This window comes from Sporolactobacillus sp. CQH2019 (assembly GCF_028765345.1).
GTDB lineage: Bacteria > Bacillota > Bacilli > Bacillales > Sporolactobacillaceae > Sporolactobacillus.
In genome coordinates, this window is record NZ_JARAJZ010000004.1 from 1 (window position 1) to 57,671 (window position 57,671).

The following is a 57,671-nucleotide window of genomic DNA, read 5'->3' on the forward strand; positions in this document are numbered from 1 at the left end:
TTGGATAAGTTTTGAGACGACTCTATTCTAGCTGAGATAATGGGCCATGGCTCATTTTATTGTCGCTCTGGAAAAGAAAGGAAGAAATGAGTCGGGACGAAGGACGAGCCCTTGGGGGTGGGGCGGCGCCCCACCCCCAAGAAAGGGCCGCCTCCCCCAAGAATCTACTCCTCCCTTTTTACACAATTATACGGACACAACTCGATTGGGTGCGACTACTCTGGTTCGGTGCGAATTTTCGATGTTTCGGTGCAAGTTTCCCCTGTTTCGGTGCGAGTTCAGCCCGTTTCGGTGCGACTGCCCTGATTCGGTGCGACTTCCCGGCGTTTCGGTGCGAGTTTCCCCTGTTTCGGTGCGAGTTCAACCCGTTTCGGTGCGACTGCTCTGATTCGGTGCGAATTTTCGATGTTTCGGTGCGAGTTCCCCACGTTTCGGTGCGAGTTTTCCCTGTTTCGGTGCGAGTTCAACCCGTTTCGGTGCGACTGCTCTGATTCGGTGCGAGTTCCCCACGTTTCGGTGCGAGTTTTCCCCGTTTCGGTGCGACTCTCCGGCGTTTTGGTGCAAGTTCCCTCTGTTTCGGTGCGACTCCCCAGCAATTCGGCTGTTCCTCGATTCGGCGCAGCCGCTCTAGTCCACGCAACTGGTTCAGCTTGTTAAATTCAATCAATCAGACGGTTGCGCTATATTCGTCTATCGCATAGTCGTTCATTTCTTTATAGAGCCGGAGCCGTGAAGGATTTTTTCATCAAATCCGTGCGTCTATCCTGGAATGGCTGTATGAGCCAGCAACCTTGGTTTGAATAATCGCTTATTTTAGCGAAGGATTGTGGATCCGTGCCCTTCTGGGTAAGCATCTTCATCTGTGCTGATATTACATGAAATTTTATACTTTCTAAGCAGAAAGACGAAAGAGCCGGGACGCTGTTTCCGCCCCGGCCCTTGCTAGTTAATGTACCATACCGTGCCGGAATAACGAACCCCGGCGGCCGGTGCAGAAACATCCGTTACCGCATTCGGTTTAGCTCAAGTTTCAGCTTTTTTGTCGGCCATTTTTCTTCAATCTTTTTCTCGACATACGTCCTGAATTCTTCTCTGAATCTTTGTTCCGAGAACGGAAGCGCATTTTCTCTGCAAGACTGAGGATTAAAAAGGGCCTGCTTCGCTTCAAATTCTTTCACCGCGCCGATTAGTGAGTCCGTTGTCTGTTCGCTGTAGAAAATGCCTGTTGGTTTTCCGGAATCGATGCCTCTGACTGTTTCCAGCACTCCGCCTTTGCCGAAAGCAATGACCGGCGTGCCGCAGGCCTGGGCTTCAACGGGGGTGATGCCGAAATCCTCTTCCGCGGCGAATACGAAGGCTTTGGCGTTCTGCATATAATGCGTCAGCGTTTCCGCATCCTGATAACCTAGCAGAACCACGTTTTCTCCGGCCATTCTCTTAATCTTGCCGTATTCCGGTCCGTCGCCGATCACATAGAGTTTCTTGTCCGGCATTTGCGAAAAAGCCTCTACAATAAGGCTCATTTTCTTATAAGGGACCATTCTTGAAGCCGTCAGGTAAAAATCCTTTTTTTTCGTTTTCAGTTGAAAATTATCTATATCCACCGGCGGATAAATCACGTCGGAATGGCGGCGATAGACCTTCCAGATCCGTTTTCCGATAAACTGTGAGTTGGCAATGAAGTCGTCCACCCCATTGGCGGTGCGGCAGTCCCACATGCGGATTCTGTGCAGAATATAGCGGGCGATCCAGCTTTTAATTCCCTTGGTCAGTCCCGCTTCCCGCAAATACTGATGCTGCAGATCCCAGGCATAGCGGACCGGTGAATGGACATAAGAAATATGGAGCTGATCCGGACCGGTGATGATTCCTTTTGCTACCGCATATGAACTGGAAATAATGACATCATATTGGGACATATCGAGCTGCTCGATCGCCAGGGGCATGAGCGGCAGATAGCTCCTGTATTTTTTTTTCGCGAAGGGCAGCTTCTGAATAAAGGTGGTGGTCACATGCTTGCCCTGGATAAAGTCCCGCTGATCTTCGGGCAGGAATTCAATCAGGCTGTACAGATCGGCTTCCGGATAAACCTTCAGCATCTGCTCCAGAACCTTTTCTGCTCCGCTATATACAACCAGCCAATCGGTTACAATTGCGATTTTCAATTCATGTTCCTCTTTTCATCAATCAAAATAACCGGTATCGGAACCATAATTATAAGTCAAGATAACGGATCTGTTCCGCCAATTCCTGTGAACATTTTACCCAGGAGAAAGCGTCCGCTCGCTTCAGGCCTTCTGTTTTACAGTATTCCCTTATTTTACTGTCTTCAAAAAGAATTGTCACCTTGTCGGCAATATCGGATGGGGCATAGGGATCGCAATAAACGGCCGCCCTTCCGCAGATCTCCGGGAGTGAAGCTTTATCGGATACGATCACCGGGCATTGGAGCGCCATCGCTTCCACAGGAGGCAGTCCGAATCCCTCATAGATTGAAGGATAAAGGAAACAAAAGGCGTGCTCGTACAAAGCCCTTAATTCTTCATCAGAAACGTATCCTAAATATTTTACATCATTATTCCTTAAAAAATCCTTAACATTAAAAATTCTCGGGTTTGTCCCTCCGGCAATCACTATATCATATTTTCGGCCTTTTAAATATTCCATCGCTTTGATGATATTTTCAAAATTTTTTCTCGGATCGATACTGCTTACGGCCAGCACATAAGGCCTGGATAACAGCTTGTTTTTGGCGAGAATGCGGTTGTCCGGCTTGCAGCGAAGGATATGTTCATGCCCTTCATAAATAACTTTTAATTTTTCCGGGCGGACATGCGTGTATTTGATCAATTCATCGCGCGAAAAACGGGAAACCGTGATGATCCGCCGGGCGAATCCGAGTTCCAGTCTGAAAATAATTTTATACCAGGTCCGGAACAGCCGCGAAAAATGGTTGCCCTTCAGATAAACGGAGGCATCATGCACCGTGATCAGCTGGTTGCTTTTAAAAGCCGGGCCGAGATTGCATAAATTAATCAGCGCATGCTGCCTGACAAATAACGGCAGCTCAATCTGTTCCCACAGGTGCCCCTTCAAAAAACCAATCGGTCTGACCGCAATGTTTCTTAAATGAATCTTATCTATCTCCGCCCTCGGAGTTAATATAATGAATTCATAGTCGGATTTCAGCTTTTTTTCTTCCAGAAGCCCGTCCAGTCCTTTGACAACCTCCCTGGCATATCGCTGAACGCCCGTTACAGCCTGTGTTAAGAACCGTCCGTTGATAAAAATCTTCACAAAAAAATTGCTCCCTTCAGAAAGAAAAACGGATGCCCAAGCCGCACGCCTTATTTTCCCGGCCGTGAATAAGGCCGGCATTTCAGATCTTTTTTTCTTCGATCAGCCTGCGGTAAGTTGAGCTATAGATAGTACTTCGACAGGTCCAGGTCAGTTTCTGCCCTATTCCGGCGCAATAATTCCTTTTTTCTTCTAATGTTCCTTCCTGAGTAAATATACGCTCGATCAATGCGGACCACTCATGCGGATCCCGCCGGTCGAGCAGCCAGCCGCTCTTATCCTGTTCAATAATTTCGCGGATGCCCCCTGTCGAGAAGCCGAGAACGGGGAGGCCGTGATAGACGCTTTCCGCCGCCGACATGCCGAATATCTCATACTTCGAACAGGCCAGATAGAGATCCGACAGCCGCATCGCCAGTCCGATGTATTTATTGGCAATTCTGCCTGTCAGAATCACTCGTTTCTGCAGCGCCTTGTCCATGATCTTTTTCACATAAGAAACCGGCTCGCCGACGAGCAACAGTATATAACGATCCGGCAATTGTTTTAATATTTTCAGCAAAAACGGAACATTTTCCTGTTTGTCAAGGCGGCCGATATGGCAAAGCACTTTAAAGCCGGCGTTTCGCGCATCCCGGAGCTTCTTTCTCCACTCTAAATGCTCCTGAGGATCATTGACATAGACCGACTCGTCGATACCCACAGGGGCATAAATAGTCTTATGGAACCCCAGTTTTTCCGCATAGGCGGCCGAGGCCTCCGTTTTACAGAGGACGGCATCCACAAATGGTTTTGCAGTCCATGCAAAAATATGGGTGATGATGTTTGTGAATCGGGTTTTAGATCTGTATTCGCCCAGCGACAGCACGAGCGGCACCTTGCTTGTGACTCTGGCAGTGACCGCCTGAAATGTGGCCGTATTCGTGATATCCTGCAGCTGAATGACATCCGGCGCGAATCGTCTGATTTCGCCGAGCGCTCCTTTCGGCCAGCCCATCCGCCGGCCGATCCGCTTCAGCTCCACCCATTCAACGTGATCGTTTATTTTCTCCCGGTACAAGCGGGGCCCGGACGAAAGAATCAGCACATCCCAGCCCCTGCCGGCGAGCGCTTTGCCGAGGCCGATTTCCTGTATGTTATACAAAGCGGGCGTCACATACTGCGACCCGCCTTTAAGGATCACTAATCTTCTGTTGTTTATCTGTTTCTCATTTGATGGCATGCCGCAAACCCCGATTTAAGATTTTAATAATTCCGATAAAATTCTCTTTCGCCGTCGCTGATCCGGTTGACGCTCCGGTTCACCGATGCGCGCGAACCGGCCAGAAGCCGGGCGGCCCGGGCAATGCTGCCTAGATGACGCCTCGCGTTGATCCGGCTGCTGTTATTGTTGCTCAGTTTCGATGAGCCATCTCCTTTATGCAGCAGCCGGGCAGCCGGCTGATAGTAAAATTTCAAACCGTTTTTCTTAAAGATAATGCCCAGTATATTCTCTTCATAATAGAGAAAGGTGCCCGGATACAGTCCCCTGAAGGACGCCAGATAAAGCGGCGTCAATAAAAGCGCCGAACCATGCAGCAAAAACGGCTTGTGCTCGCTGCTGAGCAGCGGCCGATCCGCCGGCTTGTCTGCCCGTTTGACAATCGCCTCTTCCGCCTTCTTAATAAACGAATAGACACCGAGGATAATCGCAAAATTTATCATTAAATCTTTCACGATTCTTTTGCCGTTCATGTTGATCGGAATCGGGTTGCTGCTCGTCCCGCCGCTGTTGATAATCTTCGGCCCGATCGCACCGACCGGCTGATCATCCGGCACGGATGCGAGCAGCTGCTGAATGAAGTCTTCCTGATCAAACAGTGTATCACTGTTGACAATCAGAACATAGTCGCACTGCTTATATTTCGTGCAGAAAGTGATACCGATATTGTTGCCCTTGGCGAACCCGAGATTTTCACCCGTACAGAGCAGTGTGATCCGCGGATCATCTCCGAACCGCTGTTTCAGAACGGCCCCGGATCCGTTCGGAGACCCGTTGTCGACAACAACGAGGGCAATGGACGGGTAGCTGAGATTCAGCGCACTTTCCACGCATTCAATTGTATCTTTATAATTTAAATAATTCAGGATTACGATGCCTATCTTCTTCATCGTCAGACTCCCATCCGGATCCGTTTCTTCGCATAGGGATAAAAAAGATGCTTAACCTTCCCTTTTCTCATGGCTCCTCCGCTGCAGTCTCCGCCCTGCCGCGCCTGCGAAGGCGCGCAGCAGAAGAATCAGATCTTTTCTGTAAAAGACGAAAATGAGAAGAGCGAGCGTCAGGTAATACAGAACAATATTCAGGAAAATCGCGACAAATTGCGAACAGAGAAAAAACAGGAGAACGTTTACGATCAGAAAGACCGTATCTTTCATTTTAATTGAAATCTTTTGAAAGGTTCTCGCTGCGATGATAAACCAGGCATAATAAGAAAGTGTCGTGACAACAGAGATCGTCCGGTAATCATGAAAGAGAAAGACGGTCGCAATCATCAGGCATACGGATAATATCAAGATGGCGGATACCGTCGCCAGATACTTCTTCTGTTTCCTCTCGATCTTGTAAAGGTTGACATAAAGTACATTGACAACGACCATTGCGGGAAAACCGATAAACAAAATCGAAATAATATCGAGAGAAGGAATATATTTTTTTATAAAATAATAGACGATGATTTCAAAAACAAAATAGACGCCGCTGAACAGCGTGCCCGCGATCAGAACCGCATTTTTTATCGTATTCAGTCTGGTGCGGTCGGCCATTCTCGACAAATAGGGATAGAGCGTCGACGTCAGGGATGTGATCAGTATATTCACGGCGGAGAGCATCGATATGGCGAATGAATAATAAGCGAACGCCGACGTTGTGAAAAAATGCTTTACAAGCAGCCTGTCCACCGAATAATAAAACACAGTCGAAAAGTTGCCGATCATAATAAATATGCCTGCACGGAACAGTTTCCTAAAATCGGCGGCATTCCAGATCGGTCTGGTTTTTTTCAGCGGCAGCAGTATTTCCAAGGCAAAGAAGATGAAATAGTTAATGAGCACCAGCCCGTATACATAAGGTGCCGACGTCTCGGCATGTATAATGAACAGCAGGAACAGCTGGACGAATAATGTCGCGAGCGAAGTCGCATACATGATTCGTGTATAGATACTGAATTCACCCATCGATTGAAAAACATTTCTATAGAAAGTCGTCATATTGACAGGGACGACGGAAAGCGCCAGCGCAATGATCACCAGGCTCTTCATATAAAGGCCGGCTGCCAGAATCAGCAGCGTCACCGCCAGCTGAAAGATAAGCAGAAAGTTTTTTTCTCCGGCCAGAGAATCCCTGTCGATCCTGTTGAAGCGCTCCCCTCCATATTTGATAAACACCCCGTCGATAAACCCTAAATGAAGGATCCCGAGGTAACTGACATATAGGGTGAACGTTTTAATATCCGCGTAGGCATTAATCGGCAGAAAGGCCGGGACAAGGAATCCTGTGACGATACCGACCAGTATGTTGACAACATTCGCGCTGAATACTTTACTGAGATCCCTGATAATATGCATAACTTCTCCTGTAAAACAACTTTTCCGCTGGACGCAAATCATTCCGGACTTCTGATATTATACTCAAACGCCGCTGCCCGTGCAAGACGCGGAGTCAGGCCCTGCGGAAGTGAAACAGCAGGGACAGTTTAGGATAGATCTTAGCACTCGACGGCAATGAAAAATGGCTGAGATAAAGAATCCACGCAGCCAGATAGCCCAGCAGGACAAGAACATTTGACCAGTAAAAGCCGTCATAGAAAGCAAGATTAATGAAAAGCCCCAGAAAAGCAGTCAGAAAGATCTCGAGGTCAACGGATGTCTCCCCCGCTGCGGCGATCGTTTTCAGGCAAAATAGAAACAGCCTGATGATTATGTAAAGGAAGAAACAGATACCGACCAGTCCGAACTCATAGAACAAGGTCAGGTATTGATTGTCAACGACATAGAGACCCGGCGCATAGAGAGAAATGCTGTTCGTTTTCAGAGTAAAGGCCAGGCTTCCGACCCCGTTGCCGAACAGCAGCTGAAAGAAACTCGCTTTGTGAAACATCGAATTCATGACAAAATGAAAGCCGTTCAGCCTCTGATAGAGCGATATGCCGCCCGCACCTGTGCCGAGCTGCAGGAACCGTGAAGCAATGGTCCCGATAACGTTGAATCCCTTCAGATAAGCGGCAAACAGAAGCGCAGCGATCGCCGCAAGAACGGCGGCTATTTTCACTAAATAGGCTCTGCTCAGATAGACGGGCAGCCTGTGTCTGGCAGTGATGTTGATCAAAAAATAAAACAGCGCGGCGACCGCCAGTGCCAGATAGCTGCCCCTTGAGAAAGTCAGGAACAGCGCCGCAAGATTGATCAGCGCAAAGAGCAGCGGCCAGATCTTTTTATCCCTGGCATACAGACCGAAGTTGAGGATCACATTGACCAGCAAAAAGCTGCCCATCACAATCGGGTGCTGCATCGTTCCCGATACCCGATAAAAGAAGTCTGCATGTCGGACACTGTAGTATTGATGGTACGCCCCTGAAAAAAAGCGGCCGAACAGTGGATTATACTTAAAAAAATATTCAGCGATGCAATAAACAGCAACTAAGTTCAGCATAGAAACAATAAAACGATGGAGCCTAAAATTTCGGTTAATCGAATGCTGCCGGAAATAAATGAGATTAACGAGAACTGAAATGATAACAAAGACATAAAAAACGAATGCTTTAATCATTCTCATCCAGAGCGGCAAATCGATGCCATTTGAGAAAACACTGATCAACAGCTGAATGATCAGGTCGGCCACGAGCAGCGCAAAAAGTGTGACCATACTGTAATCGATTGTTTTATAAAAAACGACGGCTCCTGCCAGAATGACCAATTGCGTAAACACCAGGATAATTAATTTGTTGCTTAATACCAAAGGAGAAAAAAATATGAAAAAGGCGTAGAAAAGGCATAGATAAATCAGGTATATTCTTGGAAAATGAATAGTGTTCAGCATGGAATACCTTCCCACAAAAATTATTATGATTGTCCTTCTTGCTTACCCAGGGCGGCAAATCGGGGATCCGAGGTTTCCATCATACATCGGTCCCGTTCCGGCTGACTGTCCCGCTGCTGCTAAATTAAAGCGATCCGTTTTCGGCTAAAAATTCCTTTTATCATTCTGATCATTCACAGTTATTGATTCTTTGGCCATTGTTGATTTTTCGCGTTTTATTGTAGATAGTCGGCAATTGACTCCTGATTCTATAATTGTAACTGCAGATATTGGGCAATTTACGATACTAATCAGCCAGTTCAGTTACCGACGGCTCCGCACCGTTTATATGTAATACGCGGCAGGTCAAAGGAAATATCGGGCGCTTCCAGAATTTAATGCCCTTTCGCGCATGATATCACTCTTTAAGCAAGTATATACTGCCGATCGCGTAAATTCCGCTGCCCGGCAAAAAAGTCCGCGCCGCCGATACTCTTTAAGATGATTAAGAGACGGACACTCCGGGGCTTCTAATAGGCGCCATCGGAGCCGAACATGACAAAGACGGTTTTGATCATAATTTTTGCATCGAGAAGCAGACTTCGATTCGCGATATAAGACAGATCCAGTTCCACCATCTGATCAAAACTCAGGTCACTTCGGCCGCTGACCTGCCAGAGACCGGTACATCCCGGGGTGACAAGCAGCCTCTGTCTGTCATAATCGCTATAATCCGCCACTTCCCCCGGAAGCGGCGGCCTTGGACCGACAAGGGTCATTTCCCCTTTCAGAACATTGACGAGCTGAGGCAGTTCATCAAGGCTGGATTTCCTGATAAAATGGCCGATCCGGGTGATTCGCGGATCGTCTTTGATCTTGAACATGGCACCGGTCACGTTATTCTGATCACGAAGATTATCCAGCAATGCCTCCGCATTGGGAATCATCGAACGGAATTTATAGATATAAAACGGTTTTCCGTTCTTCCCGAGACGGACCTGTTTAAAAATAACCGGATGGCCGGGATCTTCCTTTTTGATGAATAGAGCGATCACTAAAAAGACCGGAGACAATAGAACAAGGCCGGCAAGTGCTCCGAAAATATCCAGCAGCCTCTTCATGAACAGATAGCTTCTGCTTCCATTTACCGATAGGGGGCTGAAATGTTTGCAGCCGGCAGCTGTATGGGGATGGGGTGCATTCCGCTCTGTTCTTGATAAAGCCATTTTCCACTCCTCCATCAATCTTCGGGCAATCTTTTATAAAAAATTTTGGGTTCGCTCCTTCCCCCCCCTCTCCGAGAAAATCGGAAATTCGCTTTTCTAAAATAAATCGACCGATTATCCATATATTAGAGGGTGGATCATCAAGGAGCGGATGATCAATCAAATTCTCCGTAAGTACTATTATATTCATTTTTTATATCTTTATGTTTTATATTGCCGAATCTGAAATGATTCTGTCCGATTTCCCACAGACTTCTGCCGGCAATAAACAGGCTCGAAAAATTAAACATCACGATTAGCCAATAACCGGGGGCAAGGTACATTGGATACAGCATAAAATTAGTGCCGACATCAGAATAAGAGAGCAAAAGCATTCTTACCAAATAACTCATCCATAAACCTGTTAATATGATCCATTCAGAAAAAAAGATATATTTTTTCGTACGGATGCTGATTAAGAAACGCACAAAAATATAGAGATAGGCGGCAACGGCCAGCACAGTGGCTGCCGGATTCAAAAATTTATAGACGGAAGCCAGTTTATTGAAAAAATCCACCTTTTGCTGGGGCGGAATCGGCTCCGCAGGATTATATGCCAGGTTGTTTGTTACACGCTCCAATGTACGTATCTGATTAACTGGACCTGTTGAAGGAACATTTGCAGCCCCTAATTTTTGATGCAAATGATCTTCCATAAAAACAGTCATATGCACCGTTTCTCCCAGCGCCTTAAATAAAGGACTGATATAACGATTGTCCCAGGGCGACTCGAAGATCGTCATATAACCGCCGCGTGTCTGCAGCTTTCCTTCGTTGATCGCTTTCTGAATTTCTTCCGCCGACTGTCTGTAAAATTTTTGCGTTGAAGAGGCGCTTTTCATGCCCGCGTTCTGTACGCTGTCCAGAAGTATCCAGACAAATATATCGCATGTCGGATTCCCCTTTTCAATTCTCATCGTATGATTATTTTCTAATTGGCCTTTGATTTTCGTAAAGGTCGGCGATACCGCATAGGCTTTTTCACGCGTCGATTTAGGAATCGGTACACGGGGATTCCACACATCCGGTTTAATAATGGAAAGTTCTTTTATAAGCAGCGGAAGACTGCCGCTCGTGAATTCATTGGTACCGAAATAGCCATATTCATGATCATTGATGATCGAAACAAGCAAGATGGATAGAATGAGAACGCCAGGTACAAGGGCAAGCGCGAGTAGACGCTTAATTTTCTGAGCCACTTTTTTATTGAAACAAATGCCTAAAGCTGTGATTAACAGGGCAGCAATGACAAATGGCAGCACCCATGGAGAATCTTCTCTTGCAAGCCAGACGGCAGCCAGGAAAAATCCGGAGCACGCGCTTAACCACACCGTTTTCAGCAGAGAGCCGTACCGATTTAAAAACAGGGAAATGATACAGGAAAAAAGGAATATAACCAGATAGCTGTATATGGAATCACGGTAAACGCGATTAAATGTCCAGTAATACGTCGCCATTGGATTGAACATTAATATCGTGTACAGAACGGCAAGCCAAAACCGATTGGGTATCAGTTTGCGCATAACCATGACAAACGTGACACAGGCGGCAAACTCTAAAAACACATTCAATAAGAGAAACGGAATGCCGAACTTATTCATAACAGTCAGGTAAACCGGAAAAGTTATTCCCTTTGCCAGGGTATATTTATCAAACGGCCCCAGCCAGTCATGAGCAATTAAACTTGAGGCATCGCGTACCATCAGATCGTCATCCGGTCCGCCCGTAAAGCCTGCAAAAACTCTAAAATCAGATACCATAAAGATCCTGAAAATAAGTACCAGCAGAAGATAACTTACAAAGAGCGCCTTAGGCGTACAATATCTCCTTAATCGCAATTTTAAGCCCGCCTTTTACAGAAAGTTAAAATAATTTACTGATTTTCTTTATCTATAAAACAATTTTATTTTTTGCCGCTCATGTTTCTTCAGTTCATCTCACAGATCTGCTCTTTTTTTATTGCATTCTTAAAATAGCTGACTTGATTCATATTAAGATCCCCCCCCTCAATCCCTCTGGGAACAGCCGTAATTTCTCGAGAAACAGCAGACTACCAATACTCGACCTGATAAATGAAATAGCCGTTGGCCGGTTTTGAGGTTAGATTACGAAAACGCGTACCAGAATTAGCGTAAGCTTCCAGCCTATTCTTAGCAAGAATATAGCCGACCTTGAGTTTTCTTAAATCATTGACATTCAGATTAACGAGTATGCTGTCACCTGCAATTGTAGACATATCAGTTGTCCGGTTTGTCAGCACATAAGTTACATGCGCATATCGATTGTAAGCACTCATATATTTGCCATCCGGGTCGAGCAGCTTCCATTTCTTCATATCCGGATAATAATCGGTTCCGTCCAGATCCTTAATTCCAAGGGCATAGAGATAGGAACCCATGGATGAACCGTTCAATGCGATCCAACGGGCATTCGGATTTTGTTTTTTAATGCTCTGCACCGTTGATGTCAGATTGTTATGGAACATATTTCCAAGACCGATGTTGACAGGATTGACGAACAAACCGGAAATCATGATGACGATGATCATAACGGAAGAAAACAGAAATTTCTTTCCGCGCAGCAATAAATAATTCAGGACGATGAAAATAAGAATAAAAGCCAAATAATAGCGCAGTCTCACATAGCCCTTAATAGGTGTAAGATCAACTGTTATAAAATAGCAGAGTCCAATCAGCAGGCTTAAAACAGAACTGTACATTCGACTAACAGACTTGCTCCGGATAAATTCTGATAACGCCCATATACTTAGATAAACAGATGCAATTCCATAAGCTATTTCGATACGATAAGTCACATAAGAAAGCAATGTCGCTTTCGCCAAAAATACAGGTATTTTCATATAAAGATAGGCAATCGACAAAAGAGAAAATACCGCCAGGGCAATACCGTATTTTAGATTGCCGACTTTCCTTTTAATCAACAGCGGGAGTGCCAGCAACACAGCCGGAAGAAAATTGTAAAAGCCGCTGATTTCGCAGTTGTTAGAAATAGTATTAGGAATGTCCTTAAATGGTAAAAAGACGTTCGTCAAAAAATTGTTAACCGCGAAAGGGGCTCCCTCCCCGCCTCTGCTCACTCGGTGACCGGGATAGGTGGTATTCAAAATAGCAGAAATCGCATCCTTTGATATCAAATAGACATGCATCAGTAGGAAAACAATCAGCAGTACCGCAACCCCCGAAATGACATAATCAATGGTCTTAAATTTAATCGTTTTCCTAAAATCCCAAAATATAAGCGTACACAACAGCAGTCCGAGATAAAACAGAGGGACTTGAATGGCAGGATAAACCGTCAGGGCAAAACCAACACAGGAAAGAGCAAATAAGAAAGCGAAGATGATCTTTAGCAATATTTTGTTAAAATAGCGAAAGAAATAGTAAAAAAGCACGACGACAGCTTCCATATAAAAGATGACATCGCCGACATGCTGCATAAACCACCACTGTACGGCAGGAGAATAAGTAATCCAAAATGCACCCAGGATGGAAACAAACAGATTCTTACGCGTAATCATCATGCAAAGTTCAAACGAGAGCAGGATAAGCAGCAAAGTTTTCATGCACCAGTACCATGAAAGTCCATAAGACGACCCGAATAGCAAAAAGCCCCAATTCAACGGCTTTGCAAGCGTAGAGATATCCCATACCGGAGCGCCGTAACTGACAATCATGTTTTGGCCGGACAATGAAATATCGGGATTAACAACCGAATACGGAGTTTTGCTGTTTGCCTGAGCAATAAAGTAAGGTGTCTGAACCATCCATTCGTCGCTGCGAATCGGCCTTACCTTGCCGAACAGTACAGGCTTCCCAATACTTCCCTGAATAGAACTTTCCCCATATACCGATATCGAACTGCCGTTTACTTTAAAAAGTACAAGTATAACAAAAAGCACTAAGGCGATCAGATACCGATATTTTACAATTGTTTCAACCGTCCTCCGGATCGTGATACAGAGCGATCGAGAGATAGAATGATCGAGCATTGCCGTTATGTATCTTTGAATATGTTCAGTCATTTTCTTGACCCAATTCAATTTTTCTTCTTAGCTTCATAAGATTGATTTGCTGCCTCATCTTTTTGCCTCTTTTTTTGTCTTTTTTTAATACATCAGCTCATCACGATCATATGTTCGTTATATAAAGCCCGCCTGAAAATAGCATTTAAATTATCTCACAATAAGAGTGGTAGTAAAGAACCAGAACCTAATAATTTTTCACCTAATAACATATTTTCCGGTAACAGTTATTGGGCATAGTTAACGAGCATTGGAGCATAAACAACCCCCATCCCGAATATTCTCGAAATGGGGGTCGTCTTAAAAATTGTAGTTAAAGGAGAAATCCATATCGACAGGCCCGCTTATACCGCTCACACTGCCATTATCCGTATACTGCCACAGGTCGGTATCGAAGCCCGGGCCGCTGCTTGCCGAGTGCCAGGCTGCCGTCCAAACGAGCAAATCCGGATTTGATTTTTCCAGCACTGAAAGACTGATGTTGTTTTCGTAAAAACTTAAATAGGAATAGATTCCAAGCTTAGTGATGCCGTCTTGCTTCATCTGATCAAGAAAGGCATTGACACTGTTCGTTATTGCGGTACTCGAGGCACCGTTTGTGATCTCGACGTCAACGAATGCATAGCCGTTAAACCCGACGCTTTTCAATAAAGCTGCGAACAGATTGGCTTCTTTTCGTGCATCCGACGCATTATTAGTGGACTGGAAAAAATGATAGGCATTTGTTTCCAGCCCTGCGGCCCTGGCGGCTGTCACATTGTTTTTGAATGTCCAGTCCGTAAATGACGATCCTTCAGATGCCTTTTGCACAATAAAATTGATGCCCGAATTTTTTACGGATTGAAAATTAATGGCACCGTTATTATTGGAAATATCGACACCTTTTTTCAATGCGCCGCTTGGCAGCTGGCTGGCATAGACCGTCCGGCTGACAGCCGCCTGTTCCCCGTTAACTCCGGTCTCCCGTACCAGCAGCGTATGGCGGCCGGCGCTTAACGCTGTCTTAAGGTCATATTGATAGCCTGAGTTATGATTGCCATAGGCCGGATATTTCTTGTAAACATCCGGCCGCGCCAGGCCGTATTGCGCTCTTCCGACTATCTTGCCGTCGACAAAAACTTCAACCTTGCTGACACCGCTGCCATTCATAAACCAGCCCTTAACCGGTACAGTTCCCTGAACGGTGCTGTTTTGTTGCGGGCTGTCAATCGTGCCCAGGGCCGGGGCATTGCGTACAGTCACTGTCCGGGTGACCGCGGACTGCGCTCCGCCATTTTCTGTTGCTCTTATCTGCAGCGTATGGCGGCCGGTAGACAGCTTTCGCGTATCCAGCGTATACTGATAACCCGCATTGCGATTCTTATAGTCCGGATAGGCTTTCGCCACATCGGGCCTTGAAATTCCGTAAACGGCTTTTCCTGCAATCTTGCCGTCAACATAAACCTCTACCTTGCTGACCCCTTTTCCACTCAGGTACCAGCCCCTGATGTTGACAGTGCCTTGAACCGCCGCATTATTAGCGGGCGAATCGATGATGCCGCAAACCGGTGTACTGCTGCTGTTGCTTACATTCACCGCCCGGGTGACTGTCGATTGTTTGCCGCTGCCCTCTGTTGTCCTGACCGACAGCGTATGACGGCCGTTTGTTAATTTTTTTGTGTCCAGTGCGTACTGATAGCCCGGATTCCGATTATTATAGTTGGGATAGGCTCCTGCCACATCGGGCCTTGGAAGCCCATATACGGCTCTTCCCGCGGCCTTGCCGTCCACCAGGACATCTACTTGACGGACACCGTTTATGCTGAGATACCAGCCTCTGATATTAATGATACCCTGTACGGCGGCATTTTGGCGCGGGGCATCCATAACCCCATAGGCCGGAGCGACACGAACGTCGATTGTCCGGGTAACGATCGACTGATTTCCCTTCGTTCCCGTTTCTCTGATCAGCAGTGTATGACGGCCTGTTGACAGCTTTCGCGTATCCAGCGTGTACTGATAGCCCGAATTGCGATTATGATACTTGGGATATACCCGTGCCACGTCGGTCCTCGGAAGTCCATACCTGGCTCTCCCGACAATCCTGCCGTCGACAAACGCTTCAACTTTACCGACGCCGTTTGCATCCAGATACCAGCCTCTGACATTAATGACACCTTGAAGAGTGCTGTTCTGCCGGGGGCTGTCAATGATCCCTCGAACAGGGAGGTTAACAGCCGCGGCTGAGGCACTATAACTGAAAAGCGCCATAAAGCAACTGACGAAAAAAATAAGAGCTGCTAGCCTAATGGTTCCCTTAATATTTTTCATCTCCCCCAATAACTTTTCTGGCGGACAGAACACTTTTCCCCCCTCCTGTTCATCAGCCGGTCTGAAGAACGAACGAAACAGGGAAAACGATGATTCAAAAGATTCCGTAAAAAACCGCCTATTATTCGTCCGATACTTCAGATTTCTTCATTAAATCTGTCCTCATCATTATTCTCGGCTGCTTGTTCCTTGAAGTTAATCAGTCGGGTACTCATATTGGGGCCTGACGCGCATAAAATAAAAGAAAGAGCCTCCCAGTGGATCATTTGGGAGGCTCAATCATCATAATTTATTATTGACAGCACCGTTTTCGGATAGCGGTTGAGAAAAAAAGGATTATTCAGCTGCCTGGTTCAGGATTATTTTCCTACTGTCAGATACTGTCCATAGATCCATCCGGTGCGGCCGTTGACGCTGACCCTGTACCAGCGATAAGCGTAGTTGTCCGATCCGCCCGGATCATATCTTACGTCCGTATTGTACCCTAATACATTGACTTGGGTGCCTTGCGCTATTGAAGTTATATAGGTACTGTCGGCCACGTACGGCAAAGACCTCATGTTTACGAATGAAGTATTCACCACTGTTCCGACCGTTCCGCTTGAATAATTGATGACTATATCCGACGGAACCGGCTTTCCCGCAGGAATATCCGTACCGTACACAGTCGTGTCCGCGGCCGATGATGAAATTTCCGCGGTTTTTTGATAATAGGAAGCATCGTACGATTTAATTTCCGCCATGATTGATGCAATGCCGTTTTTCCAGTTCGGATCGGTCGCATAATACTGGTTCATACCGATCAGAGTCGGTCCGTAAGCGGCACTGTAGTAGCTGCCGCCGGCATTCAAATAATTGCTTCTGATCTGCGAAGCGGCATAATTGATGCTGTCCGCATCTGTCGGAAAATAATAGCCGCACGTAAACGGGGCAATATCGAAAGCTCCGTAACCGTAAAGATTATGTTTATACTTGTATAGATCCGATGTCCCCCAGCCGGTTTCCCAAATCGCCTGAGCCAACAAGTATTGTGCATTTACTCCATAGCGGTCCTGGGCATCAATAAAAGACTGGGCATCCGCTGCAAGAGGGCTGTTCGGACTGCTGGCATTAAGGAAATTCAGAATATCCTGTTTTGTTATGTCGGCCGGTTTCTTCAGGTCCACTTGTTCATAAGGGTAGTTTTTAATGTTGACATTCCTTGTTAATTCGACAGCAGCCCCGCTGCCGCCCGTTTCTTTAACGGAAAGTGTATGATTTCCATCAGAAAACTGTGTCGTATCCAGACTGAATTGATAACCGGAATGACTGTTTTTATATTGCGGATAGACCTTGTAGACATCCGGACGCGACTGGCCGTACGCCGCATTGCCGACCGCTTTCCCATCGACAAGCACTTCAATCTTCGACACGCCGCTTACGTCCAGAAACCAGCCCTGTACCGAGTACGACGAACCTTGTATTACGCCGTTCTGAGCAGGATTGTCCATTCGGCCCTGAGCCGGAAGATTCTTCACGGTCACGGTACGGTTGATTGTCGTCTGTCTGCCATTCACGCTTGTTTCCCGGACCGACAGCTGATGGCTCCCATTTGTGAGCTGCGTCGTGTTCAGATTGTACTGATAACCCGACTGACTGTTCTTATATTGCGGATAAGCCTTGTAGACATCCGGGCGGGAAAGACCGTACGCCGCGTTGCCGATCACTTTCCCATCGACAAGCACTTCGATTTTGGACACGCCGGCTCCATCCAGAAACCAGCCGCGTACCGCAGCCGTTCCCTGCAGCGTACTGCCCGCTGCCGGACTGTCGATCCGCCCCTGAATCAGGAGATTCTTCACAGTCACCGTGCGGCTGATCGTCGTCTGAACACCGTTCTTGCCTGTCTCCCGGACTGATAGCTGATGCGTTCCGTTCGCCAGCTGCGTTGTATTCAGACTGTACTGATAACCGGAATGACTGTTTTGATACTGCGGGTAAGCCTTATAGACATCGGGACGGGAAAGACCGTACGTCGCATTGCCGATTACTTTTCCGTCGACCAGAACCTCGATCCTGGACACACCGCCCCCATTCAAAAACCAGCCGCGTACCGCAGCCGTTCCCTGCAGCGTGCTGCCGGCACCGGGACTGTCCATCCGGCCCTGGACCGAAAAATTATGTACATTCACCGTGCGGCTGATCGTGGTTTGAACGCCGTTCCCGCCTGTCTCCCGGACTGATAGCTGATGCGTTCCGTTCGCCAGCTGCGTTGTATTCAGACTGTACTGATAACCGGAATGACTGTTTTGATACTGCGGGTAAGCCCTGTAGACATCCGGACGGGAAAGGCCGTACGTCGCATTGCCGATTACCTTTCCGTCGACCAGAACCTCGATCCTGGACACTCCGCTCCCATTCAGAAACCAGCCGCGTACCGAGGCCGTTCCCTGCAGCGTGCTGCCGGCGCCGGGGCTGTCCATCCGGCCCTGGACCGAAAGATTCTTCACAACCACCGTGCGGCTGATCGTGGTCTGAACACCATTCTTGCCCGTCTCCCGGATCGACAGCCGATGGGTCCCGCTCGCAAGCTGCGCCGTATTCAGGCTGTACTGGTAGCCCGACTGGTTGTTCTTATACTGTGAATAGGCTTTGTAAACATCCGGACGGGAAAGACCGTACGTCGCGTTGCCGATCACTTTCCCATCTACCAGAACTTCAACTTTAGATACGCCTGTTCCGTCCAGAAACCAGCCGCGCACTGTAACCGTTCCCTGCAGCGTGCTGCCGGCAGCCGGATTATCAATAACACCGCGCGGACCCAGGGTACCGCTTGAAGCGTATGCACTCTGGCCGAACAGCACCGCCATGCAACTGACAATGATAACTAAAGCTAAATCTCTTAATCTTTTAATAATAGGACTCACCTCCCCCCCCAATTTATATTAATCTCCTCTTCCGATTTCAGCAATGCGTTCAATAAGAAAGTAAAAAAAATTTACTTTCCGGTGAAATTTCTGAAATTATAGTATTATTTTTCAATAGCTGCAATAAAACCAGCGCCGACAATTTTTATCAGCACTGGTTTGGTTGCCTATATTAAAGATAGGACAGATACACCGCCATTTTACAGCGGATCTCCTATTCTGTGAAAAAGGATGTATCTAAACAATGTCCGTTTGTCATTCAGCCTTCATTAAGATATCCCGCCGGCATTTTCTCAATTTCTCATAGATACAAGCTTAAAACCATTCTGAATGCCACTGTCTGTCAGCCTGCGGACAGGCGATGCTCCCTTATCCTGCATCATCGGCAGCCGATTTAGAAAATATCATTCCGTGCCGCGTTTTTTTCGTTTTGACTGGAACATGGAAATCAAATACCATAAAGAATCATTTTTCAATAAGAGAAGGGCGCCGCAGTACACGGCTGCTCCTGATATGACCTGAACGGCCGTCACGATAATAGGTTTGGCAGAGAATAAAAAGTATTGTTCCGCTAAGACAAGCGCCAGCATGATCAGCGCCGATAATACTGCAGTCGCCATATCCATCAGATTATCTTTAATCGACAGGATCGATTTACAATGTATTAACTGCACGACAGTAACGGTCAGCTCGGAAGCAACATAGCTCACTGCCGCCCCAACCAGCTGATATTTTTGAATTAAAAAGTAATTAAGTACGATATTGACGATCGCACCGTAAACGACCGACAGGGTGTAAGCTCTGTTTCTCCCGCTTGGGACAAGATATTGCAGAATGGCTACGCTTGCCAAAGATATTGGAATGACGGAAAAGGCCAGTATAGGTAAAATCACGGCAATGCTCTCGTAGCCGGGGCCAAAAAACCAGGTGACGAAATTTTTGCTCGTTCCGATAATCCCCGCACAAAACCCGATCGAAATGACCAGGGATATCTTCAGAGAGATATTGAACTGTGCCTTCATTTTTTCATGATTTCCGATTGAATAATAATAGGAGGCCCTTGGAAACATAACCGTTCCTAGAGAGGTCAGGATGGTCAGAGCAATTGTCACGATTTTCAGAGCATTGTCGAAGAAACCGACATTTGTCGGGTTTGTATAAAAACCGAGCATGACTTTATTCAGCACGGTATAAATCATCGTGAAAGATGACGGTATAAATAACTGTAAAGACGGAATCACATGCTGTTTAAAATTCAGCCATTTAAAAAGAGAACGGCCGAAGTTGGAAAAGACCTTATATTTTCTCAAGTAAGGAAATAACATGATATTCCCGAAAAATACCGATCCTTGAGTTAAAAAGATGTATGTATAAAGATCGTCAGGCGTTTTTACAAAAATAAACATAAGAATCACGCTGGCAATTCTGACGATAAAATTTCTTGTCACAATTTTTTTAAACTCTTCCAGGCCCTGAAAAAACCACGATATATCAAATACCGCCGCAAAGATGCCGATCCCCTGTACTAAATACAGAAGCCATTCACCGGGAGACATCGCAATAACCCAGCAAACATAGATAATTAAAGCCAGGAGCATCGATGCCGTTCTTAACAAATAGATCTCCCAAAAACGGCGGATAATCGCCGTGTTGTCGTTCCTTGACGTTGCAATAACCTTATTGCCCTGGAACTGAAAGCCAAGGCCCCCTAAAAGAATGACATACGATACAATTGCTGCGGAATATGAATTCAGTCCGACACCCGCAGGCTTTAATACTCTTGAGATATACGGAACGGTAATAATCGGCAAAAGTATGATCAGGATTTGATAGGACAGATTGAATAAATAATTTTTAAATAAACTGCTTTTTATTTCCATTGGGTTCTCCCATTAATATCCGGCTCAGATTGTCATCTGCTCTTCAGTGATGCCGCTTTTTTATGATACATTATCCGGCTTTTATGATTTTCTTGACCATCTTTCTGAGAAAGCGTCCGATAAAATATCTGTAAAAAAGCACTAAATGTTGATAAAAATGTAAAAGATAATAGATGATCAAATCGAAGCGGCTAATACGGTAGTATTTTTTCAGCATATAAATATTTGATTTTGAAATTTTTTTAAAGAGAGTCCGCGTCTCGGTATAACTCGGGTTTTCAGGTTTATGATAATGAGAGACGAAATCCGTTAATGAGACAGCCTCCCTGAAACCCAGTTTTTTTAATTTGAAAGCTAAAATATTTTCCTCGTTGTAAAGAAAGGTGCCTTCATCGAACAATGTATTTTGGAACAGACCGTTGTCCAGGTAATCCAGCTTGGTCATAAAAAAACACCCTGCCACCACATCGACAAAAGACATCGGCCATTTCCCCGCTGCCAGTGAAAAAGCGGCTTTCTTATTTCCACGCACAAATCCGGAGAATATGTAGAATTTGGACGGCAGGCTCCATCCAGAATATTCGTAGGAAAGCACGCCGTTCTGACTGATAACACTCCCGACCAGCTTAACCCTGTCATCAGATTGAAGAATGGCCATTAGATGACTGTATGTATGAGCTGAAATCAGCCGGACATCCGGATTCTGTATCACAACATAGTCAAGATCCGGAAACCGACTTTTTGCATAGTTGACACCGAAATTATTGCCATAAGCATAGCCCTTGTTCGCGTCGGTTGAAATCACATGAACGTTTCTATACTTCCGGGATAAATTCAGCAGAATTTTATACGAATCATTCGGCGATTTGTTATCAACGACAATAATAGGGCTTGTAACCCCGAAAGAGATCGCATTTTCTACACATGCCGCTGTTTCCTGATGATGTTTATAGTTTAAAATAATTGTCGCGATGTGCTCGGTCATCAAAATTTCCTCCTGCCAAAGCCGGATCTGACTCGTGTTCGTTCAGGGGCTACAATGAAAGATAAAGATTCTTAATATTTTCCCCCGCTTTTTTCCAGCTGAGTTTGCTCAGAAAGGCACGGTATGCTGCATCGGGAATATCTTTATTTTTTCGGTCGCTCATGCAACCTTTCAGAGCGTTCCATAAACCGTTCGTATCGCTGCCGTCATACATTATTGCGATCGAATCATTAAAATATTCTTTCATAAACGGTGTGCTCGGGCATATTATTTTTTTCCTGAGAGAAGCCGCCAAGATTGCACTGCCCGAAGTGGTAATATTTTTAAAAGGCAGCACAACAAAATCACTGCTGAGAATCAGGTCCGCTAATTCTTCATCAGGAATAAATCTTAAATCAAGGATCACTCCATTTTTGCCTTTAAATTGCATGATTGATTTCTCCAGACCGTCGTACACCTTGCCTGCAATGATTAAATTTGAATTTCTGTCGTCCAAATTCGTAAAATCTGTTAAGAGTGGGATAACACCCTTGTATTCCTTGACTGCTCCGACAAATAAAAAAACCAGTCTGTTTTCATCAATGTTGTATTTTTTCCGATAGGAAAGATGATGGGCCGGATAGGCTCCATAATAATGGCCGTGCAGGATAATCTCTATTTTCTCCGGAGCGATACCGAATTCTTTGACGACTTCCTGTTTAATCGAGTCCGCCGCAACAATCAGTTTATCGCATAGCCGCATCATCTGCGCCCGGATTTTTTTCTCCAGCCCCGGCCATTTATAATCATGCGGATAGAGGTTATGTACGGTCCATACAAGCTTTATGCCGCGCAGTTTCAAAATGTATAAAAAAGAGAAGAATATTTTCGATTTAACAAGCATGCTCCATCGATTATTCTTCTGATAATAAGAATCGATCCAATGAAAATGGACAACATCTCCCCTTTTCATTTTCGCGATTTTTTTAAAAGAAAATTCCCTTACTTCTACACCTTCGTTTTCCAGCGACCGGGAGAGTAAATCATTATATTTATTTGTCGGATTGAATTTTGGATGCATCCAGACCCTTATACCCACTTTATTTTCCTCCTGAAGAATTCAAAAAACTTTTCGTCCGATCGATTACTTTTTCCGGCGCTGCGCTAAAAGCTGCATATATTTCAGCGATAATTTTGCTATTAATATGAGATTATAATTGCATTTTTTTAAACTTCCAAAAAGAGCGGATTTAAACTCTTCTGTGCCGTAGAAAAACATCGCCCGGTAAAAATAGAAATCCCGTTTGACCCGAGGGTTTCTGTTCCTGTCCTCTTCGAATTCCCGCTCGATCAAATGATAGCTCTCATACGCCGCAGTTATATTATTAGACAAGTGGCCCGAACCGAATTGATAGGTGTCGGTCAGAATTTCATCTAAAAAAAACAAGTTGTATTTCCGGGAGATCTTTGTAGCCAGCTCCCAGTCCTGAAAGCGCCGCAGCTCTTCATTAAAGCCGCCCATTTCCTGAATCACTTTTTTTTCTATGATAAAATTGGGCGTATTCACGACATTAGCCACCATTAACTGATGATAGAGCGGTTTCTCTACTCTTTTAGGTCTGACCAAGGATCTGTTTTCGTTCACGTAGTGCAGTTCGAATTTTGAAAAAACGCCTCTGTATTCCCGGCGGTTCTGCAAGATTTCCAATTCCTTTTTTATTTTATCCTGTCTCCAGATGTCATCCGAATCGTTGAAGGCAACGTACTTTCCTGCCGCCAGCCGAATGCCCAGGTTTCTTGCTTTATTTGCGCCGCCGTTTTCTTGTTTATAGTATTTGATGCGCGGGTCTTCGGCGGACAAGGTTCTGATGACTTCCCCAGTGGCATCCGTCGACCCGTCATCAATGACCAGAACTTCTATATTTCTTACAGATTGGTTTGCTACACTCAGCACGGATTTTGAAATGGTTTTCTCCCGATTATACGTTGGAATGATCACTGAAACCATTACTTTATTATGATCCACTTGAAACACATCCTACACATTTCATGGCCTGCCGCCAAAAATTCTGTTCAGGGTCATTTTAAAAATTCTTTGGTTTTTGACCTTTAATTTCTGCTTTACTGCCCGCTTCATGAGCCGTACTTTATAAAATCCATAATTCATCTTACTTGTATAAGTCCGATAAAATAATTGTTCGGCATCCAATATGCTTTTGTATCTTTCCTCTGAAACATAGATATCTGTATTATTGATTGACAGTTCATGCACGATTCGGTCATGTGTCAGATAGACCCGTTTCTTTTTCTGATAAATTGTATGGAATAACCAATGATCAAGACAATCCAGTTGAAAGGCGTTATTAAATCCGCCGATTTCATGAAGGAAACGGACATTGATTAATGAACAGGAGTTAATCGTCCGCACTTCTCCGGAAATCAGGTGATTGTCTGGTTTAAAAAACGAATAGCGCCCCAGAATTTTACTCACTTTAACCGGAACGATAAAATCTCCCCGCTCATTAAAAATATCCGGAACGATTGCCGCTATATTTTCATCCAAAGCGTTGTTTTCAGTGAGTCTGCCGATACTTTCAAAAAACAGGTCGGTGATCCGGGTATCCTGATCCATTAGCAACAGCCATCGATCCTCTTTGCCGCATCGGCCCAGGGTATAATTATAGGCGGCAGCCAGTCCGGAATTCCGCACATCGGATTTATACGCCACGGATTTAAATCCGCTCAGGCACTCTTTGTAGTCAATGCCTGCCGGCTCGGGACTGTTGTCGTATATATCGATATTGATCTTCTTTTTGAACCGGCCGTCAATATGCTGAAGGGATTTCAGAGTCAGTGAAGAGTGCATATCACGATTATATAAAACAATGACCGCTCTCATAAGAAAGCACCGGCTCCTTTCACACATTTAACTGTTCGTAGAGTTTATAAAAAGCTTTGATTACTTTCTTCTTCTTTTGAGCAGCATTAAAAGAATAAATCCAAGATTTTTAACGGCACCGGTTTTGCGAAGATGGTATTTGTTTAAAAATCTAAGCCGTTTGACTGGCGGTTGATTTAAAATAGTCGAATAACCAATGATCAGCTGTTCGGCTTCTTCGTTTTCAAAGCGGCATTCATCCAGATACTTTCTGATCTCCTGTGCTTGATTCACAGCGTTGTTCAGTGTAAAATTTTTATCTTTTACATATTTTTCTGTCAGCATTGAAATTAAGTTTTTCTTATTCAATCCAATCGTGTTTTTACTGTGCTGTCTGTATAAAACCAGCGTTTCTTGAATGAACGCTACCCTTCCGAAGGCAGAAACGATCAGCGCACTCCACCAATCATGCATCACAAGTTTCTTCTTATTGGCCGCACGGCTGATCCGGACGATCAGATCGGCTGCCTGTTTATTTAATGCCAGTGTGCAGCCTGTGACATTATTTTCAACCAAGTAATTATTTATTTTATTATTCCGCGGATTTGTGCCGCTTGCTAACCACATCGAAGGATAGATCGTCTTTAAATGTTCATCAACAATCTCAAGATCGCTGTGAACGAGCACGGATTCCTGATTATTTTCAGCGGCAACCTCATTTATTTTTTTTATGGACGTTTCCAGCTTGAAGGGTTTCCACACGTCATCCTGATCACAGAAAAATAAATAATCATAATTCAGTTCCACCGCCGCTTCCAGCAAGGCCAAAAAGCTTCCGGCAGCTCCATATTTCAAATGATCCTCCATAAAAATCACTTTATGAGCCGTTTTATCCTGATATTTCTTTAGAATGGCCAGTGTATCGTCCTCAGACCCATCATCCCGAACAATCAGATCCCATTTTTGATCCGTCTGATTTTCAAGCGAGTCCAGTTGCTGTTTCAGATATTTTTCGCCATTATAAGTTGACAATAGTATTGCGCTTTGCGCCATCTAACTTCATTCCTTGCTGCAGCTTGTCATGTCAGCTTTATCCAGATGATCGAACACGATTTTACAGATAAAAAGAGACGGGCAGCAATCAGGAATACTCCCCGATCTTTCCGGCCCCTTGATAACAAAATGAGACGATAATTATTGAAGCAATAATTGATGCAGACGTGCTTGACATTAAGCCGGGATTGTAAAGTGGCTTGATTAACCAGATGGCAAGGTTAAATAAGATCATTACCTGCACCATTCTATCGGAAACTTTTCTTATTGAGATTAATTTTACAAACACGAGCACAGTTCCGATAATGATTAAAATAAATCCTACAATTCCGAGCTGCATCAGTAATGCATAATACTCCTTTTCATACGAATATTTATTTGTCTGTGATCGGATCAGCTGTTTATCATAAGCACCGATCCCCATTCCAAAGATTGGGTTCTTTTTAATATCCCTCAGCAAATACGCACTCTGTTCCGTCCTTGTGTTGTCGGATATTTTTGTACCGGCACTGTTAAATCTGTTGTTGAATGCCGAAGCGACAGATGAATGGCCGCCGGTTGAAGAACCGACGCCGCCGGAATTAAACGTTTGAAAAATTGCCAGCATGATCAGTACGGACGAGGCAATCAGCAGGATTTTTTTCTTTGAGCGGCTCTTGAAAAACGCGACCGCGAGAACGATAAACATCAGTCCGGCATATTGTGCAAAAAATACACGGGAATAAACAATTAACACGAAATAAGTGCCGGCTAAAGCCGCAAATAATTTACTGTAAAATCCAACCCTTTTATCAATCAGATAAAAACTCAGCAGGGCCAGTACCAGAGAATCATTCGCCGAATTAATTCTGAATAAGTTTAGTCCCGGTACGGATAATGTTATATTATTGGCTCCCAGAAGGCTGCCATAAAGAAATCTAAAGCTCTGAAGGCTTAGTAAATGACCGACCACAAACAGCTCTACAATTATCTTGCCCAATATCATGACGAACATGACAATATAGAGTGTCCGCCTGGCCATCTCCTGATTGACTAAGCGATTGGCTACTAAGAAATAGACGATCATTACGGTGCTGATCAGGAAGAGAATGGTCGTGAACTGCTGAACGGCCTCCCCGCGGAATCCGTTCATAAACCCGATCACGAACCAGATTCCCGTACAAAAGAGTACGAACAGGACCAGCCAATATATTTTCTCAAATTTAATCTGATGCTTGAACCATAAATAGACGATTGATGCGGCCATCAATAAAAAAAGTATAGTCCTTACCGGCAGCCCGAACAGATCTTTTGAAGGCAGACACATTGTAAAAACAAAAACATAAAATAGTGCATTAAATGCCGATTTAATAAAAACCGCCCCTCTCACATGTTATAAAGCATGCTCTTTTCAGCAAGATATTTTCGATAATTGCTGCTTCTTTATTGAGTCGTATACAAAACAGGTTCTTCATCACTTATCCTTTATTGTGCCAGTACTGTTTGTTCATACTCAATTTCTTTTTTATGAAAAGAGGCAAGAGCTTCTCGTTCATGCCCAGCTTATAACCCAGATATTTCAAGAAATTTCTCAAAACAAAGCCTGGGATCAAGGATAATTGTTTGTCAGCCAAGAGCGAACGGAATTGACGGACGACAAATTTCGCTCCTTCACCTTCCGCCTGTGAGAATTCCTCCAGAATCCACTTTTCTTTGCCAAAAAAAACGCCTATATCGAAATATCTTTTAAATTCCTGACTGTGGGTGTAGTTGTGAGAGTGGTAAACACAGGCATCGGCACAATAGGCAATCGACCATCCATGCTCAATCATTTTTGCCCCTACATATTGATCCTCGTTCATAATGACATCTGTCGGAAACCCGTGGATCTCATCGAGGGCACGCTTTCTGTACGCTGCAAAAGAATTGGATACAAAAATCGTCTTAATCCCCAGCTTCGTTTTGTCAACGAGCGACTTGATCTGACTTTGCGGCGGATAATTGATCTGCCTTGACGTCCGGCCCAGAAAATCGGCATTGCTTTTGGGCAGCTGCCTGCCGTAGGCAATCCCGATTTTCGGATCTTCTTCAAATGTGCGGATCAGATTACCAAAACACTGGGAATCCCGAATGACGACATCCTGTGTTAAAAAGATGAGGTATTCCCCGCTGGCTAAGGATGATGCGGTGTTTCTTGTCCCTCCGTGATTAAAATCGCTTTTTTTGATTTTAATCAATTTTATGGAAGGATCATTTTCCATAAACCGGGTTGAACCGTCTGTCGAAGAGGAGTCAACCACCAGGATTTCTGTCCCCTCTTTATTTTTCAGAGAGAAATCCTTGATGCAATCCACTAATTCCTTTATGTCAGGCCCGGGATTATATACAGGAATGATAAAAGAGACTTTCAACGCAATCACTCATTTTATTTGATTTAAATAACCGGGATTCATGCTGCATCCGGGAAGGCTATCCAAGGGAGCCAATACAGACCTGGACAATAACGATTGCTCGCCACTTTCCCAGACAGAAGACCCGGAATTGAATGAATGCCGCAAACAGCTTGTCTAACTCACATGTAACGTGAAAAAGCATCCTGAATGTTTATTTTGTCAGTTCAGGTGTATGGCTCGGACGTCCGATCGAATAGTATTCCACTTCCGATTTCCTGACTCTATCCAAACTGTAGCAGTTCCTGCCGTCAAAAACAACCGGTGTCCGCATGGCCGCAGCAAAGGCAGAGAGATCGATGTTCTTCACATCCGCCCAATCGGTAATAATCACCGCAAAATCTGCGTCCTGCAGAGCCTCATTCAGTTCTTCCGTGTACTCGATCTCTACACTGAACTGTTTTTTGGCGTTGGAGACGGCAATCGGATCATAAGCAATGACATCCGCACCGAGCTTAACCAATTTCGGAATCATGACTAAAGCCGGCGATTCTCTTAAATCGTCTGTGTTCGGCTTAAAAGCGAGGCCCAGGACAGCGGCCCTCTTGCCCCTTACGCTGCCGAAGCGCGACAGGATCTTATCAATCAGGAGAAGCTGCTGATTATTATTGACTTCAATAACCGACTTCAGCAGATTGAATTCATGGTCGGCGTTCCCGGCAAGCTGTACAAGCGCATTTGTGTCTTTCGGAAAGCAAGAACCACCGTAACCGATCCCTGCCTTGAGAAAGTCGGGACCGATCCGGTGGTCGAAACCCATGCCCCTGGCAACCTCTTCCACGTTGGCGCCCAAAGATTCACATAAATTGGCGATTTCGTTGATGAAGCTGATTTTCGTAGCCAAAAAAGCATTCGAAGAATACTTGATCATCTCCGCGCTGGAAATGTCTGTCTTCAGGATGGGCATGTCAAAAGGTTTATTAATTTCAGCAAGGATATCAGCCGTTTCCCCATCCTCGGTTCCGATCACGATCCGGTCGCCGTGGAATGTATCATGAACAGCCGATCCCTCTCTCAGGAACTCGGGATTCGAAGCAATCCTCACATGCACACCGTTGACCGTGTTGCGGTTAATCAGTTCTTTTATATGAAAATTCGTCCCGACAGGAACGGTACTTTTTATGACGACGATCACATTGCGCGTAATATTGGCGGCGATATCGACGGCCGCCTGCTCCACATAGCTGAGATTGGCAGAACCGTCCCGGCGCTGCGGCGTGCCGACAGCAATATAAACAACATCGGCGCCTTCCAGTCCTCTTCTATGTTCCGAGGTAAAGAATAAGCGCCCATTATTAATATTTTTTTGGATCAGTTCTTTTAGCCCCGGTTCATAAATCGTCGGGATCCCCTGACTCAGCTTTTCCACTTTCTCAGGGTCTACATCAATACAAATAACCGTATGGCCAATCTCCGACAGAGCGACTCCCGTAACAAGGCCGACGTAGCCCGTACCGATAACCGCAATTTTCATGAGTTTTTTTCACATCCGTTAAGATCGTATATTTTTTAATGATTGATTTGCCCGTCTTTCATCCATCATAACCTGAAGGCAAAAAGAAATATGGTTTTTTCTTATCATTTAATTTTAGTATGCACCTTTTCGGCTGATAACAGACAAGACAGTCCGAAAAATAATTTTAAGGTCAAACATAAAGGATTTGTGGCGGATATAGTAGAGTTCCACATCAACGCGTTCGGGATATTCAATATTGCTGCGTCCGCATACCTGCCAATATCCGGTCAATCCCGGTTTTGCGGACAGGAACAGACGGGTGCTGTCGCCGTATTCCTTCAGTTCTTCGGACACGACGGGCCTCGGTCCGACAATGCTCATCTCGCCTTTAATGACGTTAATCAGCTGCGGGAGTTCATCGAGACTCGTTTTCCGAAGAAAGCGCCCGACTGCCGTGATTCGCGGGTCTTCCGACGGCTCCAGTTTATAATTGTTTTCGATATACTTTTTGTACAGAAGCTTATTAGCCTTTAATTCCTTTTCAGCATTCACAACCATCGAGCGGAATTTATAAATATAGAAAGGGCGGCCGTACTGCCCTATTCTCTTCTGCTTAAAGAAAACCGGGCCCTTCTGACTGCCGAAAAGATAAAGTACCGAGATGATCAGAAACAGCGGCAGACTTAAAATCAGTCCGATCGTTCCGGCAAACAGATCAAATGCTCTTTTGCCCAACAAATAAGACATGCTGTCATTTCTTGCATGATGCACAACAATTAAGCGGCCCGTTCGTTTAACATAATGCGCTTCAATTTCCGACTTTGATAAAGCCATCGTATGTTCCTCCATCATTTTAGCAGCAATTTATTTTCATGAAGAATCCGCTCAATGCCTTTAAGCACGTCCTGCTGCAAATCTTTGTCTTGCAAAGCCATTTCGATGTTTGTCAGAACGAAACCGAGCGTTTCCCCGACGTCAAAACGTTTGCCTTCAAACTGATAGGCATAGACGCCCTGCAATTCATTCAATTTCTGGATTGCATCGGTCAGCTGGATCTCTCCGCCCGCACCGATTTCCTGTTTGTCGAGAAAGCCGAAAATTTCGGGTGTCAGGACGTAACGGCCGATAATTGCCAGATTGGAAGGCGGATTGCTCTTCGGTTTTTCAACAAAACGGCTGACATTGAACAAACGGCCTTCCTGCGATTTCGGATCGATGATCCCGTAACGCTGCGTCTGGTTTTCAGGCACTTCCTTGACGCCGAGCACCGAGCAGCCGGTCCGTTCATACTGTTCGGCAAGCTGCTGAATGCACGGCTTCTCCGACTGAACGATATCGTCGCCCAAAAGCACTGCAAACGGTTCGTTGCCGATGAACTTCCGCGCGCACCAGACAGCATGGCCGAGACCTTGCGGAGATTTTTGCCTGATGTAGTGAATATCGATTTTCGATGATTCACGGACCTTTTCAAGCAGATCCAATTTATTTTTATGAATCAGATTCTGTTCCAGTTCGTAAGCAGTATCAAAGTGATCCTCAATCGCCCGCTTTCCCTTACCAGTTACGATGATGATGTCATCGATTCCAGCTGCAACGGCCTCCTCAACGATATACTGGATTGTCGGCTTGTTGACAATCGGCAGCATTTCTTTCGGCAGTGCTTTCGTTTCCGGCAAAAACCTTGTCCCCAGACCCGCGGCCGGAATGACCGCTTTCCTGACTTTTCTCATACAAAAACCTCCTGATGATCAAAAAGCTTCAAGTCCTTCATGCTGTCTATAAACTATTCGCACGCACAGTGCTTTTTTTTTCTGGCGATGGATCTATTTAATTCAAATTCTCTTATTTCCCCGCTCTTTTACCTGAGAGAACGGGAAATCGTCAGATATCTTAGCTTGATAAGCTATAAGAATTATAGCATATTATTTTCCAAAGAAAAGAGGAAGTTATGGGAAGAAGATAACGGAGTTTGTCTTATGCGTGCTTATTCGACATTTCTTTGGCATTATTACGTTTTAATTACGTTTATATGACTTATAATTGCTTTAACAACGGAGATTTATCGGACCTCAGCCCCCGTTTATTGCAGAGATTGTTCATCGGTACTTTTTACAGCGCAGCGGCATTTTTTATCGCCCGTCGCAGCCTCCCGTGCAGACATTCCGCAGCAGCCGGCCAAATGAGGAAGACGATTCCGTTTGAAACTGTATTTTATTTTTATACAGGCCCGGCCTATGCTTCTCTTGCCGCAGGCCGGCAATATTTATCCGAAAAAACAGAAGCTTTTTCAGATCATCCCGATTGTTCGTGCCGTTGATTCTTTTGAAAAGCGATTGGTTGGCGCGGGCGGCCGTCTATTGCTCTGAATGGTTCATGCGGACAGCGATTTATTCCGCTGAAAAGAAGGATAGTCTGCACGGGCAGGCGTTACATGGCGAAAACGTCCGGTCTTTTTTCGGGCCGGCGCGGATTCCTGTGAATCGTAGTAAAAATCGCCGGGAAACAATGGTGTATCAGTAAAGTGCTGCTTCTTCTCATCAGTAACGCGCAAAATATCAACAGTTATCAGCAGAAAATCGACAGTAAGCAGACTGGAATCCATGAGTGCGAATAATAATTGTACGCGATTAATTGAATCAGCCGCGGCAAAGAGTTCAGTCGTGGCTTTTTATCCACCGTGCCAGACCGTTTAGCGGGGTTTCGGTCGGGGGGCTCAGGGTTTCGGTCGGGATGCCCGGGTTTTCGGTCGGCACAGTAACTTTATCGGTCAACGCACGCTGTTTTTCGGTCAGCGCAGGGGATTTATCGGTCGACTCCGGTTTTATCGGTCGACGTGGAGGGGGTTTCGGTCGGGGCGCTCAGGGTTTCGGTCGGCAGGCCGGAGTTTTCGGTCGACGAGCCCAGGGTTTCGGTCGGCGCAGCAACTTTATCGGTCAACGCACGCTGTTTTTCGGTCAGCGCAGGGGATTTATCGGTCGACTCCAGTTTTATCGGTCGGCGTGGAGGGGGTTTCGGTCGGGGCGCTCAGGGTTTCGGTCGGCAGGCCGGAGTTTTCGGTCGACGAGCCCGGGTTTTCGGTCGGCGCAGCAACTTTATCGGTCAACGCACGCTGTTTTTCGGTCAGCGCAGGGGATTTATCGGTCGGCTCCGGTTTTATCGGTCGACGTGAAGGGGGTTTCGGTCATTGTTTTCGGTTTATCGACCGTTAGAAGCAGGATTTCGGTCGGCTCCGGGAGTTTTTCAGCCATTACACCCGGAGTTTCGACTGCTGCAGAAATTTATTAATTGCGGAAGCGTTTTCCGTCTTTTAAGAGACAGATGGTTTCAGGAAAAGCCGATCATCAATTGACGGCACAGCAGGACAATGGGCTAAAGGAATACCCATTTTTTTACAGGCCCGGCCCACGCTTCTCTTGCCGCGCGCCAGCAATATTTATCCAAAAAATGCAGAAGCTTTTTCAAATCATCCCGATTGTTCGTGCCGTTGATTCTGCCCCGGTTCTGGTTCATGCCGATTTTAAGCCGTCATGAGCTGCCGGTTTTGCCCGAAAAAGCTCTTCTGCTTTTATTGTCTGTCGGTCCTATCTGCCTAATTTCCGGAAAAGAATTTTTTTGTTCATGACTTCTTAACGGCGGCCGCATGGTCGTTGTCCGTTAAAATTCCGATGTCAACGGTACATTTTTATGCTTTTTATCTTTGACAAAATTATTTTTTGCAGTGATATATATCACATTTATTAATATTTTTTATGTCGTAAGCGCAAATTTGTAACGATTGTGTAACGCTGTGAAATGTAGGATAAGACTATTCGTTGCGCAGGCTATGCTGGAACAAGGAAACTTTCTTTAGGAGGCGGGGCGGGGAAATCGGCTCCGTTGAAAAGAGGTGGGCTATCAAAATCACTTTGATCTTTTAAATAATGCCGCCCTTTATTTTGCGGTTCTACAGCACGCATGCCGTTCGAAGTCCAGGCCTTGGAACACGACGGCATCCGTTATCTAAAAACAACTGTCCGTTTTCATTTTTTCATGAAAAAAGCACGTCGCAACGTGCCCTCGGGCATCCGTCAAAGCCGGACGCCGAATCAAAAAGTTCTATCTTCATGCTCTTTAGCCGCAACCAGATCAGCGTGCCGACTCCAAACTGCCCGCTGACTTGGCCCATTCATTCATGTTCATTTTTCGTGTGTGTTAAAACCGGAGGACCGGTTTTCAGGAACCCGATGCAGGTGGTGCTGCACGGGGTTGACAGAAAGCCGATCAGCATCAACCGGTCTTTAAAACACGATTTTACACACAGACAAGGAGAATCGTTGCATGCATAAAATCTACACGAATATCGGCGAACATATCTTTGAAGTCACAGCAGATTCAGCCAACTTTATGAATCTTGTCATACGCCAGTTCACATCGTTGAAAAAGATTCCGGACAGGCCCGTCGATATGGTGGTGCATATCCACGGCGGATACGGAACGCCCCTTGTCACTTCTGATTTTAGCATAACCGAACAAGCACGTAAACTTATTTTTCGACGGGATGACTATTTGATCGACATTGATCCCGACTACTATTCGGCAAATTTATATGTTTATAACGGCCCTGCGCTTAGACAGGCCTTCATCAGTCTTTACAGCTCTTTTATCGTTTTCCGCAACTGGGGGTTTCTGATGCACGGGGAATGTGTTGTCGACAACGGCCTGGCCCACCTTCTTTGCGGGGGCGGCTCCCTTTCCATTTCCGATGATTCGGAAAATCCGTCTCGGCCCGTTTCAGAAGGTATCGTGCTGATTAAGATCGCGTCTGAAGGGATACGCGTCTTTGATTCTCCGTTCGATGAAGCCGCAACTAAGCGTAACAGCCGATCGAACCTGATCGGCAGCGTCCATTTTATTCAGCAGGCGTTTCAGAATAAGCAGATGAAGGCCGGCCGTACATACAGCTTGCTGCGCCTCCTCGACGCTGTGTTCTATTGGCCGCACAGTACAGAACAAACGCGGCGTGTCATTACGATGCTGCGCAGATTTGTTCAGGCCGCCCCCGTTTACAGCAATTATTTTCAGAAAAGAGAAGAAATTAAGGAGCTGATTTCATGAACATGTACTATATTAGAAAGAATAATTGTGAGGCCATGGCGCTTGACGATCATCTGATGGTCGTCAACCCTGATAACTTTACCGTCACTGATCTGAATGAATCCGGCGGAAAATGCTGGGGGCTGCTGGAAAAACGGCAGAGTGCAGACACGCTCATGAAAAAACTGCTGAGCAGCGAGGATCATGCGGCAGACGGACAACAAGATGATCTTGCCCGGCTTCGGACGGATGTTGAAGCGTTTCTTATGCAAATGACGGCATATGGTCTTATTGAACATGTCGGATAAAAACATACCGATTCACAGAGAAGGCCTCCTTCCCGCCGCAAAAGTCCGGCCTGCCGGACGGGCAGACAATCGCTGCTGTGCTTTGCCCGTGTCCCGTCTTTTTCCCGATAAAAACGGAAGGCAGGTGCCGGGCAAATGGGCCGGCATGGATGACACCCGGGAAGCTGACGGCGCCGTTGTCCCTCTGAAGAAAGCCGCGGAAGCCCCGATACCGGAAAACGGAACGGGCCCGGACGGCACAGGGACGGAAAACCGCAGGAAGGCACTGATCGATCAGATTCTGCGTGACCCGCAAAAGGACATTGACAGGCTGATCGCTCGAATCAGAAAGCAGAATGCAGCGCCGATTGCCGGACGGCCGTCGTATGGGTGCGGGACCGCCAATAGCCAAAAAGGAGACACAAAACACATCGATTTTTACTGCAGCAATCTGTCCGGAAGCACGCGCCGGCCGGAATCGAATTTCGACCGGCAAGCCGGCCTTGCCGTCCGCCAGACCATGGATCGTTACGGGCAGGTGCGGCTCTCCTCACGCGGCCGGAGCATGTACCCGTACATCAAGGAAGGCGACAGCTGCACCTTCCTTGCCCGGGACGCGGCGTTTCTTAACCGGGGCGACGTCTTGCTCTACCAGGACCCGGCCGGCGCGCTGATCGCGCATCGTTTTATCGGAACGCGGCGGGACGCATGCGGGCTGACCGTCTATATTTTAAAAGGAGACAGCAATTTGAAATCCGATTCCCCGGTGTACGCCGGGCAAATTTTCGGCATCATGACGAAAATCGAACCGGCCGGCCGGAAATTCCGGCTTTCCCATATTTTCTGCCGGAGCTGGCAGCGGCTGGTTATGGACTTCCCGCTGATGTCGCGATGTCTGAATAAATACCTTACCTTCCGCAGGATGTTTTAAAAAAGATAATAGGTGCATCCCTTCGCTCATTCAGACACGAATTTTTTAAAAACAACTTTTTAAAGAATTTTTATTTCTAAATTATATATTTATAATAAAAACATTTTTTAATTTGTGGGTGGTTTTCCTTATTTCAGGCTGATTGCCTCCGAGTCCGGACGATTCTCTTCGTGTTTCAGCCCCCCCTACCGGCGCGGCCGTTCGGATCGCAAATTGCCGATAAACGAAAACCCGGATTCCCTACGGGGCTGCGGGAATCCGTATCCCTTAGATTTTTTTAGTTTAACGAATCGCAGCGGCCGGCTATGGTACAAGCCGCTGTTGGCCAAAGAATCCTATCATATCAGGATTTCGGGAGCCCCGGCATAGGATCATGGAGAGGCTGGCTAAAAATGTGAAAACAATTTAAAGAGTAAAATAGCGCTTTTTTCGAAAAAGAGGACCAGCCTGATGAAAAGGTGCTCTTTTTTGTGCGATGGCCGCTTCACACCTGCTCCCCCATAATTAGGAAAAGCAAATAGGTTTCCGGAACAACGGCATGGATCGGCATTTGCGGAACTCTTTCGTTTGCCGGTACATCGGGAAGTTTTTTAGTAAAAAGCAATCGTTTATCGCGCTTTTTGTAACACTTGTGTAATGGACCGTTCATTATAGTGAATTTGTTGATATTTTCCAGATATCATCAATTAAAATGAAAAAAATGACTGACTGGAGGTGAACATTGATGAAAAAGGAAAACAACAATTCCAAGAAAGTTTTGAGCCCGATCGTCCTCAGCCATCGGACAATCCGATTTGAAACGAAAATCAGCAAGCCGCACGGCGGCTGTAATTAATCAGCTGATCCGGCAGTCGTGAACCGCGAGTGTATGTGCATGATGGTTTCCGGCGGGAGAGACATGGGTTCCTACTCTATCTCTCCCGCCGTTTTTTCCATTTTCTTTTGAAGGAGTTCATACCATGATCCTAAAAACAGCTCAAGTTGACGAACATCTGATTCGGTTTTTCTGTGATTCTGTCCGGCTCGAGAAGATGATTGAAGAAAATTTCCGGTTTGTTCCTTCTTCAAAACCGGCTGATCTGTCCGTAACCCTTCGCGACGGTTACGGTGCCCCGTTTGCCGGTTTTGACGTAGAAGCGAAGAAAACCGGACACTCAGTCGTATACACACGCCCGGATTACCGCATCGAATCCGATGCCGATTTCAAACAGGCGGACATCCGGTTTCACGACAGGCTGGCGTTGAAACACGCGCTGATGAATCTGTACAGCTCTTTTATCGTCCGCCGCCATTGGGGGCTGATGATTCATTCTTCCTGCGTGATTGACGGCCGCACTGCCCACCTGTTTTCCGGAACGTCCGGGGCAGGCAAATCGACGGTCGCGCAGCTCTCGCGGCCGCGGCCGCTTCTTTCCGATGAGGCATCGCTTCTGAAAATCGCGCCGGACGGAGTCACTGTCTTCAATTCTCCATTCCGAAGCGACGTGAGCGCACTGAGCGGCGGAAATCCCCGCCCGCTCGCCAGCATCCAGCTGCTCCATCAGTTTCCGGTGAATCGGCGTGACCGGCTGGACAAAGCGAGCGGCCTGCTGCATCTGATTGATAAAGTGTTTTATTGGACGCAAAGTCAGGAGGAAATGCTCAGAGTCATTTCAATTCTGAGACAGTTAACCGAACAAGTACCCGTCTACGATCTCTATTTTCAAAAAAATGACAGCTTCTGGGAACTGATCTCCGATAACAGACACTGTGTAAAAGTCGAGTAGATCTGACATCGTGCTGTCGGTTTATCTGATCTTTGCTGACATGCATTTTACGTAACGATTGTGTCATGATCGTCATTTTAAAATGACATCAGCGGCATCGCGGAAGCCGCCGCTTTGTTTCGGGCGGTCCGGCCGGGCGTTTAAATTTTAGGAGGTCATCCTGTTGCATATAAAAAAATGGGTATTGAGCAGCCATATCGGAAATACTGCCCGGCTGATCGGCCCGCTGATTCTGAAACACTGGCGGGCCTACACCGGACTGACGGCAGTGATGCTGGCCGACATTGCCCTGACTCTCGGCATGGCCTCTTATTTCGGCAAAGTCACGGACGCAGCCGTCGGCAGCCGTTTGTCCGAACTGGTCCGGCTGGTGCCGGTCGGTGCCGGTCTGCTGCTGTTCACGATCGCTGTCAATTTTTTCGATACTTTTTTTGAATCTGCCGCCGTATTCGCTGTGACACGCGATCTGAAAGAAACGTTGTACCGGCATATATTGCTGCTGCAGACGGGAACGATGAATTCACTTCGTTCCGGCGACCTGCTGTCGCGGTTCGGCAACGACATCACGGCCATTCAGAATATGCTGGGTACCCGGCTCGTGGATGTGATCCGTTTTCCGCTGATCTATCTTTCTGTTTTTATCTATCTTTTCCGGATCAGTCCGCCCCTTTCCACGGTCAGTTTGGGCATCGCGCCGGCAGCCGTCGCCGGCAGCGCAATCTTCGGCTTCCTGCTCCGCCGCAACAGCCGCAGAGTCAATCGGCTGACCGGCGACAACACGCAGCTGGTCAGTGAAACGCTGCAAGGATTTCACGTCGTCCGCTCTTTTGCTATGGAGCGCCTGCTGCTGCTGCGTCATGATAAACAGAATCAGGATTTGTACGATCTGGAAATGAAGAGCGCTAAATTGCGCGGTTTCTATTACGCAGGCGGAGCAACGGCAAGCGCTTTGACTTTTCTCGTCAGCCTGTGTCTCGGCGCTTACTTCGTTTCCCAGAAGGAGCTGACCGTCGGTGCGTTGCTGACTTTCATCGCGCTCGTCGAACATCTCGTCTATCCGCTGACCGGCGCGGCGGCCAACTGGGTCAATTTTCAGAAGGCGACAACGGCCGTCGAGCGCGTGCAGGAAATTCTCCGGCTTCCCGTCGAACAGAACCAGTTCCTCTCTTCCCTTCAGACTGCGGATGATCCGGACGGGCCGGCACGGTCGATCGAATTCCGCCATCTGACATTCAGCTACGAACCGGGAAAACCCGTTTTCAGCGATCTGAATCTGCAGATTCCGGCCGGGAAAAAAACGGCGGTTGTCGGTCTGAGCGGAGCCGGAAAATCGACGCTTTTTGCTCTTCTCACACGGCTTTACACGCCGCAGCAAGGTTGCATCCGAATCAACGGGCACCCGATCGATTCCCTGCCTCTGAACGTGCTGCGCAGATTGATCGCCCAAGTCCCGCAGGAAACTTTTCTTTTCAATGGCACCATCCGCGACAATCTGCGGCTCGGGCGGGACATAGCTGAAACCGATCTTATTCAGGCAGCGCGGACGGCCGCCCTCGACGATTTTATCCGCGGGCTGCCGCAAGGCTACAACACGGAAATCGGCGAACGCGGGCTGCTCCTCTCCGGCGGTCAGAAACAGCGGCTGGCCATTGCCCGTGCACTTCTGAAAAACGCGCCGATTTTGCTTCTGGACGAAGCAACGGCCGCCCTGGACACCGAAACGGAAACGCGGGTAAAGGCAGCGCTTGACCGGTTGATGGACGGGCGCACCACGATTGTCGTCGCGCACCGGCTCTCGACAATACAAAACGCGGATCATATCGTCGTTCTCGAAAAAGGGAAGATCGTCCAGCAGGGGCCGCATGAACGTCTGATGGCGGAAAAAGGACTCTATCGCCGGCTCCAGCTGATCGGAAAAGACACAATCGCGACTATGTAAAGAGCGCCGCCCAGTAAATGGCGAGTACTCCGTCAGTTCATGTCACACTGCGGCGTGAATTCACCGCTGATTCTTCCTGAGCCCTCTTATCGAAAGGCGATAAGCCACAGAGCACAGTCGGTAAATCCGCTGACGGCAGTCATCCTGCGGACAAACGATAAACTCGAAGAGCACCAGGAAGATTACCGGGAATGCTGATAAACCATCGGCAAGGACGATCAATCCGGATAACGATTGATAGATTCTCACGGTCAGCTGATCAATCGGATAACGACGGATCAATATCGGGGACGACCGTTAAATGCCGGATAGCGGCCGTTAAATCATCGAGGACGACCGTTAAGTCGAAAGACGGGTTATATTTTTTTCCGGCTGCCGTCGATTCATACGGATTGCGGTTTATCCCGGTCCAGCGGGATCATCGGTCAGAAGCCCATTGACCGATTGGCTCCCGCTATTTAACTGGCAGCTTTGAGGCAGGACCCGTGCTGCAAATTTTTCCTGCCGTTCATGAAAAATCACGGATTGAGGTGGCCAATATTGCTGGAACTGCTGCGCACTCTTTACGACGGGCAAACAGAATTTAAAAAAGAACCGGATTTCTATCGGCAGATTATGGAGGACCGGCAATTCGAGCGGGTCTGCTCACAGATCTATTTTTTTCTTAAAAAACAGAAACGGCTCGACCGGCTCCCCCCTTTTTTCCGGAACGCGCTGAAAGAGCGGTTTATAAGAAACATCTCGGCCAGCCTGTTGCTGAAAGCCCAGCTGAAACAGCTGCTGAGCCGATTCGAATCGCTGGGTATCGATGTTATTCCGCTTAAAGGGCCGCTTTTTGCAGAAAAGTATTACGGCGACCTGGCGGCAAGAGATTCGGGAGATATCGATATTCTTATTAGGCCGGAACAGATGGACGCGGCCATCACAATTATTCGGGCAATGGAATTCGTACCCGGGAAAAAATACGAGCCGTACCATTTCCATCGCATATTCTGTAAAAAAATGCCGGACTGGCCGGATGAACTGACGATCGAAGTGCACTGGGACCTTCTGCGCAAAAAAACATCGTCGCTGAATGCGGCCGAGCTCTGGCACGACTCGGTTCCGCTCAGGCCGTATCGGCACGTTTTTGAATTGTCGGATTTCCATACGTTTTATCTGATCTGCCTGCACGGCTGGAATCATGATCTCAACAGCTGGAAGTATTTTATCGATATCATTCAGCTCATTCATGTGATGAAGGACCGGCTTGATTATGGACAGCTGCTTGAGCTTGCCCATAGACAACTGACTTGGAGACGGGTCTCGCATACACTCATGATCGTCTATCATGAATTTCCGCATCTTGACAACGTGCTGCCGTTCCCGATCAGCCACGGCACAACGCTCTGGTGGAGAAGACGCGATCTGCAGTGTGCGGATGCGCCGAAAAAAACCGTGCCGACGAGCATCAGACGCCTTAAACAGCTCCGGGACTACGACAGCCTGTTTCAAAAATGGATCTTTTTAAAAAGAGAAATGATGCCGGATCCGGCTAATTTCGCAGATATTATCGGCAGAGAAGCTATGGCGCGGCCTCGCTTTGTTCAGTATCTGCTTATCTACCTGAAGCGCTTCGAAGGGATGTTCTACCGGGCGCGCAGATAACCGACCGTTCCGCCGCCCCGGACCGCATTCCGATCTCCCCCTTTTGCATGACCGGTAAAATGCTTCAATAAATGGGTATCTCCTCAACTCAGCCATCCAGTCGGCCGCGGCGCGAAAACGCCGGTGATCGTTTTGCACGGGCGGCGGTAGTTTGTGGTTCAGAATGTTCAGATGGGCAGCGGTTTATTCCGCTGAAAAAGGGGATATCCTGCGCGGACAGGCGTTACCTAGCGGGAGAACCTGTTCTTTTTCTTCGGCCTGCTGTGACTCCCTATAAATCGTAGTGAAAATCGCCTGGAAACAATGGCGCATCATCAGTAATCGGTAGAAAATCGCCAGTAACAGCCAAAAGATCAACAGCAAACGAATTGGAATCAATTAGTGAGGATCATCGGAACAGCAAGCTGTACCCGATTGATTTAATCAACCGTGGCAGAGAGTTTACTTTCGATTTAAACAGGGCGATACTCCGCCGGAATAGGGCGAATCAAGCTCATTTCGGGGCGATCATTCACTGTTTTAGGGCGATTCATTCTTTTTTCGGGGCGATAAACTCTTGATGAGGCGATACTCCGCCGGAATAGGGCGAATCAGGCTCATTTCGGGGCGATCATTCACTGTTTTAGGGCGATTCATTCTTTTTTCAGGGCGATAAACTCTTGATGAGGCGATACTCCGCCAGAATAGGGCGAATCAAGCTCATTTCGGGGCGATCATTCATTGCTTTAGGGCGATTCATTCTTTTTTCAGGGCGATAAACTCTTGATGAGGCGATACTCCGCCAGAATAGGGCGAATCAAGCTCATTTCGGGGCGATCATTCATTGCTTTAGGGCGATTCATTCTTCCTTCGGGGGCGATACTGACCGGCGGCCTGACTGTATGGAACGGATTTCAGTCCATTATCGACCGTGGCGGCGCTTAATCGGTCTTCAGCAGGTACACCCGGTTTATCAACCGCGACAGGAGTTTATCGGACTGTTGCATAGGTTTATGGATTGCGGAAACGCTCCCCGTCTTTCAAAAAATTGAGCCGTTTTCGGGAGGGGCCGATCATCACTTGACGGCACAGCAGGATAATGAGTTAGAGGGATACTCGTATTCAAAAATAATAGACAGAGGGATTACCATATGTATCGTATTACTGCCGTTATAGGGCGAAATTGAGATGAAATCGAAAGGCTCATATTAAGACCATTGATAAAATGAGCAACAAGTCAAACACACCCGGTCATTATTACGATTGATCAAGACGTCGGTGATAATTTTGGCAATTTTACAACAAAAAGCAGGAAATCATGGCACATGCCCAGAAAGCCTTAACTTAACCGGAGATATACTGCCCCGCCACATTCTATTTCCGCACATAAAAATAGTCGTTCTGTCCGCGGAATTTCCGATTGGAACGGGATGATCCTGGATGCGGACAGAGAAGCCCTGCGGCTCCTGATGGGAATGGGTGAAATCGCGGAGGACGGCTATAGCTCCCGGCGCGGATAGTAAAACGTGATGGGCAGTCAGTTCCTGATGCGGACAGAGAAGCTGCAAAGAGCGGCCTGCGATTCTCGATGCGGACGGTGGAACCGCGGAAGACGGAGACTTGTAACTTCTGATGTAGACGCTGGGATCGCGGGGACGGCTTGTAGATCTCTCTTAAATGACTCCGGGATTTCTGTCGGCACAGGACCGGATGCGGACGATAGGGGGTGCGGCTCCGAACGATTAAAGGCTTGGGTCCTAACGACAGTCTGTTTCATTCCTAATCATTGTCATAGGCGGGCTTTCCTGAGTTCAATAACAGCCGGTTATATACTTTCGAATCTGTTTTTTTCTTCTTCAATGACGATATACATCAGCTCTTCTTTGTATTGCCCCTTCCCCTGTGTGTAAAAGAGCTGATACTTATTTTCGTTTACCTTCATCATGCCGGAATATGTGGAGCCGTAGATATTGGAAAATTTGCGGGCCGCAAGCAAGATATCCTTAGCAATAATCACACAGAAATATACGCGGGACTGATGCCGGTTTGTTCGGCCGGCCGGCCGGAGATAAAATATGTACTTTTTCATCGGTACAAACAGCCCCTTTTATCGACTTTCCCTGAATCCCATTCATTTTTACTAGTCAATTTCTTTTGTTTCATCTCAGTATTTTATATAATAGAGATTAACCAAATCTGTACATTTTATGATACATTTTCCTGTAAAGATTTTATGATTACGGTATTTGCATCTTATCATGGCTCCCATTACATCATCGTTTCAAAAGCCGCTGAAATAAATGTTGCCTGTTTATCGCCGGTACGCCGCCACAAGACGGACTTTGCCGGCTTCTACTGAGAAAGGGAATCAGATAAAGAGGATGAGCGAAATGGCGATATTACCTATAAACGGCTACCATCTGCACTACTCGGCTCATATTTCCGATCGGAATCAGCCGACATTGCTGTTTATTCACGGACTGACAATGGATGCCTCGGAGTGGAGCCCTTTGGTGGACAGGCTTGGATCTGATGTCAATTACATTGTTTATGATTCGTGCGGCCACCGCCGGACCGGGACAAGCAACATGCCGCTCTCTCTTGAACTTCTCGTCTCCGAATCACTGGCCGTGATCGAAGCGGCCGGAGCCAAAACAGTCCATATTGTCGGCAGCGGATTGGGCGGCAATATCGGGTTTGAACTGGCCGGGCGCCATCGCGAACGGGTTGCTTCACTGACGTTGATGTCCGCCGTCTTTTATCTGCCGGAGCATGATTACAGCCGGATGCTCGCTCTCATGAAACAGCTGATCGACATCGATCGCGATCTGCTGATGCAAAAGTTGATATTGGACAGTTTTTACGTATGGACCGCGGAGAAGTCAGCGCGATTCGAAACGGCCTTCCGCCAGATTCCGGCTGAAGTAATTAAAGAATCCGTTACGCTGCTTCAGACAGCCTATTCCTCCGAACGGTTTCACTTCGTTGAGGAACTTGGCCGACTGACCGTGCCGACGCTTGTTATGCACGGAGCATGCGATCCGATTTTTCCTCCGCAGCTGAGCGCGGTTTATTCGGCATGCATCCCAAACAGCCGCTGGTACACAGTCCCGGAAGCATCACGTATTCTGCCCGTCGATCAGCCGGAACTGACTGTTTCATATTTAAGAAAATTTATTTTGGGCGAAAAACGTCCGGCGCACGTGTCGCCGATTCATGAGGAAATGGTCGGCGGTTTTCGTAACGTCGTGCGAAACGGACTCATCAGCCGGAGAAAGCACGATCATCGTCTCACGATGAATGTTATGCATGACATCGAAGTCCTTTGGAACGGCCGGCTGGTCGCGGGAAAATGGAACCAGCGCGGCGCTAAGGAACTGCTTCTGTTCCTGATTCTGCGGAACGGACCTGTCAGGCGCATGGAACTGATCGAGACTTTTCTGCCTGATCTGCCGATCGTCCAGGCAAGAAACAACCTGCGAGTCTGGATCAGCCATTTGAATAAGATTTTTAATGGCAGCCCCGATCCTTCTGTGCACGATATTCTGATCATTAATGAAGACGCGATTGGCGTCAACGCAGAATTGGAAAGCGATCTCGGCATTTACCTGGAACGGCTCGATAAGCTGGTGGCAGAGAAAAAAGCGTTGAATGAACAGGCGGTCGCATTCATCCGTCTTTTGAGCGATTATGATCCGGCCAATTTTTCTTCTTTTCGCAGTGACTGGATTTTCTCGCTGACCGATAAAATTGAGACAAAACTTGCGGACGCTATGGCAAGGCTTCTTCCTGAACTTAAGAAGCACGGCATGATTGCGGCGATGCGTGAAATCCTTCAGGCGGGCAAGCCGATCGAACCTTATGACGGTTACTGCGACGATAAGCTGGCCGAATTGCAAAGTATGCCCCAGTGATTTGATCGTATTTTCCCAATAACTGAAAACAGGCGGATCACGTTTTTTTATTTGAATATTCGAAAGAGTGGCGGGACGAGGATAGTCTACAACTGGCCATAAGGCTCGGGAAAGACTCTGAATGTGGAGCAAGCAGTTCCGGACTCTATCCTTTGACAGACTGTCCCGGATAATATTGATGGTGAAATGAGAGCGGAAGGCGGTCATATTCTTGTCAATTCTTAAGCTTACAGATTACGCTCTGCATTATAATTTTATCCGGGGCGACAAGGATGCGCCGAATCTGGTTTTTATTCACGATCTTTGTCTCGATGCAGGAATGTGGGAAAAGCTTCTTGCAAAACTGGACCGGAGTTTCAACATTCTGACCTATGACTTTTACGGACACGGCCGAACGACGGAAAGCGATGCGCCGTTGTCGTTCAAATTGTTGTCGGACGAATTTCTGGCACTGATCCGCCAGCTGAAATTGAGCCGGATCCATCTGATCGGCTGCCGATTCGGAGCCGTTCTCGCTTTCGAATGGGCACTGCAAACACCTGAAATCATTGAATCGCTCGTCCTGATCTCCTTCCCCTTTTACGTTCAAAAAGGCGGTTATAATCATGAGGGAGCAACAACGATTCAACTGCTGAAACTTGACCGCAATCTGTTTGAAAAAAAATATTTAATGGAAGGTCTTCATCCGGTCACCATTTCCAAATCCCGGACGGTTTTACAAGCAATCCGCCGAGTATCGACAAGCAATGTCGCAGAACCGATTGAGGAACTGATCAGTATCAATAACAGGCAGAATTTTGACTTAATCGGAAAACTGAAACGCATGCAAAAACCGGTTCTGTTTCTGCACGGAGAATATGATCCGAGTTTTCCCGCGCCGCTTGCCATGATTTTCAGCAATTATGTCTTCAACGGCCGATTCATGGTGATTCCGGATGCCTCTTGTCTGATTCCGTTTGATCAACCGAAAGCGGCCGCACACCTATTAAATCATTTTATTAAAAGCCGTAGAACTCCGCCTCTTTTGACTCCCGAAAGCCGCAGAATGATGCGCACGTTCAATGAAATCATTGAAAAGGCTTACCAGCCTCAGCCGGTCCGACGCCGTTTTCTGCGAATGACAATTCTCGGCGAAAACACGCACGTTTACTGGAACAGCCGGGAAATCCACGGCAAATGGAACCAACGTAATGCACGCGAGCTTCTTCTGTTCCTGATTCTGAATCGGGGTGCCGTGAAACGGGACACGCTGCTGGACGCCTTCACACCGGAAATGGTTCTCGATCAGGCGCGGAACCGGCTGCGCGTCCAGTTGAATCACTTAAATCAATTATTCCGCAACCAACCCGATTCCTCGATTCACGACTTAATCATCGTCAGCCGCGATTCGGTTGCGCTGAACGCCGACGTGCAGAGTGATGTCGGTGTCTACCTTCACAATATCGAAAGCCTGCTCTGGGCAAACGGATCTCTTTCCTCCCGCAGCGAGTCTTTTCTGCGCTTTCTTGCCGATTACCGTCCGGAAGTACAAAAGTCTTTCCGAAGCGAGTGGATGCGGCAGCTTTTCGAAACGATCCGAAGCAAATTGTCCCAGATCATGGCTCAATTGTTGATTTCATTAAAAGATGCTGGAGATTTTTCCACTATACACCGCATTTTAAAAGCCGGACGGAAAGTAGAACCCTATAAAGGTTTTTGCGATGAATGGTCCGACGCCCTCAGGCACAGGAAATGACCGCTGCGCCCGAACACATTCTCACTCTAATGAATCATTCAAAATGATGAAAGCCGTTTTAAAATGCTCCGGACATAAACCTGATACCGTTCAACAAGCCGATAAGCCGCAGCCATCTTCTCATTTTCCGCATTTTCAAGCATTTTGAGACAAAGAAAGTGTTCCTCCGGCCGGATTTGCGGGGCTATCGGCCATTTCCGGACTCCTTCCGGCCGGATTTACGGTTCTACCGGCCAAATTCACGCCCTTTCCAGCCAAATTCCGGGTTCTACCAGCCGGATTCGTGCTCCTTCCGGCCAGATTCAGGGTTCTACCAGCCAGATTCCGGGTTCTACCAGCCGGATTCGCGCCCCTTCCGGCCAGATTCAGGGTTCTACCAGCCGAGTTCCTTCCGGCCAAATTCCGGGTTCTACCAGCCAAATTCGCGCCCCTTCCAGCCAGATTCAGGGTTCTACCAGCCGAGTTCCTTCCGGCCAAATTCAGGGTTCTACCAGCCGGATTCGTGCTCCTTCCGGCCAGATTCAGGGTTCTACCAGCCAGATTCACGCCCCTTCCGGCCGGATCTGCGGGGCTATCGGCCAAATTCACGCCCCTTCCGGCCAAATTCCGGGTTCTACCAGCCGGATTCGTGCTCCTTCCGGCCAGATTCAGGGTTCTTCCGGCCGAATTTGGGCTCCTTCCGGCCAGATTCAGGGTTCTTCCGGCCGAATTTGGGCTCCTTCCGGCTAATTCACGCATTTGAGCAGACGAGCGAAAGTCTCTGTGCGGCAGCAAAGCATTCATTAAACAGCCTGAACACAGGGCAAGATACAATAATAGATCCAATGCCAAGTATGCAGGTAAGATCAAACCTTACGAAGAATTCTGCGGAGGTTTATTCAAACAGAAAAATTGCAGAAAAAAATCAAAAAATGATTTACTGAATTTACAGAGAAACAGACGGCAACGGCTACGTCGACCGGGTAACCGTTTAACAGGAAAGCGTTCGGCTGATCGTCCTGAAGACGATCAGCCGACATTAAAAAACAATTTTAGTCAGCCCCGCCGACGGTTACGTTCCCGGATCCAAGGTCGGTCTTGTACCTGAGTTCCGAAATTATTTGAAGACAGGCACCATACTTCATCATTTCCCGGGAAAACTCGACGAAAACAAGCAGAAATTTCAATCCAGATCAGGGCTTTCTCGGAAAATTTTCATAAAGATCGGAGAAGCCCGGCGCATTCCGGACCGAAATATGCTCATTTTTTGACGAAACAAAATGGGCCCGCAACCTGTAATTGCCTGATTGCGAGCTCAGCGTCCAAAGCTATGTAAAAAAACGCTTCAGCCTGCCGTTCTGCCCGATAGCTGAAGTATCCCTGTCAATCGTGCTGCAATTATTTCCTATGTGAGACCGAACTGTCGCTATTATTCCGCTTTCTTAAAAGCAAACATCATTTCCGCTTCGCAGGCTATTTCACCGTCGACCGTAGCCGTTCCCTTAGCTTTGGCAAAACCTCCGCGGAAACGCAAAATTTCCGATTCAAGCCGAAGCTGATCGCCGGGCCGTACCTGGCGCTTGAAGCGGCATTTATCGATGCCGGCATACAGTGTCAGCATCCCCTGCTCCTCACCTTGATGAAGAACGGCGATGCCGCTGACCTGCGCAAGTGCCTCAACAATCAGGACACCCGGCATGATCGGATAATCGGGAAAATGGCCGGTAAAAAACGGTTCGTTAACAGATACATTTTTGATACCGATCGCTTTCTTGCCGTCCTCGACCTCGAGAATGCGGTCGACGAGCAGGAAGGGATAGCGGTGCGGCAGAATTTTTTTGATTTCATCTATTGTCAGCATAAAATTTGCGCTGCCGTCCATCAGAATGAAAATCATTCAGCGGCAAGCGGACATTTCGCTCCTTTTCGCTATTTTGTTCTTAAAAAATCCAGGATGTGCTGCCACGTTCCCGGAAGAAAGACAGCCCACGGATTGCCGTGGCCAAGCGCACCATAGCCGAACATGGCACCGACCACAAGAGCAACGGCAGCAAAGAGCAACAACCCAATCAGCCTCTGCCAGATCGGGAAGCGGCGTTTATGATAGTTAAAAAACGGATTGTAAAGAGGTTTTGCCGCTTCCGTTTCTTTTTCTGACAGCCGCGCCGCTTTTTCATCTTCCTGTGCGGCGGTACGGACGGCCCGCCGCGTCTGAGGTGCAGCAGATGCCTTCCGATTCGTACGGTCGTTGCTATTGTTTGCGCTCATGTTCTTTCCTCGCTCATCATTGCAGCAGACTGTTCACAAGTCCGTCCATCTGGTCGCTCATCGTGATCGAACGAGCGGTCAGCTGGTAATTATGCTGCAGATTAATCAAATCGACCATTTCTTTTGTCAAATCTACGTTTGAATTTTCCAGTTTTCCCTGGACAACCGAACCGCTATTCGCCGCAACGGGCACAACGACCTGATTCAGTCCGACGCCAAGGTTAGCGAGATTAGGCAGCGTATACAATCCGTCACCCTGGCTCTGCAGCAGCTGGGGGCGATTCACCGTGACCAGCCCGAGCCGGCCGGCGGCAATTCTTTGTCCGCCCGGCATGACGGCCGTAATCTGGCCGGCACTGTTAATCTGCAGGTCGCTCGAACCGGCCGGAAGAAGGATCGGCTGCCCGTTCGGATCAAGGACGGGCTGGCCGTTTTTCGTCAGAAGGCGGAGAACGTTCGGATTCTGCGGATCCGGCAAGGCATTGAATGAACCGTCACGTGTATAAGCCGGGGTCAGCTGGCCGTTTGCGCCGGTCAGGCCGATCTGGAAAAACTGATGATCGTTTGTCAGCGCCAGGTCAAGCGGATTGCCGGTCTGCTGCAGCGAGCCGAGCGACAGATCCAATTGCGTATCGCCGACCCTGCTGCCGGAACCCATGCGGATGCCTGCCGGAGTCAGACGGCTGGCCATGTCGACCGAATCCGTATTTGTATTGCTAAAACTGTTGATCTGCTGAAAAAGCAAGTCATCGAACTGAGCATCCCGGCTCTTATAGCCTGCTGTCCCGACGTTGGCAAGATTGTCCGCTACCGTCGCCAGCTGTTGCTGAATCTGTCCCAACGTAACACCCGATGCCATGAGCTGCTGATCCATGAGCCTTTCCTCCCGGCTTAGTTTAATTAAAACTTTCTTTTTTACTAATCGATCGTTGGCCGGCGGCAGGCCGGTCAATTGACCTTGCCGACATTATTGACCGCTTCATTGAGCGAACTGTCGAGGATGGTTAAAACTTTCTGATTTGCTTCAAACGAACGGTAGGCTTCCATCATATCGGTCATCGTGCTGTCTGCCGACACGTTGGACCCTTCAAGAAAACCCTGTTTCACCTGATAATCGATGCCCGGGTTGCCGGCAGCCGAAGGAAGAGCTCCGCCTCCGTTGAGCCGGAACAGACTGCCGCCCTCTTTGACAAGATTGTTCGTGTTGGCGGCATAACTCACACCAAGACGGGCGGCAGCGGCTCCGTTCACCATGATCGTGCCGTCCGAAGCAACCTGAAACTGATCGGACGGAAGCTGGATCGGACGGCCGGCGCTGTCCAGGACAAGGTCGCCGGCACTGTCCGCAAGCTGTCCGGCCGGATTAAGTGTGAAGTGGCCGTCCCGGGTATACCTCAGGGCTCCCGCAGGCGTCCGGACATTAAAGAGCAGCGCCCCTTCCTGAGCGCCCGTTCGCGGATTGACGGGAAGGCGTGATGTAGCAAGAGCAACATCGGTCGCTTTTCCTGTCTGCGTGACCGTTCCCTGAGAAAAATCGGGCACCGTCTCATCCGCATAGACGCCGGTCGAAATGGCTCCGACATTTTGCGGCACCGGAGCATCCCCCCCGAGATTCTGAATAAGCATTTCCGGAAATGTGCGCAACGTACTATTATCGCTCTTATAGCCGGGAGTATCCACGTTATTCAGGTTATTCGACAATATTTCTTCGCGCTGCTGCTGTGCAAGCATTCCTGCCGCCGCCGTATATAATCCTCTGATCATGATGCCACCCGCTTTCAGAAACTTTCCATCGTTATCCCGCACAGCCGCATAAACCCGCTGCTGGCTTGTTCGGGCAGCAGAAAAAGCTTCGTAATTTTGCTGCCAATCGCCGGGATTTCAGTTCGATGCTTTCACTTTATGGATTATGTAAGAAAAGCGCAGAGCAATCAGTTAGCTTTGCGCTTTGGAAGTTTATCCAGATGTTCAAGCATTTTTCCGGCACCCTCAGCGACACAGGTCATCGGATTATCGGCAACGACGACTGGCACTTTCAATTCGCTTGCAAGAAGCTGATCGATTCCGTGCAGCTGAGCGCCGCCGCCGGTCAGGATCACACCGCGGTCAATAATATCCGCAGACAGCTCGGGAGGCGTCTGTTCGAGAACATTCTTTGCCGCACGAACTAGTGAATTGACAGAATCCGACAGGGCTTCTTCAATTTCATTTGAATGGATCGCCAACGTTTTCGGGAGTCCGCTTACCATGTCGCGGCCACGGATATCCATGCTTTCATCACGTGCGTTTTTAAAGACTGTTCCGACCTGGATTTTGATCTGCTCCGCTGTCCGTTCGCCGATCAGCAGCTTGTACTTTCTCTTTATATAGTTTAAAATTTCGTGATCAAATTTGTCGCCCGCCAATTTGATTGCCTGAGAGGTCACGATGTCGCCCATCGACAGGACGGCAATGTCCGTTGTCCCTCCGCCGATATCGATTACCATGTTGCCGCTCGGCTGAAAGATATCCATACCGGCGCCCACTGCAGCTACTTTCGGTTCTTCTTCAAGATAAACCTGCTTGCCGCCGCTGCGCTCCGCCGCCTGGCGGATCGCCTTCTGCTCCACCGACGTAGTATGGGTCGGCGTGCAGATCAGGATTCGCGGCTTTCTCAGAAAACTTTTGACATTGATTTTATTTATGAAATGTGTCAGCATCATTTCCGTAATTTCAAAATCGGCAATTACGCCATCGCGAAGAGGACGAATGGCCACTATATTGCCGGGTGTCCGGCCCACCATTCGCCTTGCCTCTTCGCCGACAGCAAGCATCTGCTTTGTATCCGTATCTAAAGCAATGACCGAGGGTTCGTTCAGAACAATACCTTGGCCCTTTACATATATCAACACATTCGCCGTCCCAAGATCAATTCCGATATCTCTTGAAAACACTGCATTATCCTCCCTGTCAGAATACCTAGTCGTTATCTAGGACAATTATCATTCATTATTTCATTTTATCATAAAAAGATTCAAACAGGGAGTGAGTCTAAAAAAACACACAAATTATTTTACAGTTTGACTTTCAGTAAAAATCCCCAGGTTTCACCGGGTATCCGGCCGGCATTTTCTATGGCCTCACAGCCTGCTGTTCCGAGTCTTTCTGGTATTTCAATCTTGTCGCTTCCCCTCCCCGAAGATGGCGGATCGACTTGTGATAATCGAGCACGTTCTTCACTGCGTTTGCAAGTTCCGGGTTGATGTTCGGCAGACGTTCTGTCAAATCCTTATGAACGGTGCTTTTCGAAACCCCAAATTCCTTTGCAATCACCCGTACCGTCTTTTTTGTCTCCACGATATGCTTTCCAATCTTGATCGTACGCTCTTTGATGTAATCGTGCACACCACTCGCCTCCTATTTTCTGAAGATGCGAAATGAGACATTTTTTGGAGGGAAACGGAAACCAAACGCTTTCTGCTCGTTCCAAGCCCGCCGCGCTCACCTCGAAACCCCGTTTGTGAGTTTGTAACATCTTATTAAACGAGTTCCGGTTATATGCCAAAAAGTCAATGGGGACAAGGGATTACGGGAATGAGACAGATAAAAGAAGAACTTTTCCGGCCATGGCGGAGCAGAAAAGTTTCATGATTATTCATGACGGCGTCGGACCGGAGGAGCATTGGCCATTGCCGGAGGAGGTCCCGGATTTTTTCAAAACAGGACCGGGGTGCAGTACCTCTCCGTCCCGGTTCACGGGATATTCATTCGTGAAGACATTTTTGTCAAAAATGACATGCAGCGGAAGCAGTTTCGTCGTTTACTCGGATGCGGCCGTATCTCGCCGACAGGCCTCCGGACTTGAACGGCACATACGCCATCCGGCTGATAACCCCCGGGCTCCCGCGGCGCTCCCGATCATCCGCCAGCTCCCCCGATTTGAACGACAGACAATCGAATTCAGCGAATAATCCCGGGCTCCCGCGGCGCTCCCGATTCATCCGCCAGCTCCTCCGATTTGAACGGCAGACAATCGAATTCAGCGAACAATCCCGGGCTCCCGCGGCACTCCGATTCATCCGCCAGCTCCCCCGATCTGAACGGCAGACAATCGAATTCAGCGAATAATCCCTGGCTCCCGCGGCGCTCCGATTCGGCTGACGACCCCCGGACTCGAACTCCGCACTCCCCCGGTTCTCCGGATCACCGTGATTTATATCACACCGGACGGGCAATTGGATACGTCGCGGGGATACGAATTAGAAGATAGTAAGCGGCGGCTGTTTAGCGACACCCGCAAGGCCGGATCGCAACCTCTCTTTGGCATTTTCCGCGGAATTCTCCTCTTTCGCCGATTCAAATTGACACTTTATTTATGTTGACAGCGGGGGATTTTTTCGAATAACTGATCGGTCGGCGGGACTTTAGCGCGGTCAGTAAAGATTAATCGACATAAATCGACAATAAATTCGGATTTGACAGAGTCCTTTTCCTTTACTTCCGGAAAGTCTTATCCCCCCCCGGAAAAGCCGTCCGTCGTACCGATGCTGCACGGTCAGAGCCGTTCAACGGCCGGAGTCCGATATGATCGGCGCTGTTTCGTTATACGAAAAATGTCGAATTTCTTTTTTGACTCCTTTTTTCACCGGCGCTACAATGTACCCATTATTAACTGAATAATCTTATTAAAAGCAGCGGAGAGACGGCCCGCCGAAGCCCGGCAACCAGCATGAAAATGCACGGTGCCATTCCGTCAGATATCTGGAAGATAAGGACAATTTGTTGCAAAAGTTTTTTATCTTCAGTCGATTTTTCCGGAATAGGCAAGCGGCTTTTACATGGCCTTTTTAGAGGAAAATCTTCATCCATTTTTACTCGCAACCATCGAAAAAAGAGCTCTGACATCGTTGTTCAGCCGGGGAGGTGATAAATTTTCGGACAGGATGGATCTCTGTCAGTCAGGACGAACAGCGGCGTCCTTACAGCACTGCGGGGCTGGTTGACAGCCAGGTTAAATGGATATCCCGCCATCGATTCGGAAAATTCAGGATACAGCAATCGGTTCAAAGCTTTACCGGAAGCCGTTCTTCAAATTGAATTTGCTTTTCTCCTGCTGCACAGGTGTAAATGATTCGTTTTTTCGGCCAGATAACCAAGTTTTCATATAAGAATAAAAGGAGTGTCGACATCATGGGGCTTAGAAAACACAGGGGGCATCTGATCACACTTTTCATTGCAGTATCGCTCGTTTTATCGGCATGCGGTTCCGCCTCCGCTTCCGCAACGTCGTCATCATCTTCCAAAAAGAACATTAAATTGCTGAATGTGTCTTACGATCCGACACGAGAATTATATAAACAGTACAATCAGCTATTTTCTTCCTACTGGAAAAAGAAAACCGGCCAGACCGTAACCATCCAGCAGTCCCACGGCGGATCCGGCGCCCAGGCCAGAGCCGTTATTGACGGACTGAACGCCGATGTCGTGACTTTGGCATTGTCCGGCGATGTCAACTCCATCGCCGCGGCAACAAATAAAATCTCGCCCAATTGGCAAAGCAGGCTTCCAGACCATTCGGCGCCTTATACTTCAACCATTGTTTTTCTTGTGCGCAAAGGCAATCCAAAGCATATCACAGACTGGAACGACCTCACAAAGAAAGGCATCGGCATCATCACGCCTAATCCGAAAACGTCAGGCGGCGCGCGATGGAACTTTCTGGCGGCCTGGGCCTACGCCGACAAAAAATACAACGGCGATCAGACAAAGGATAAACAATTTCTAAAATCCATTTTCAGCAATGTCGAAGTACTTGATTCCGGTGCACGCGGCGCAACGACGACATTTACGACGCGCGGTGTCGGCGATGTGCTCATTGCCTGGGAAAATGAAGCTCTGCTGAGCCTTAATGAACCCGGCGGAAAAGATAAGTACCAGATTGTCTATCCTTCCGTCAGCATTCTGACCGAACCGACCGTTTCCGTTGTCGATAAAAATGCCCAGAAAAACGGAACGACTGCGGCTGCAACGGCCTATTTAAAATATCTCTATACAAAACCGGCACAGGAGGTTATTGCCAAGAATTATTACCGTCCGCGCAATCAGAGCGTACTGGCCGACTATCGAAAGCTTTATCCGAACATTCCGCTTGTGAAAATCGACGATCCGCTATTCGGGGGATGGAAAAAGGCGCAAAAGAAGTTTTTTGATGACGGAGGCATCTTTGATCAGATCTACAGCGGAAAAAGCTAAACATATTTGAAATTCAACGAAGGATGAAGAAGCCATGCCCATGATTCGTTTGCGTACAAAAACAAAATCAAACAGAAGGCAGATTATTCCGGGTTTCGGCCTGTCGATGGGGCTTTCCTTAGCCTATCTCTCCATGCTGGTCCTGATCCCCCTGTCGATGATTTTTATTTACACATCGCAATTAGGGTGGAACGGTTTTTTGAATGAAATCAGGCAGCCTGTCGTCGTCTCCTCCTTTGAGCTCAGTTTTACAACGTCATTGATCGCCGCCTTCATTAATCTGGTGCTCGGCGTTCCGACCGCCTGGGTTCTGGTTCGTTATTCTTTTCCGGGAAGGAAACTGATCGACGGTCTTCTCGATCTGCCTTTCGCCCTGCCGACATCGGTAGCCGGCATTACGCTTGCCACGCTTTATTCAACGAACGGCTGGATCGGCAGACTGCTTCCGTTTAAAGTTTCTTATACACCGCTCGGAATTATCGTTGCCCTGATTTTAATCGGCATGCCGTTTGTTGTCCGGATTGTCGAACCCGTGCTTCAAAATTTAGATAAAGCGGACGAAGAAGCTTCTGCGACTCTGGGGGCCAGTCGCTGGCAGACTTTACTTCATGTAGTTTTTCCCCACATTCGTTCGGCCGCGTTTTCCGGTTTTGCCCTTGCTTTTTCGCGCGCGCTCGGAGAATACGGATCGGTTGTTTTCATCTCGGGCAACATGCCTTTTAAAACGGAAATTGCTCCCCTTGTGATCATGACAAAACTGGAAGAATTCGATTACAACGGCGCGACATCGGTGGCGTTAGTCATGCTTGTCCTGTCCTTTATCATCCTGCTGACGATCAACGTCACCCAGTGGCATTCAAAACGCCGCTATACACATTACTGACAGAAAGGAGGAACAGCCTTGCCGGAGCTGTCATTGTCTTCTGAATCGGAATTATCCGGACAGATCTCTAAAAATCGGGAAATACTGACAGAGCCCTTCTGGGTAAGAAGCCTGCTTACATCGATCGTCATTCTTTTTGTCTTTGTTTTTTTGATTCTTCCGCTGATCTTCATTTTTGCGGAAGCTTTCAAACAGGGGATAGCAGTATACTGGGCTTCCATTTCCGATCCCGACGCCACCTCATCTATTTTGCTGACGCTTACCGTTCTGATTGCCGTTGTGCCGATCAATACCTTTTTCGGCGTATTGCTTGCCTGGACATCGACAAAGTATCGTTTCAGGGGAAAAGGCCTTTTAGTTTCTTTGGCCGACCTCCCCTTCTCCATTTCGCCGGTGATCGGGGGCCTGATTTTCGTTCTATTGTTCGGAGATCATAGTTTTCTGGGAAAATGGCTGGAGAGTCAGAACATCGCGCTTGTTTTCAATACAACCGGAATTGTGATTGCGACTTTATTTGTCACTTACCCGTTTGTTGCCAGAGAGCTTATCCCTTTAATGGAGAATCAGGGAAATTCAGAAGAAGAGGCCTCGCTGATTCTCGGAGCCGGAACGTTTCATACCTTTCTCAAGATCACATTGCCCAACATAAAGTGGGGGCTGCTTTACGGCATCATTCTCTGCAGCGCCCGGGCAATCGGCGATTTTGGGGCGGTATCCGTCGTATCCGGACATATCGTCGGGCAGACCAATACGATGCCGCTTCAGGTTGAAACGTTTTACAACAGTTATCAGATGACAGCGGCATTTTCATTGTCGTCACTGATGTCGCTCATTGCCATTGCCTCTCTTATTTTAAAAAGCTACTTCGATCGCAAGAAAGTTAAAAATGAATAGACGGGGGATGTGCCCACGTGGGGATCGAATTGAGAAACATTTCAAAGGCATACGGTCATTACCAAATCTTAAAAAATATCAGCCTGACGATTCACAGCGGGGAATTGGTAGCCTTATTGGGCCCCTCTGGATCGGGAAAAACCTCCCTGCTGAGAATTGTAGCAGGTCTTGAGTTTGCGGATGAAGGAACCATCCTGTTCCAGGGAAAAAATTTGACAGGTGCATCCATTAAAAAACGGAAAGCCGGATTCGTTTTCCAGCACTATGCCCTGTTCAACAGCATGACGGTCCATGAAAACGTCGCTTACGGATTGAAAGTGAAGCCGCGAAAAGATCGGCCGTCAAAAAAAGAAATACGGGAAAAAGTGGCCGGGCTCCTTCATCTTGTCAGGCTTGAATCATACGGAGACAGGTACCCCTCGCAGTTATCCGGAGGGCAGCGTCAGCGTGTCGCACTGGCCCGCGCACTGGCTATTGAGCCCCAGATTTTACTGCTCGACGAACCCTTCGGCGCACTGGATGCGAAAGTCCGCAAAGAACTGCGCCGCTGGCTGCGGCGGCTGCACCGGCAATATAATATGACCAGCCTGCTCGTCACACACGACCAGG

Annotated in this window: 42 protein-coding genes and 1 riboswitch (1 of these 43 running past the window's edge); of the genes, 12 read left to right on the top strand and 30 right to left on the bottom strand. The window is 47.5% G+C overall.

All coding sequences use genetic code 11. The features are described 5' to 3' along the window. Nucleotides 1–1,004 precede the first annotated feature (1,004 nt). The 22 genes from OYT88_RS06540 to galU all read right to left on the bottom strand — a co-directional run bounded on the left by OYT88_RS06540 (nt 1,005) and on the right by galU (nt 31,266). Nucleotides 1,005–2,165: a glycosyltransferase family 4 protein gene (locus OYT88_RS06540; RefSeq protein WP_274398765.1), complete on the bottom strand. Its 1,161-nt coding sequence runs from the start codon at nt 2,163–2,165 to the stop codon at nt 1,005–1,007. Nucleotides 2,166–2,214: 49 nt separating this feature from the next. Further along, nucleotides 2,215–3,297 carry a glycosyltransferase family 4 protein gene (locus OYT88_RS06545; protein WP_274398766.1) on the bottom strand — a complete coding sequence of 361 codons (1,083 nt, stop codon included), beginning with the start codon at nt 3,295–3,297 and terminating at the stop codon, nt 2,215–2,217. A gap of 82 nt (nt 3,298–3,379) precedes the next feature. Beyond that, the gene (locus OYT88_RS06550; RefSeq protein WP_274398768.1) at nt 3,380–4,519 is read right to left on the bottom strand and encodes a glycosyltransferase family 4 protein; all 1,140 of its coding nucleotides are present in this window, start codon (nt 4,517–4,519) and stop codon (nt 3,380–3,382) included. Between the two features lie 23 nt (nt 4,520–4,542). Then, nucleotides 4,543–5,448 carry a glycosyltransferase gene (locus tag OYT88_RS06555; RefSeq protein ID WP_274398769.1) on the bottom strand — a complete coding sequence of 302 codons (906 nt, stop codon included), beginning with the start codon at nt 5,446–5,448 and terminating at the stop codon, nt 4,543–4,545. A 51-nt stretch (nt 5,449–5,499) separates the two neighbouring features. Further along, nucleotides 5,500–6,903 carry an oligosaccharide flippase family protein gene (locus tag OYT88_RS06560; RefSeq protein WP_274398770.1) on the bottom strand — a complete coding sequence of 468 codons (1,404 nt, stop codon included), beginning with the start codon at nt 6,901–6,903 and terminating at the stop codon, nt 5,500–5,502. Nucleotides 6,904–6,997: 94 nt separating this feature from the next. Next, on the bottom strand, nt 6,998–8,374 hold the full coding sequence (locus tag OYT88_RS06565; protein WP_274398771.1) for an O-antigen ligase family protein: 1,377 nt from the start codon (nt 8,372–8,374) through the stop codon (nt 6,998–7,000). Nucleotides 8,375–8,883: 509 nt separating this feature from the next. Further along, nucleotides 8,884–9,579: a sugar transferase gene (locus OYT88_RS06570; RefSeq protein WP_274398773.1), complete on the bottom strand. Its 696-nt coding sequence runs from the start codon at nt 9,577–9,579 to the stop codon at nt 8,884–8,886. Nucleotides 9,580–9,734: 155 nt separating this feature from the next. Next, a complete protein-coding gene (locus tag OYT88_RS06575; protein ID WP_274398774.1) occupies nt 9,735–11,456 on the bottom strand; it encodes a hypothetical protein in 1,722 nt (573 codons plus the stop codon). A gap of 212 nt (nt 11,457–11,668) precedes the next feature. Further along, nucleotides 11,669–13,660 carry a DUF7657 domain-containing protein gene (locus OYT88_RS06580; RefSeq protein WP_274398776.1) on the bottom strand — a complete coding sequence of 664 codons (1,992 nt, stop codon included), beginning with the start codon at nt 13,658–13,660 and terminating at the stop codon, nt 11,669–11,671. A gap of 300 nt (nt 13,661–13,960) precedes the next feature. Continuing rightward, on the bottom strand, nt 13,961–16,003 hold the full coding sequence (locus OYT88_RS06585; RefSeq protein WP_274398778.1) for an Ig-like domain-containing protein: 2,043 nt from the start codon (nt 16,001–16,003) through the stop codon (nt 13,961–13,963). 326 nt (nt 16,004–16,329) lie between these two features. Further along, entirely contained in the window at nt 16,330–18,876 is a 2,547-nt protein-coding gene (locus tag OYT88_RS06590) for an Ig-like domain-containing protein (protein WP_274398780.1), read from the bottom strand. Nucleotides 18,877–19,280: 404 nt separating this feature from the next. Next, nucleotides 19,281–20,756 (bottom strand): flippase, encoded by a 1,476-nt coding sequence (locus tag OYT88_RS06595; RefSeq protein ID WP_274398782.1) that lies wholly within the window; start codon nt 20,754–20,756, stop codon nt 19,281–19,283. 70 nt (nt 20,757–20,826) lie between these two features. Next, complete coding sequence (locus OYT88_RS06600; RefSeq protein ID WP_274398783.1) at nt 20,827–21,741, bottom strand: glycosyltransferase; 915 nt, start codon at nt 21,739–21,741, stop codon at nt 20,827–20,829. A 49-nt stretch (nt 21,742–21,790) separates the two neighbouring features. Beyond that, nucleotides 21,791–22,819, bottom strand: a complete 1,029-nt coding sequence (locus tag OYT88_RS06605; RefSeq protein WP_274398784.1) for a glycosyltransferase — start codon at nt 22,817–22,819, stop codon at nt 21,791–21,793. 45 nt (nt 22,820–22,864) lie between these two features. Beyond that, on the bottom strand, nt 22,865–23,746 hold the full coding sequence (locus tag OYT88_RS06610; RefSeq protein ID WP_274398785.1) for a glycosyltransferase family 2 protein: 882 nt from the start codon (nt 23,744–23,746) through the stop codon (nt 22,865–22,867). 21 nt (nt 23,747–23,767) lie between these two features. After that, nucleotides 23,768–24,619, bottom strand: a complete 852-nt coding sequence (locus OYT88_RS06615; RefSeq protein ID WP_274398786.1) for a glycosyltransferase family protein — start codon at nt 24,617–24,619, stop codon at nt 23,768–23,770. Between the two features lie 60 nt (nt 24,620–24,679). Beyond that, complete coding sequence (locus OYT88_RS06620; RefSeq protein WP_274398787.1) at nt 24,680–25,651, bottom strand: glycosyltransferase family 2 protein; 972 nt, start codon at nt 25,649–25,651, stop codon at nt 24,680–24,682. 88 nt (nt 25,652–25,739) lie between these two features. After that, a complete protein-coding gene (locus tag OYT88_RS06625) occupies nt 25,740–26,897 on the bottom strand; it encodes an O-antigen ligase family protein (protein WP_274399186.1) in 1,158 nt (385 codons plus the stop codon). 211 nt (nt 26,898–27,108) lie between these two features. Further along, on the bottom strand, nt 27,109–28,041 hold the full coding sequence (locus tag OYT88_RS06630) for a glycosyltransferase family 2 protein (RefSeq protein WP_274398788.1): 933 nt from the start codon (nt 28,039–28,041) through the stop codon (nt 27,109–27,111). Nucleotides 28,042–28,234: 193 nt separating this feature from the next. Then, nucleotides 28,235–29,554: a UDP-glucose dehydrogenase family protein gene (locus tag OYT88_RS06635; RefSeq protein WP_274398789.1), complete on the bottom strand. Its 1,320-nt coding sequence runs from the start codon at nt 29,552–29,554 to the stop codon at nt 28,235–28,237. Between the two features lie 114 nt (nt 29,555–29,668). After that, the gene (locus OYT88_RS06640; protein WP_443029712.1) at nt 29,669–30,385 is read right to left on the bottom strand and encodes a sugar transferase; all 717 of its coding nucleotides are present in this window, start codon (nt 30,383–30,385) and stop codon (nt 29,669–29,671) included. Continuing rightward, on the bottom strand, nt 30,385–31,266 hold the full coding sequence (gene galU, locus OYT88_RS06645) for a UTP--glucose-1-phosphate uridylyltransferase GalU (RefSeq protein ID WP_274398790.1): 882 nt from the start codon (nt 31,264–31,266) through the stop codon (nt 30,385–30,387). Before galU ends, OYT88_RS06640 begins: the two co-directional genes overlap by 1 nt. Nucleotides 31,267–33,853: 2,587 nt before the next feature. Between galU and OYT88_RS06650 the strand changes: the two genes are divergently transcribed. The 6 genes from OYT88_RS06650 (at nt 33,854) to OYT88_RS06675 (ending at nt 41,179) form a co-directional block, all read left to right on the top strand. After that, on the top strand, nt 33,854–34,630 hold the full coding sequence (locus tag OYT88_RS06650; protein ID WP_274398792.1) for a hypothetical protein: 777 nt from the start codon (nt 33,854–33,856) through the stop codon (nt 34,628–34,630). Continuing rightward, entirely contained in the window at nt 34,627–34,917 is a 291-nt protein-coding gene (locus OYT88_RS06655) for a PqqD family protein (RefSeq protein WP_274398793.1), read from the top strand. Before OYT88_RS06650 ends, OYT88_RS06655 begins: the two co-directional genes overlap by 4 nt. After that, a complete protein-coding gene (locus tag OYT88_RS06660; RefSeq protein ID WP_274398794.1) occupies nt 34,907–35,827 on the top strand; it encodes a S24/S26 family peptidase in 921 nt (306 codons plus the stop codon). The genes OYT88_RS06655 and OYT88_RS06660 overlap by 11 nt, the downstream gene beginning before the upstream one ends. A gap of 959 nt (nt 35,828–36,786) precedes the next feature. Beyond that, complete coding sequence (locus tag OYT88_RS06665) at nt 36,787–37,593, top strand: hypothetical protein (protein WP_274398796.1); 807 nt, start codon at nt 36,787–36,789, stop codon at nt 37,591–37,593. A gap of 163 nt (nt 37,594–37,756) precedes the next feature. Then, nucleotides 37,757–39,532: an ABC transporter ATP-binding protein gene (locus tag OYT88_RS06670; protein ID WP_274398797.1), complete on the top strand. Its 1,776-nt coding sequence runs from the start codon at nt 37,757–37,759 to the stop codon at nt 39,530–39,532. Between the two features lie 540 nt (nt 39,533–40,072). Continuing rightward, nucleotides 40,073–41,179 (top strand): nucleotidyltransferase family protein, encoded by a 1,107-nt coding sequence (locus tag OYT88_RS06675; RefSeq protein WP_274398798.1) that lies wholly within the window; start codon nt 40,073–40,075, stop codon nt 41,177–41,179. A 1,804-nt stretch (nt 41,180–42,983) separates the two neighbouring features. On the opposite strand, the gene OYT88_RS06680 is transcribed toward OYT88_RS06675, so the two are convergent. After that, entirely contained in the window at nt 42,984–43,247 is a 264-nt protein-coding gene (locus OYT88_RS06680) for a hypothetical protein (protein ID WP_274398799.1), read from the bottom strand. 301 nt (nt 43,248–43,548) lie between these two features. Here OYT88_RS06680 and OYT88_RS06685 point away from each other — a divergent pair, with 301 nt between their 5' ends. Together OYT88_RS06685 and OYT88_RS06690 are read left to right on the top strand one after the other, a co-directional pair. Then, nucleotides 43,549–45,072 (top strand): alpha/beta hydrolase, encoded by a 1,524-nt coding sequence (locus OYT88_RS06685; RefSeq protein WP_274398800.1) that lies wholly within the window; start codon nt 43,549–43,551, stop codon nt 45,070–45,072. 211 nt (nt 45,073–45,283) lie between these two features. Further along, nucleotides 45,284–46,807 carry an alpha/beta fold hydrolase gene (locus tag OYT88_RS06690; RefSeq protein ID WP_274398801.1) on the top strand — a complete coding sequence of 508 codons (1,524 nt, stop codon included), beginning with the start codon at nt 45,284–45,286 and terminating at the stop codon, nt 46,805–46,807. Between the two features lie 1,408 nt (nt 46,808–48,215). On the opposite strand, the gene fabZ is transcribed toward OYT88_RS06690, so the two are convergent. The 7 genes from fabZ to OYT88_RS06725 form a co-directional block, all read right to left on the bottom strand. After that, nucleotides 48,216–48,647 (bottom strand): 3-hydroxyacyl-ACP dehydratase FabZ, encoded by a 432-nt coding sequence (gene fabZ / locus OYT88_RS06695; protein WP_274398802.1) that lies wholly within the window; start codon nt 48,645–48,647, stop codon nt 48,216–48,218. Between the two features lie 68 nt (nt 48,648–48,715). After that, a complete protein-coding gene (locus OYT88_RS06700) occupies nt 48,716–49,054 on the bottom strand; it encodes a DNA-directed RNA polymerase subunit beta (RefSeq protein ID WP_274398803.1) in 339 nt (112 codons plus the stop codon). 16 nt (nt 49,055–49,070) lie between these two features. Beyond that, nucleotides 49,071–49,928 carry a flagellar hook-basal body protein gene (locus OYT88_RS06705; protein ID WP_274398805.1) on the bottom strand — a complete coding sequence of 286 codons (858 nt, stop codon included), beginning with the start codon at nt 49,926–49,928 and terminating at the stop codon, nt 49,071–49,073. Between the two features lie 74 nt (nt 49,929–50,002). Further along, nucleotides 50,003–50,818 carry a flagellar hook-basal body protein gene (locus tag OYT88_RS06710; protein ID WP_274398806.1) on the bottom strand — a complete coding sequence of 272 codons (816 nt, stop codon included), beginning with the start codon at nt 50,816–50,818 and terminating at the stop codon, nt 50,003–50,005. A gap of 167 nt (nt 50,819–50,985) precedes the next feature. Continuing rightward, nucleotides 50,986–51,987 (bottom strand): cell shape-determining protein Mbl, encoded by a 1,002-nt coding sequence (gene mbl / locus OYT88_RS06715; RefSeq protein WP_274398808.1) that lies wholly within the window; start codon nt 51,985–51,987, stop codon nt 50,986–50,988. 178 nt (nt 51,988–52,165) lie between these two features. Beyond that, entirely contained in the window at nt 52,166–52,438 is a 273-nt protein-coding gene (gene spoIIID / locus OYT88_RS06720) for a sporulation transcriptional regulator SpoIIID (RefSeq protein WP_274398809.1), read from the bottom strand. Nucleotides 52,439–52,818: 380 nt separating this feature from the next. After that, nucleotides 52,819–53,112, bottom strand: a complete 294-nt coding sequence (locus OYT88_RS06725; RefSeq protein ID WP_274398810.1) for a hypothetical protein — start codon at nt 53,110–53,112, stop codon at nt 52,819–52,821. A 600-nt stretch (nt 53,113–53,712) separates the two neighbouring features. Then, a riboswitch (SAM riboswitch) is annotated at nt 53,713–53,808 on the top strand. 415 nt (nt 53,809–54,223) lie between these two features. Between OYT88_RS06725 and OYT88_RS06730 the strand changes: the two genes are divergently transcribed. The 4 genes in view from OYT88_RS06730 to OYT88_RS06745 are tightly spaced (at most 40 nt apart) and all read left to right on the top strand, a layout consistent with a single transcriptional unit that may run on beyond the window. Beyond that, on the top strand, nt 54,224–55,285 hold the full coding sequence (locus OYT88_RS06730; protein ID WP_274398811.1) for a sulfate ABC transporter substrate-binding protein: 1,062 nt from the start codon (nt 54,224–54,226) through the stop codon (nt 55,283–55,285). Nucleotides 55,286–55,325: 40 nt separating this feature from the next. Continuing rightward, nucleotides 55,326–56,168, top strand: coding sequence for a sulfate ABC transporter permease subunit CysT (gene cysT / locus OYT88_RS06735; protein ID WP_274399189.1), 843 nt, complete (start codon nt 55,326–55,328; stop codon nt 56,166–56,168). Between the two features lie 18 nt (nt 56,169–56,186). After that, nucleotides 56,187–57,062 carry a sulfate ABC transporter permease subunit CysW gene (gene cysW / locus OYT88_RS06740; RefSeq protein ID WP_443217495.1) on the top strand — a complete coding sequence of 292 codons (876 nt, stop codon included), beginning with the start codon at nt 56,187–56,189 and terminating at the stop codon, nt 57,060–57,062. A gap of 17 nt (nt 57,063–57,079) precedes the next feature. Continuing rightward, nucleotides 57,080–57,671: the 5' portion of a sulfate/molybdate ABC transporter ATP-binding protein gene (locus tag OYT88_RS06745; RefSeq protein ID WP_274398812.1), read on the top strand. The gene runs 497 nt beyond the window's last position; 592 of the gene's 1,089 nt are visible here — the first part of the coding sequence; its start codon is at nt 57,080–57,082; its stop codon lies off the right edge, out of view.

Bases quoted from the DNA above. Each gene is read 5' to 3' on its own strand.
- OYT88_RS06550 (WP_274398768.1), bottom strand. From the start codon at position 4,519: ATGCCATCAAATGAGAAACAGATAAACAACAGAAGATTAGTGATCCTT.
- OYT88_RS06555 (WP_274398769.1), bottom strand. From the start codon at position 5,448: ATGAAGAAGATAGGCATCGTAATCCTGAATTATTTAAATTATAAAGAT.
- OYT88_RS06560 (WP_274398770.1), bottom strand. From the start codon at position 6,903: ATGCATATTATCAGGGATCTCAGTAAAGTATTCAGCGCGAATGTTGTC.
- OYT88_RS06565 (WP_274398771.1), bottom strand. From the start codon at position 8,374: ATGCTGAACACTATTCATTTTCCAAGAATATACCTGATTTATCTATGC.
- OYT88_RS06570 (WP_274398773.1), bottom strand. From the start codon at position 9,579: ATGGCTTTATCAAGAACAGAGCGGAATGCACCCCATCCCCATACAGCT.
- OYT88_RS06580 (WP_274398776.1), bottom strand. From the start codon at position 13,660: ATGACTGAACATATTCAAAGATACATAACGGCAATGCTCGATCATTCT.
- OYT88_RS06595 (WP_274398782.1), bottom strand. From the start codon at position 20,756: ATGGAAATAAAAAGCAGTTTATTTAAAAATTATTTATTCAATCTGTCC.
- OYT88_RS06600 (WP_274398783.1), bottom strand. From the start codon at position 21,741: ATGACCGAGCACATCGCGACAATTATTTTAAACTATAAACATCATCAG.
- OYT88_RS06615 (WP_274398786.1), bottom strand. From the start codon at position 24,619: ATGAGAGCGGTCATTGTTTTATATAATCGTGATATGCACTCTTCACTG.
- OYT88_RS06620 (WP_274398787.1), bottom strand. From the start codon at position 25,651: ATGGCGCAAAGCGCAATACTATTGTCAACTTATAATGGCGAAAAATAT.
- OYT88_RS06625 (WP_274399186.1), bottom strand. From the start codon at position 26,897: ATGGCCGCATCAATCGTCTATTTATGGTTCAAGCATCAGATTAAATTT.
- OYT88_RS06635 (WP_274398789.1), bottom strand. From the start codon at position 29,554: ATGAAAATTGCGGTTATCGGTACGGGCTACGTCGGCCTTGTTACGGGA.
- OYT88_RS06640 (WP_443029712.1), bottom strand. From the start codon at position 30,385: ATGGAGGAACATACGATGGCTTTATCAAAGTCGGAAATTGAAGCGCAT.
- galU (WP_274398790.1), bottom strand. From the start codon at position 31,266: ATGAGAAAAGTCAGGAAAGCGGTCATTCCGGCCGCGGGTCTGGGGACA.
- OYT88_RS06650 (WP_274398792.1), top strand. From the start codon at position 33,854: ATGCATAAAATCTACACGAATATCGGCGAACATATCTTTGAAGTCACA.
- OYT88_RS06655 (WP_274398793.1), top strand. From the start codon at position 34,627: ATGAACATGTACTATATTAGAAAGAATAATTGTGAGGCCATGGCGCTT.
- OYT88_RS06660 (WP_274398794.1), top strand. From the start codon at position 34,907: ATGTCGGATAAAAACATACCGATTCACAGAGAAGGCCTCCTTCCCGCC.
- OYT88_RS06665 (WP_274398796.1), top strand. From the start codon at position 36,787: ATGATCCTAAAAACAGCTCAAGTTGACGAACATCTGATTCGGTTTTTC.
- OYT88_RS06680 (WP_274398799.1), bottom strand. From the start codon at position 43,247: ATGAAAAAGTACATATTTTATCTCCGGCCGGCCGGCCGAACAAACCGG.
- OYT88_RS06685 (WP_274398800.1), top strand. From the start codon at position 43,549: ATGGCGATATTACCTATAAACGGCTACCATCTGCACTACTCGGCTCAT.
- fabZ (WP_274398802.1), bottom strand. From the start codon at position 48,647: ATGCTGACAATAGATGAAATCAAAAAAATTCTGCCGCACCGCTATCCC.
- OYT88_RS06700 (WP_274398803.1), bottom strand. From the start codon at position 49,054: ATGAGCGCAAACAATAGCAACGACCGTACGAATCGGAAGGCATCTGCT.
- OYT88_RS06705 (WP_274398805.1), bottom strand. From the start codon at position 49,928: ATGGATCAGCAGCTCATGGCATCGGGTGTTACGTTGGGACAGATTCAG.
- OYT88_RS06710 (WP_274398806.1), bottom strand. From the start codon at position 50,818: ATGATCAGAGGATTATATACGGCGGCGGCAGGAATGCTTGCACAGCAG.
- OYT88_RS06725 (WP_274398810.1), bottom strand. From the start codon at position 53,112: ATGAATCGGAGTGCCGCGGGAGCCCGGGATTGTTCGCTGAATTCGATT.
- OYT88_RS06730 (WP_274398811.1), top strand. From the start codon at position 54,224: ATGGGGCTTAGAAAACACAGGGGGCATCTGATCACACTTTTCATTGCA.
- cysT (WP_274399189.1), top strand. From the start codon at position 55,326: ATGATTCGTTTGCGTACAAAAACAAAATCAAACAGAAGGCAGATTATT.